Source organism: Geodermatophilus sp. SYSU D00879 (assembly GCF_054050375.1).
This window is the reverse complement of sequence record NZ_JBJGZF010000017.1, coordinates 1-55,075: the sequence shown is the minus strand read 5'-3', so window position 1 is coordinate 55,075 and position 55,075 is coordinate 1. Positions and strand designations below refer to the sequence as shown.

General features: G+C 75.6%; 56 protein-coding genes and 1 pseudogene (1 of these 57 cut by a window edge). 17 read left to right on the top strand and 40 right to left on the bottom strand.

From position 1 onward, the window contains the following. Window positions 1-498, top strand: the 3' portion of a protein-coding gene (locus tag ACI79B_RS19080; protein ID WP_456929737.1) for a GNAT family N-acetyltransferase. The gene continues 126 nt to the left of window position 1, outside the view; only the last 498 of its 624 coding nucleotides appear in the window; the start codon falls outside the window, past its left edge; its stop codon occupies window positions 496-498. Here ACI79B_RS19080 and ACI79B_RS19075 read toward each other — a convergent pair. Then, entirely contained in the window at window positions 429-1,628 is a 1,200-nt protein-coding gene (locus ACI79B_RS19075; protein ID WP_456929736.1) for an EAL domain-containing protein, read from the bottom strand. The genes ACI79B_RS19080 and ACI79B_RS19075 overlap by 70 nt on opposite strands. Before the next feature lie 151 nt (window positions 1,629-1,779). Here ACI79B_RS19075 and ACI79B_RS19070 point away from each other — a divergent pair, with 151 nt between their 5' ends. Then, window positions 1,780-2,415 carry a dihydrofolate reductase family protein gene (locus ACI79B_RS19070; protein WP_456929735.1) on the top strand — a complete coding sequence of 212 codons (636 nt, stop codon included), beginning with the start codon at window positions 1,780-1,782 and terminating at the stop codon, window positions 2,413-2,415. Window positions 2,416-2,486: 71 nt separating this feature from the next. Beyond that, entirely contained in the window at window positions 2,487-3,236 is a 750-nt protein-coding gene (locus ACI79B_RS19065) for a thioesterase family protein (protein WP_456929734.1), read from the top strand. A gap of 10 nt (window positions 3,237-3,246) precedes the next feature. On the opposite strand, the gene ACI79B_RS19060 is transcribed toward ACI79B_RS19065, so the two are convergent. Both ACI79B_RS19060 and ACI79B_RS19055 read right to left on the bottom strand, forming a co-directional pair. After that, window positions 3,247-3,921, bottom strand: a complete 675-nt coding sequence (locus ACI79B_RS19060) for a response regulator transcription factor (protein ID WP_456929733.1) — start codon at window positions 3,919-3,921, stop codon at window positions 3,247-3,249. Then, window positions 3,918-5,063, bottom strand: a complete 1,146-nt coding sequence (locus ACI79B_RS19055; RefSeq protein ID WP_456929732.1) for a sensor histidine kinase — start codon at window positions 5,061-5,063, stop codon at window positions 3,918-3,920. Before ACI79B_RS19055 ends, ACI79B_RS19060 begins: the two co-directional genes overlap by 4 nt. 182 nt (window positions 5,064-5,245) lie before the next feature. On the opposite strand from ACI79B_RS19055, the gene ACI79B_RS19050 reads away from it, so the two are divergent. Beyond that, window positions 5,246-6,121 carry an ABC transporter ATP-binding protein gene (locus ACI79B_RS19050; RefSeq protein ID WP_456929731.1) on the top strand — a complete coding sequence of 292 codons (876 nt, stop codon included), beginning with the start codon at window positions 5,246-5,248 and terminating at the stop codon, window positions 6,119-6,121. 24 nt (window positions 6,122-6,145) lie between these two features. Beyond that, on the top strand, window positions 6,146-6,904 hold the full coding sequence (locus ACI79B_RS19045; protein WP_456929730.1) for a hypothetical protein: 759 nt from the start codon (window positions 6,146-6,148) through the stop codon (window positions 6,902-6,904). Window positions 6,905-7,019: 115 nt separating this feature from the next. Here the strand turns inward: ACI79B_RS19045 and ACI79B_RS19040 are convergent, their stop codons facing one another. From ACI79B_RS19040 to ACI79B_RS19030, 3 genes are all read right to left on the bottom strand, one after another. Further along, window positions 7,020-7,553, bottom strand: a complete 534-nt coding sequence (locus ACI79B_RS19040; RefSeq protein WP_456929729.1) for a DUF4240 domain-containing protein — start codon at window positions 7,551-7,553, stop codon at window positions 7,020-7,022. Between the two features lie 74 nt (window positions 7,554-7,627). Then, window positions 7,628-8,776: an acyl-CoA dehydrogenase family protein gene (locus ACI79B_RS19035; protein ID WP_456929728.1), complete on the bottom strand. Its 1,149-nt coding sequence runs from the start codon at window positions 8,774-8,776 to the stop codon at window positions 7,628-7,630. After that, on the bottom strand, window positions 8,770-9,636 hold the full coding sequence (locus tag ACI79B_RS19030) for a hypothetical protein (RefSeq protein WP_456929727.1): 867 nt from the start codon (window positions 9,634-9,636) through the stop codon (window positions 8,770-8,772). The genes ACI79B_RS19035 and ACI79B_RS19030 overlap by 7 nt, the downstream gene beginning before the upstream one ends. Window positions 9,637-9,708: 72 nt before the next feature. Between ACI79B_RS19030 and ACI79B_RS19025 the strand changes: the two genes are divergently transcribed. Then, window positions 9,709-10,785, top strand: coding sequence for an alkene reductase (locus ACI79B_RS19025; RefSeq protein WP_456929726.1), 1,077 nt, complete (start codon window positions 9,709-9,711; stop codon window positions 10,783-10,785). A 70-nt stretch (window positions 10,786-10,855) separates the two neighbouring features. Here the strand turns inward: ACI79B_RS19025 and ACI79B_RS19020 are convergent, their stop codons facing one another. Genes ACI79B_RS19020 through ACI79B_RS18975 form a run of 10 tightly spaced genes read right to left on the bottom strand, consistent with a single transcriptional unit; the run spans window position 10,856 to window position 22,094 of the window. Beyond that, on the bottom strand, window positions 10,856-13,312 hold the full coding sequence (locus ACI79B_RS19020) for an FAD-dependent monooxygenase (RefSeq protein WP_456929725.1): 2,457 nt from the start codon (window positions 13,310-13,312) through the stop codon (window positions 10,856-10,858). Continuing rightward, window positions 13,309-14,556 carry a beta-ketoacyl synthase N-terminal-like domain-containing protein gene (locus ACI79B_RS19015; protein WP_456929724.1) on the bottom strand — a complete coding sequence of 416 codons (1,248 nt, stop codon included), beginning with the start codon at window positions 14,554-14,556 and terminating at the stop codon, window positions 13,309-13,311. The genes ACI79B_RS19020 and ACI79B_RS19015 overlap by 4 nt, the downstream gene beginning before the upstream one ends. Then, window positions 14,553-15,839 carry a beta-ketoacyl-[acyl-carrier-protein] synthase family protein gene (locus tag ACI79B_RS19010; protein ID WP_456929723.1) on the bottom strand — a complete coding sequence of 429 codons (1,287 nt, stop codon included), beginning with the start codon at window positions 15,837-15,839 and terminating at the stop codon, window positions 14,553-14,555. The genes ACI79B_RS19015 and ACI79B_RS19010 overlap by 4 nt, the downstream gene beginning before the upstream one ends. After that, window positions 15,836-16,261, bottom strand: a complete 426-nt coding sequence (locus tag ACI79B_RS19005; protein ID WP_456929722.1) for a cupin domain-containing protein — start codon at window positions 16,259-16,261, stop codon at window positions 15,836-15,838. Before ACI79B_RS19005 ends, ACI79B_RS19010 begins: the two co-directional genes overlap by 4 nt. A 19-nt stretch (window positions 16,262-16,280) precedes the next feature. After that, window positions 16,281-17,237, bottom strand: coding sequence for an ACP S-malonyltransferase (locus ACI79B_RS19000; protein ID WP_456929721.1), 957 nt, complete (start codon window positions 17,235-17,237; stop codon window positions 16,281-16,283). Beyond that, a complete protein-coding gene (locus ACI79B_RS18995) occupies window positions 17,234-17,725 on the bottom strand; it encodes an SRPBCC family protein (RefSeq protein WP_456929720.1) in 492 nt (163 codons plus the stop codon). The genes ACI79B_RS19000 and ACI79B_RS18995 overlap by 4 nt, the downstream gene beginning before the upstream one ends. 29 nt (window positions 17,726-17,754) lie before the next feature. Next, a complete protein-coding gene (locus tag ACI79B_RS18990) occupies window positions 17,755-19,497 on the bottom strand; it encodes an acetyl-CoA carboxylase biotin carboxylase subunit (protein WP_456929719.1) in 1,743 nt (580 codons plus the stop codon). Further along, a complete protein-coding gene (gene accB / locus ACI79B_RS18985; protein ID WP_456929718.1) occupies window positions 19,494-19,988 on the bottom strand; it encodes an acetyl-CoA carboxylase biotin carboxyl carrier protein in 495 nt (164 codons plus the stop codon). Before accB ends, ACI79B_RS18990 begins: the two co-directional genes overlap by 4 nt. 37 nt (window positions 19,989-20,025) lie before the next feature. After that, the gene (locus tag ACI79B_RS18980; RefSeq protein ID WP_456929717.1) at window positions 20,026-21,783 is read right to left on the bottom strand and encodes an acetyl-CoA carboxylase carboxyltransferase subunit alpha; all 1,758 of its coding nucleotides are present in this window, start codon (window positions 21,781-21,783) and stop codon (window positions 20,026-20,028) included. Further along, window positions 21,780-22,094: a TcmI family type II polyketide cyclase gene (locus ACI79B_RS18975; RefSeq protein ID WP_456929754.1), complete on the bottom strand. Its 315-nt coding sequence runs from the start codon at window positions 22,092-22,094 to the stop codon at window positions 21,780-21,782. Before ACI79B_RS18975 ends, ACI79B_RS18980 begins: the two co-directional genes overlap by 4 nt. A gap of 394 nt (window positions 22,095-22,488) precedes the next feature. Between ACI79B_RS18975 and ACI79B_RS18970 the strand changes: the two genes are divergently transcribed. Continuing rightward, window positions 22,489-23,226 carry a LuxR C-terminal-related transcriptional regulator gene (locus tag ACI79B_RS18970; RefSeq protein WP_456929716.1) on the top strand — a complete coding sequence of 246 codons (738 nt, stop codon included), beginning with the start codon at window positions 22,489-22,491 and terminating at the stop codon, window positions 23,224-23,226. 403 nt (window positions 23,227-23,629) lie between these two features. After that, window positions 23,630-24,268 carry a LuxR C-terminal-related transcriptional regulator gene (locus ACI79B_RS18965; RefSeq protein WP_456929715.1) on the top strand — a complete coding sequence of 213 codons (639 nt, stop codon included), beginning with the start codon at window positions 23,630-23,632 and terminating at the stop codon, window positions 24,266-24,268. Window positions 24,269-24,305: 37 nt separating this feature from the next. Here ACI79B_RS18965 and ACI79B_RS18960 read toward each other — a convergent pair whose 3' ends face one another. Together ACI79B_RS18960 and ACI79B_RS18955 are read right to left on the bottom strand one after the other, a co-directional pair. Then, complete coding sequence (locus tag ACI79B_RS18960; RefSeq protein ID WP_456929714.1) at window positions 24,306-25,187, bottom strand: ABC transporter permease; 882 nt, start codon at window positions 25,185-25,187, stop codon at window positions 24,306-24,308. Further along, entirely contained in the window at window positions 25,184-26,200 is a 1,017-nt protein-coding gene (locus ACI79B_RS18955; RefSeq protein WP_456929713.1) for an ABC transporter ATP-binding protein, read from the bottom strand. The genes ACI79B_RS18960 and ACI79B_RS18955 overlap by 4 nt, the downstream gene beginning before the upstream one ends. 340 nt (window positions 26,201-26,540) lie before the next feature. Between ACI79B_RS18955 and ACI79B_RS18950 the strand changes: the two genes are divergently transcribed. Further along, window positions 26,541-27,893: a NosD domain-containing protein gene (locus tag ACI79B_RS18950; RefSeq protein WP_456929712.1), complete on the top strand. Its 1,353-nt coding sequence runs from the start codon at window positions 26,541-26,543 to the stop codon at window positions 27,891-27,893. A gap of 61 nt (window positions 27,894-27,954) precedes the next feature. On the opposite strand, the gene ACI79B_RS18945 is transcribed toward ACI79B_RS18950, so the two are convergent. From ACI79B_RS18945 to ACI79B_RS18925, 5 genes are read right to left on the bottom strand one after another with little or no spacing between them, the layout of a single operon-like run. Then, window positions 27,955-28,635, bottom strand: coding sequence for an SRPBCC family protein (locus tag ACI79B_RS18945; RefSeq protein WP_456929711.1), 681 nt, complete (start codon window positions 28,633-28,635; stop codon window positions 27,955-27,957). Beyond that, window positions 28,632-31,043, bottom strand: coding sequence for an aerobic carbon-monoxide dehydrogenase large subunit (gene cutA, locus ACI79B_RS18940; RefSeq protein ID WP_456929710.1), 2,412 nt, complete (start codon window positions 31,041-31,043; stop codon window positions 28,632-28,634). The genes ACI79B_RS18945 and cutA overlap by 4 nt, the downstream gene beginning before the upstream one ends. Next, complete coding sequence (locus ACI79B_RS18935; protein WP_456929709.1) at window positions 31,040-31,558, bottom strand: (2Fe-2S)-binding protein; 519 nt, start codon at window positions 31,556-31,558, stop codon at window positions 31,040-31,042. The genes cutA and ACI79B_RS18935 overlap by 4 nt, the downstream gene beginning before the upstream one ends. Then, window positions 31,555-32,442 carry an FAD binding domain-containing protein gene (locus tag ACI79B_RS18930; RefSeq protein WP_456929708.1) on the bottom strand — a complete coding sequence of 296 codons (888 nt, stop codon included), beginning with the start codon at window positions 32,440-32,442 and terminating at the stop codon, window positions 31,555-31,557. The genes ACI79B_RS18935 and ACI79B_RS18930 overlap by 4 nt, the downstream gene beginning before the upstream one ends. Beyond that, complete coding sequence (locus ACI79B_RS18925) at window positions 32,439-33,926, bottom strand: uracil-xanthine permease family protein (RefSeq protein ID WP_456929707.1); 1,488 nt, start codon at window positions 33,924-33,926, stop codon at window positions 32,439-32,441. Before ACI79B_RS18925 ends, ACI79B_RS18930 begins: the two co-directional genes overlap by 4 nt. A gap of 183 nt (window positions 33,927-34,109) precedes the next feature. On the opposite strand from ACI79B_RS18925, the gene ACI79B_RS18920 reads away from it, so the two are divergent. Continuing rightward, window positions 34,110-35,609: an FdrA family protein gene (locus ACI79B_RS18920; RefSeq protein WP_456929706.1), complete on the top strand. Its 1,500-nt coding sequence runs from the start codon at window positions 34,110-34,112 to the stop codon at window positions 35,607-35,609. Then, on the top strand, window positions 35,606-37,021 hold the full coding sequence (locus ACI79B_RS18915) for a DUF1116 domain-containing protein (protein WP_456929705.1): 1,416 nt from the start codon (window positions 35,606-35,608) through the stop codon (window positions 37,019-37,021). The genes ACI79B_RS18920 and ACI79B_RS18915 overlap by 4 nt, the downstream gene beginning before the upstream one ends. 6 nt (window positions 37,022-37,027) lie before the next feature. On the opposite strand, the gene ACI79B_RS18910 is transcribed toward ACI79B_RS18915, so the two are convergent. Then, window positions 37,028-37,615, bottom strand: a complete 588-nt coding sequence (locus ACI79B_RS18910; protein WP_456929704.1) for a hypothetical protein — start codon at window positions 37,613-37,615, stop codon at window positions 37,028-37,030. 43 nt (window positions 37,616-37,658) lie between these two features. Further along, window positions 37,659-38,423 carry a DUF2470 domain-containing protein gene (locus tag ACI79B_RS18905; RefSeq protein WP_456929703.1) on the bottom strand — a complete coding sequence of 255 codons (765 nt, stop codon included), beginning with the start codon at window positions 38,421-38,423 and terminating at the stop codon, window positions 37,659-37,661. A 65-nt stretch (window positions 38,424-38,488) separates the two neighbouring features. Here ACI79B_RS18905 and rpsD point away from each other — a divergent pair, with 65 nt between their 5' ends. Next, window positions 38,489-39,091 carry a 30S ribosomal protein S4 gene (gene rpsD, locus ACI79B_RS18900; protein ID WP_456929702.1) on the top strand — a complete coding sequence of 201 codons (603 nt, stop codon included), beginning with the start codon at window positions 38,489-38,491 and terminating at the stop codon, window positions 39,089-39,091. Here the strand turns inward: rpsD and ACI79B_RS18895 are convergent. The 12 genes from ACI79B_RS18895 to ACI79B_RS18840 form a co-directional block, all read right to left on the bottom strand. After that, window positions 39,079-39,750: a 3-oxoacid CoA-transferase subunit B gene (locus tag ACI79B_RS18895; protein WP_456929701.1), complete on the bottom strand. Its 672-nt coding sequence runs from the start codon at window positions 39,748-39,750 to the stop codon at window positions 39,079-39,081. The two genes, rpsD and ACI79B_RS18895, sit on opposite strands and share 13 nt — an antisense overlap. Beyond that, on the bottom strand, window positions 39,747-40,415 hold the full coding sequence (locus ACI79B_RS18890) for a 3-oxoacid CoA-transferase subunit A (RefSeq protein ID WP_456929700.1): 669 nt from the start codon (window positions 40,413-40,415) through the stop codon (window positions 39,747-39,749). The genes ACI79B_RS18895 and ACI79B_RS18890 overlap by 4 nt, the downstream gene beginning before the upstream one ends. 156 nt (window positions 40,416-40,571) lie before the next feature. After that, window positions 40,572-40,835 (bottom strand): hypothetical protein, encoded by a 264-nt coding sequence (locus tag ACI79B_RS18885; protein WP_456929699.1) that lies wholly within the window; start codon window positions 40,833-40,835, stop codon window positions 40,572-40,574. 12 nt (window positions 40,836-40,847) lie between these two features. Then, window positions 40,848-41,972, bottom strand: coding sequence for an SRPBCC family protein (locus ACI79B_RS18880; protein ID WP_456929698.1), 1,125 nt, complete (start codon window positions 41,970-41,972; stop codon window positions 40,848-40,850). Further along, window positions 41,969-43,693 carry a hypothetical protein gene (locus ACI79B_RS18875; RefSeq protein ID WP_456929697.1) on the bottom strand — a complete coding sequence of 575 codons (1,725 nt, stop codon included), beginning with the start codon at window positions 43,691-43,693 and terminating at the stop codon, window positions 41,969-41,971. Before ACI79B_RS18875 ends, ACI79B_RS18880 begins: the two co-directional genes overlap by 4 nt. A 93-nt stretch (window positions 43,694-43,786) precedes the next feature. Next, complete coding sequence (locus tag ACI79B_RS18870) at window positions 43,787-44,539, bottom strand: GvpL/GvpF family gas vesicle protein (RefSeq protein WP_456929696.1); 753 nt, start codon at window positions 44,537-44,539, stop codon at window positions 43,787-43,789. 2 nt (window positions 44,540-44,541) lie between these two features. Continuing rightward, entirely contained in the window at window positions 44,542-44,985 is a 444-nt protein-coding gene (locus ACI79B_RS18865; RefSeq protein WP_456929695.1) for a gas vesicle structural protein GvpA, read from the bottom strand. Beyond that, window positions 44,982-45,356, bottom strand: a complete 375-nt coding sequence (locus ACI79B_RS18860) for a gas vesicle protein K (protein WP_456929694.1) — start codon at window positions 45,354-45,356, stop codon at window positions 44,982-44,984. Before ACI79B_RS18860 ends, ACI79B_RS18865 begins: the two co-directional genes overlap by 4 nt. Next, complete coding sequence (gene gvpJ / locus ACI79B_RS18855; protein WP_456929693.1) at window positions 45,353-45,565, bottom strand: gas vesicle protein GvpJ; 213 nt, start codon at window positions 45,563-45,565, stop codon at window positions 45,353-45,355. The genes ACI79B_RS18860 and gvpJ overlap by 4 nt, the downstream gene beginning before the upstream one ends. Further along, complete coding sequence (locus ACI79B_RS18850) at window positions 45,558-46,631, bottom strand: GvpL/GvpF family gas vesicle protein (RefSeq protein WP_456929692.1); 1,074 nt, start codon at window positions 46,629-46,631, stop codon at window positions 45,558-45,560. Before ACI79B_RS18850 ends, gvpJ begins: the two co-directional genes overlap by 8 nt. After that, window positions 46,628-47,062, bottom strand: coding sequence for a gas vesicle protein (locus tag ACI79B_RS18845; RefSeq protein ID WP_456929691.1), 435 nt, complete (start codon window positions 47,060-47,062; stop codon window positions 46,628-46,630). The genes ACI79B_RS18850 and ACI79B_RS18845 overlap by 4 nt, the downstream gene beginning before the upstream one ends. Continuing rightward, entirely contained in the window at window positions 47,059-47,340 is a 282-nt protein-coding gene (locus ACI79B_RS18840; RefSeq protein ID WP_456929753.1) for a gas vesicle protein GvpO, read from the bottom strand. Before ACI79B_RS18840 ends, ACI79B_RS18845 begins: the two co-directional genes overlap by 4 nt. Before the next feature lie 125 nt (window positions 47,341-47,465). Between ACI79B_RS18840 and ACI79B_RS18835 the strand changes: the two genes are divergently transcribed. Together ACI79B_RS18835 and ACI79B_RS18830 are read left to right on the top strand one after the other, a co-directional pair. Continuing rightward, entirely contained in the window at window positions 47,466-48,008 is a 543-nt protein-coding gene (locus tag ACI79B_RS18835; protein WP_456929690.1) for an RNA 2'-phosphotransferase, read from the top strand. Beyond that, window positions 48,005-48,493 (top strand): annotated as a pseudogene (locus ACI79B_RS18830) (hypothetical protein); the annotation flags it as partial. The gene ACI79B_RS18835 and the pseudogene ACI79B_RS18830, both read left to right, overlap by 4 nt. A gap of 125 nt (window positions 48,494-48,618) precedes the next feature. Here ACI79B_RS18830 and bar read toward each other — a convergent pair. Together bar and ACI79B_RS18820 are read right to left on the bottom strand one after the other, a co-directional pair. Then, complete coding sequence (bar, locus tag ACI79B_RS18825) at window positions 48,619-49,722, bottom strand: barbiturase (protein ID WP_456929689.1); 1,104 nt, start codon at window positions 49,720-49,722, stop codon at window positions 48,619-48,621. A 23-nt stretch (window positions 49,723-49,745) separates the two neighbouring features. Next, window positions 49,746-50,699, bottom strand: coding sequence for a carbamate kinase (locus ACI79B_RS18820; RefSeq protein ID WP_456929688.1), 954 nt, complete (start codon window positions 50,697-50,699; stop codon window positions 49,746-49,748). Between the two features lie 124 nt (window positions 50,700-50,823). Between ACI79B_RS18820 and ACI79B_RS18815 the strand changes: the two genes are divergently transcribed. After that, on the top strand, window positions 50,824-51,264 hold the full coding sequence (locus ACI79B_RS18815) for a hypothetical protein (protein WP_456929687.1): 441 nt from the start codon (window positions 50,824-50,826) through the stop codon (window positions 51,262-51,264). A 2-nt stretch (window positions 51,265-51,266) separates the two neighbouring features. On the opposite strand, the gene ACI79B_RS18810 is transcribed toward ACI79B_RS18815, so the two are convergent. Next, complete coding sequence (locus tag ACI79B_RS18810) at window positions 51,267-52,085, bottom strand: PHP domain-containing protein (RefSeq protein WP_456929686.1); 819 nt, start codon at window positions 52,083-52,085, stop codon at window positions 51,267-51,269. A 78-nt stretch (window positions 52,086-52,163) separates the two neighbouring features. On the opposite strand from ACI79B_RS18810, the gene ACI79B_RS18805 reads away from it, so the two are divergent. Together ACI79B_RS18805 and ACI79B_RS18800 are read left to right on the top strand one after the other, a co-directional pair. After that, on the top strand, window positions 52,164-54,389 hold the full coding sequence (locus ACI79B_RS18805; protein WP_456929685.1) for a RecQ family ATP-dependent DNA helicase: 2,226 nt from the start codon (window positions 52,164-52,166) through the stop codon (window positions 54,387-54,389). Between the two features lie 42 nt (window positions 54,390-54,431). Continuing rightward, a complete protein-coding gene (locus ACI79B_RS18800; protein WP_456929684.1) occupies window positions 54,432-55,064 on the top strand; it encodes an alpha-ketoglutarate-dependent dioxygenase AlkB in 633 nt (210 codons plus the stop codon). The last annotated feature ends 11 nt before the right edge of the window (window positions 55,065-55,075 follow it).

The following is a 55,075-nucleotide window of genomic DNA, read 5'->3' as shown; positions in this document are numbered from 1 at the left end:
GCCGACTTCGGTCCGAGCATCGACGGCACCGACCCCGGCGAGGTGCTGCTGGCGCTGGCCGGCGGGCGGCCGTTCGGGCTCGTGCAGCGGTACCGGATCGCCGACTTCCCCGAGTACGTCGAGGAGCTCGCGCCGGTGGTGGACCTGCCGCCGCGGGCGCTGTCGATCGACTACCTCGTCGGGGAGCCCGGCGTCCGCGGCGGGGGAGCGGGCACGGCGATGATCGCCGCGTTCGTGGCGGAGAGCTGGGCGGCGTACCCGGAGGCCGACGCCGTCCTGGTGCCGGTGGCCGCCGGCAACGTCGCGTCCTGGCGGGCGCTGGAGCGGGCCGGGTTCACCCGGGTGGCCGAGGGGCCGCTGACGCCGGACAACCCGGTCGACCCTCCCGACCACGTCGTCTACCTGCTGCGCCGGCCGGCGCCCCGGCGTCAGGCGGCGGGCAGGGCCACCGGCGGCGTCACGGGGGACAGCGCCTCCGGCGGGCCGGGGCGGCCGTAGTACCAGCCCTGGCCGAGGTCGACGCCGAGGTCGCGCAGCCGGGAGGCCTCCTCCGCCGTCTCGATGCCCTCGGCGACCACCGTCACGCCGCAGCCGTGGCCGAAGGTCACCAGCGACCCGACCAGCGTGGACAGCACCGGGTCGGTGTCCAGGCCGCTGACGATGCTGCGGTCCACCTTGATGACGTCGGGGCCGGTCACCACGATGTGCCGGAGCGAGGAGAAGCCGGCGCCGACGTCGTCGATGGCCAGCCGCATGCCGGCCGCGCGGAAGGGCACCAGCGCCCTGGTGAGCGCGTCGTAGTCCTCGACCGGGTCGTGCTCGGAGAGCTCGAGCAGGACGCGGTCGAGCGGCAGCTCGCGCAGCAGCGTGGCGCACGCCGGGGTGAGCAGGGTCTGCGGGGACACGTTCATCGCCACGTAGCCGCCGACCCGGTCCAGGTGGGCGGCCGCGCCCCGGAGGGCGAGCAGCTCCACCTCGGGGCCGCGGCCGACGCTGTGCGCCTCCTCGAAGACGACGTCGGGGCCCTTGGCCCACTCGCGCGGGAAGCGGCTGAGCGCCTCGGCGCCGACGCGGACGCCGGTGACCAGGTCGACGATCGGCTGCAGGACCACGCTCGGGCCGCCCGCGGCGACCAGCGGGTCGAGCCGGCCGTCGATGTCGTCGCGGCGCTGCTGCTCGCGGACCTCGGGCTCGATGATCACCGACGCCGCCGACGCGAGGACCTCCATCAGCGCCTCGTCGCGGCGGGTGAGTTCCTTGTCCGAGGTGAGGCCGAAGGCGCAGAAGGTGCCGTAGAGGCTGCCGTCGGAGAGCGTGACCGGCGTCGAGACGTAGCTGCGGATGCGGGGGATCCGCGCCGAGGGCAGGGACATCGCCAGGGGGTGGCGCGTCACGTCGTCGATGACGGCGGGCAGCTTCCCGTCGAGGATCGCCTGGCAGAACGAGGTGTCCTGGGCGACCTTCGCCTTCTCCCGCACGAGCAGCGGCACCCGGGTGTCGACCACCTCCAGGTGCTGGGTGGTGCCGTCCATGCGGCTGAGGAACGCCACGCTCATGTGCAGCGACGTGCGTGCCGTCCGCAGCAGGTCGGCGATCTGCTGCTCGGCGTCGGTGCGCTGTCGGGCCATCGGGTGCTCCTCGTCCGGAACGGGTGACCTCCTCCCATCGACACCGGTGGTGCACAACTGGAGTGGGCCCGACGGGGCTCACCCGGACCGATGAGTCCCGGCGCCGCCCGCCGTCTGCACCTGCGACCGCACCCCCCCGGAGGAGAGACCGATGCGCCCGCTCACCGTCACCACGTTCCTGACCCTCGACGGCGTCGCCCAGGCCCCCGGCGGGCCGCAGGAGGACCCGTCCGGCGGCTTCCCCTACGGCGGCTGGCTGGTGCCGTTCGCCGACGAGGCGATGGGGGAGCAGATGGACGCCTGGTTCCGTCCGGCCGAGGACTTCCTGCTGGGCCGGACGACGTACGAGATCTTCGCCGCGCACTGGCCGCACGTGGACGCCACCGGCGACCCGGTGGCCCAGGCGCTGCAGACCAAGACCAAGCACGTCGCGTCGCGGACCCTGACCTCGCTGGAGTGGTCCACCGCCCGGCTGCTCGGTGCCGACGTGCCGGCCGCCGTCCGGGAGCTCAAGGCCACCGACGGCGGCGAGCTGCAGGTGCACGGCTCGATCGGGCTGGTGCAGACGCTGCTGGCCGAGGACCTGGTCGACGAACTGCGCACCATCGTCTTCCCGGTGGTCCTCGGCACGGGCAAGCGGTTGTTCGAGGGCGGCGCCGCGCCGCGCACCTGGGAGCTGGTCAGCTCGACGACCACCTCGACCGGCGCGGTGATGGCCGCCCATCGGCGCACCGGCGAGGTGGCCACCGGCTCCTTCGCACTGGAGGACGCCGACACGTCGGTTTGACATCCGTACCGACGGGTGTACGGTCCTCCCGTCCCGGTTGGACAGTCCAACCGGGACGGGAGGAGGGACCCGTGACCGCCATCGCTCTCGAGGCGTCGCCGCTCGTCTTCGACCCGTCCTGGCGGTCGTTCACGCACGTGCAGGGCGGCCTGGTGGCCGGGCACCTGATGGCCGCCGCCGCGGCCCGCACCGGCGCCGCGCCCCGTGCGGTCACCGCCCACCTGCTCGCCGGGGTCGAGCCGGGCGTGGAGACGGCGGTCGACGCCGTCCCCGACCGCGCGGGGACGACCGGCAGCGTGCGGGCCACGATGAGCCAGCAGGGCCGGGTGCTCGCCGTCGCCCAGGTGCTCACGCTGGCCCGCCCCGCCTCCCCGGTCTCCGAGAGCACGCCACCGGCGCCCGGGCCGACCGTGCGCGAGGGCGTGCCGTTCCGGCTGCCGCGGGAGTTCGTGCCGATCGCCGACCACACGGAGATCCGCGCGCTGGGGGCGTCCCGGCCGCTGGCCGGCGGGCCCGAGCCGCGGCTGTCGGCCTGGGTCCGCATCGACGGCGACCTCGAGCCGCTGGTCCAGCTCGGCGTGCTGCTCGACGCGCTGCCGCCGGCGCTGTTCGCCGTCCGCACCACGCCGGCGGTGATGCCGACCGTCGAGCTCACCGCGCACCTGGCCGGCCCGCCGCCGGAGACCGGCGCGTGGGTGCGGATCGACCAGGTCACCACCTGGGCCGACGCCGACGTCGCGGTCGACGACGCCGAGCTCCGCGCCGTCGACGGCTCGCTGGTCGCCCGGGCCCGCCAGACCCGGCGCCTGCTCTCCCGCTGAGCGGGGCCGGTCAGCCCTCGAGCAGGCCGGCCTCGTGGGCGAGGATCGCGGCCTGCGTGCGGTTGGCGAGGTCCAGCTTGGTGAGCAGCCGGGAGACGTAGGTCTTCACGGTGGCCTCGCTGACGAACAGCCGGCCGGCCAGCTCGGCGTTGGAGCCGCCGCTGCCGAGCAGGGTGAGCACCTCGCGCTCGCGGTCCGACAGCGTGGCCACCCGCTGCAGCGCCTCGGCCCGGCGCGGGGTCGCCCGGCTGTCCACGTAGGAGGCGATCAGGCCGGCGGTCACGGCGGGGGAGAGCGTCGCCGTCCCGTCGGCCACCGCCCGGACGGCGGCGGCGATCTCGCGCGGCGGCGTGTCCTTGAGCAGGAACCCGGCCGCGCCCGCGGCCAGCGCCGCGTACACGTACTCGTCGACGTGGAAGGTGGTCAGGACGGCGACCTGCGGCGGGTCGGGCAGGGCGAGGATCGCGCGGGTGGCGGCCAGCCCGTCCATCCCGGGCATGCGGACGTCGGTGAGCACGACGTCGGGCCGCAGCTCCCGCGCGGCGGCCACCCCGGCCGCGCCGTCGCCGGCCTCGCCGACGACCTCCACGTCGCCGGCCGCCTCCAGCACGGTGCGCAGGCCGAAGCGGACCAGCTCCTCGTCGTCGACCAGCAGCACCCGGATCCGGCGCCCGTCCCCGCTCACGTGGGCAGCACCGCCTCGACGCCGAAACCGCCGTCCAGCCGCGGTTCCGCGGTCAGCCGCCCACCCAGCGTGCGCACCCGCTCGGCCACGCCGACGAGGCCGAAGCCGCCCCCGGGGACGGCGTCCGGGGTGCGGGCGGGCGGGCCGTTGACGACCCGCACGTGCAGCTCACCGGGCCGCCGCTCCACGGTCACCCGGACCGGCGCGCCGGGGGCGTGCCTGCCCGCGTTGGTCAGGGCCTCCTGCACGATGCGGTACGCCGCCCGGCCGACGACGGGGTCGACCGGTGCGGCCCCCTCCGCCGGGCCGGTCCAGGCGACGGTCATCCCGGCCTCGCGCGCGGACCCCACCAGCCTCGGCAGGTCGGCCAGCTCCGGCTGGGGACCCAGCGGCGCGGCCTCGTCGAGCTCCCCGGCCCGCAGCACCCCGACCATCTGACGCAGCTCCTCCAGTGCCTGCCGCCCGGCGGTCTGCACCTGCCCGGCCAGCTGCTCCACCCGCGGCCGGTCGCCGGCGGCCACCTCGATGGCGCCGGCCTGCAGCACCATGAGGCTCACCCGGTGCCCGACGGCGTCGTGCATCTCCCGCGCGATCCGCGTCCGCTCGGTCACGACGGCGTCGTGTGCCAGCCGCTCCCGCTCGGCCTCGGCCCGCACCGCCCGCTCGCGCAGGGCCGCGAGCAGCTGGGCGCGGGTCCGCTGCCAGATCCCGAGCGCCGCGGGCAGCACCAGGGCGAGGGCCACGCCGCCGAGGGCGCCCACCGCCTCGTTCGCGGTGCCGATGGTCCAGGGTTGGACGAGCGCGACCGCCCCGAGCACGCCGGCGACGATGCGCGCCGGCCACCGGCCGTCGTAGCGGCCCACCGCGTAGGCGGTGAGCAGCAGGCCGACCGACAGCGCCGGGACCAGCGCCGTGAGGGCGGCGCTGACGACGAAGGGCACCACGGGCGCCGACCGCCGGAAGAGGAACAGGGTCAGCACCAGCAGCACGCCGCCGGCGACGAGGACGGCGTCCGGCGCCAGGCGGGCCTCCGGGGTGACGACGCCGACCGTCACGGTGGCCGCGCTCGCCAGCGCGACCAGCGCCTCGAACCCGACGCTGCGCGCGCGGAGGCCGGGCCAGACGCGCTCCCGGATCCCCACGGGGCGGAGCGTATGTCCGGCCGGTGCGCCGGCGGGTCGCCCGTCCGGCGCGGACCGGATCACCTTTCGGATGACACGGCCGCGCCGTCCGTGGACCCCGATCGGCTGCCTCCGGCCGACGCGGGGAGCGGGCCCGGCCCGGCAGGTTCGTCGTCGACAGCAGCGACTCCCCGGAGGCAGCGATGATCGAGGTCAGCGGACTGACCAAGCAGTACGGCTCCCGGACCGTCGTCGAGGACGTGTCCTTCACGCTCGAGCCCGGCACCGTGACCGGGTTCCTCGGGCCCAACGGCGCCGGCAAGACCACGACGATGCGGATGATGACCGGCCTCGTGCCGGCCACCGCGGGCACGAGCCGGGTGGACGGCCGCGTCTACGCCGACCTGGCCAACCCGGCCGCCGTCGTCGGGACGCTGCTCGACGCCTCGGCCGTCCACCCGGGGCGCACCGGCCGGGTGCACCTGAGGCTGCTGGCCGCGGTCGTCGGGGTGCCCGTGGCGCGGGTCGACGAGGTCCTCGAGCTCGTCGGGCTCACGGCTGCCGCCCGGCGCCGGATCGGCGGCTACTCGCTGGGCATGCGGCAGCGGCTGGGGATCGCCGGCGCGCTGCTGGCCGATCCCCCGGTGCTGGTGTTCGACGAGCCGGCCAACGGGCTGGACCCGGAGGGCATCCGCTGGATGCGCGACCTGCTGCGTGGCCACGCGGCCCGTGGCGGCACGGTCCTGCTGTCCTCGCACCTGCTCGGCGAGGTCGGGTCGACCGTCGACCGGCTGCTGGTGATCGGCGCCGGCCGGATCGTCGCCGACGGGCCGGTGAGCGACCTGCTCGGCACCGAGGGGACGGCCGTGCAGGCCGCCGATCCCGCCGCGCTGGCCCGGGGACTGGAAGCCGCGGGGTTCCACGTGCAACACGGCTCCGGCGGCGCGCTCGTCGTGCCCGGCGCCGAGCCCGGCCAGGTGGGCGCGGTCGCCGCGGCCGGCGGCCACGTGCTCACCGACCTGCGCCCGGTGCGCCGCGGCATCGAGGACCTGTTCTTCCAGCTCACCACCACCTCCTGACCTCCCCCCTCCCTGGAGACCGCCATGACCACCGTCCTGCCCGCACCCGCCGCGACCCGCTCGGCGGTCCGCTCCGGAGCGCCGTCCACCGCCACGCTGGTGGGGGTCGAGGTCCGCAAGTCCCTGTCCACCCGCTCGGGCCGCTCGCTCGCCGTGGCCGCGGCGCTCCTGGCGCCGGCCGCCACCGCGGTCGTCGCGGCGGCGAGCGACGAGGCCCTCGCCTCGGTCACCGGGCCGATCGGCGTGATGGGCATGCTCGCCGGCCTGGTGCTGGTGGCGCTGGGCGTGCTGTCGACTGCGGGGGAGTGGAGCCACCGGACGGTGCAGACCACCTACCTGCTGGTCCCCCGCCGCGGCCGGGTGCTGGCCACCAAGGCGGCCGCCGTCGCGCTGCTCGGCGCGGCCCTGGCCGCGCTGTCCGCGGCGCTGACCGCGGGCGTCCTGGCGGTCCTGGTCGACGGCGCCTCGTGGGACGGTGCCGGCCGCGCGCTGGGCGTGGTCGTGGCCGCCGGAGTGGCGTTCGCGGTGACCGGGGCCGGTCTCGGGGCCGCGCTGGCCAACACCCCGGCGTCACTCACCTCGTTCTACCTGGTCGTCCTCGGCGTCCTGCCGCTGGTGCGGGCGTTCGAGCCGCAGGTCGGGTCGTGGCTGGACCCGGCCCAGGCGGTGCTGGCCCTGGCGCAGGGCCACGCGCAGACGCAGCCGGTGCTGGTGCTCACCGGATGGGTCGTGGCCGGCCTGGTCGCCGGCGCCGTCGTGACCCGGCGCCGCGCGGCCGCCTGACCACGCGGGATCCCGCCCGGATTCCCGTCCAGGGCGGCCCCGGCCGGAGCCGGGACCGCCCTGGACGCGCTCTCGTCGCCGATCCTGCCCGGCGTTCTACGGAACGCGGGCCGCGTCAGTCGCCGGACACGCGGGCCGACAGCCGGGGGAGGTTCGCCGGGAACCAGGCGTCGTCGTCCTCGGGGAAGGGCTCGCCGCGGGGGTCGTCGGAGGAGCCGACGGCCAGGTCCTCGTCGAGGTCCTCGGTGTCGATGCCGGCCTCCTCGAGCACCTCGGCCGGCAGGTAGGCCAGCGACTCGGCCGCGCTGAAGACCTCGCCGTCCTCGTCCCACTCCAGCTCGGCCAGGGCGTCGGGGTCGGCGAGGACCCGCTCGAACGCGTCTTTGCCCTGGGCGACCAGCCAGACGCGGAAGTCGAGGAAGGCGTCGTCGCTCATGCCGCCGGCGGCGAGGTACCCGGCGGCCCACACCCGCCACTCGTTCGCCCGCTCGACCTGGTCGTGCAGGTGCCGCGCGAAGGCGACGACGTCCTCGGTGCCGCGCGCGGACAGCTCCTCGGTGAGGGCCTCCTCCTGGTGGGCGACCGGGTCGTCGGACCCGGGCTCGGGCCGGCTCCGCTCGATGACGGTCCAGAAGGTGTCGAGGTCCATGCCGGGACCGTAAGGCCGTCCCGTCCGCCTGCCGGGGAGGACGGGCCGCCGCGTTCCCGCGGGAACGCCCCGGCTCAGTCCAGGCCGCCGCGGGCGACGAGCTGGCGGACGATGACGTCGCGCTGGATCTCGTTGGTGCCCTCGCCGACGATCATCAGCGGGGCGTCGCGGAAGTAGCGCTCGACGTCGAACTCGGTGGAGTAGCCGTGCCCGCCGTGCACCCGGATGGCGTCCAGCGCGACCTCCATCGCCGTCTCGGAGGCGAACAGCTTGGCCATCCCGGCCACCATGTCCGACCGCTGTCCCGACTCGTGCCGCTCCGCCGCGTACAGCACCAGCTGCCGGGCGGCGGTGAGCGAGGTGGCCATGTCGGCGAGCAGGTTGCCCACCGCCTGGTGCCGCCAGATCGGCTTGCCGAAGCTCTCCCGCTCCTGGGCGTAGCGCAGCGCGTCGTCGAAGGCGGCCTGCCCGACGCCGAGCGCCCGCGCCGCGACCTGGATCCGGCCGGTCTCCAGCCCGGTCATCATCTGCGCGAACCCGCGGCCCTCCACCCCGCCGAGGACGGCGTCGGCCGGCGCCCGGTACCCGTCGAAGGACAGCTCGCAGCTCTCCACGCCCTTGTAGCCGAGCTTGGGCAGGTCCCGCGAGACGGTCAGCCCGGGCCCGTGCTCGACCAGCAGCACCGACACCCCGCGGTGCCGCGGCTGCGCCTGCGGGTCGGTCTTGCACAGCAGCGCCACCAGCTGGGACCGGCGCGCGTTGGTGATCCACGTCTTCGCGCCGTCGACGACCCAGCCCTCCCCGTCCCGCCGCGCGACGGTCCGCATCGCCTGCAGGTCCGACCCGCCGCCGGGCTCGGTGAGCGCCATCGTCGCGCGCACCTCGCCGGTCGCCATCCGCGGCAGCCAGCGGTCCTGCTGCTCCCGCGTCCCGAACGCCAGCAGCAGCTTGGCGACGACGGTGTGCCCGCCCATCGCCCCGGCCAGCGACATCCACCCGCGCGCGAGCTCCGCGGTGACGAGGGCGTAGCAGGGCATGGACACCGGCGCCTCGCCCCACGGCTCCGGGATCGCCAGGCCGAAGACGCCGAGCTCCTTCATCCGCTCGATCAGCGCCTCGGGGTAGGTGTCCGCGTGCTCGAGCTCGCGGGCCACCGGCCGGACCTCGCGGTCGACGAAGGCGCGCACGGTGGCGACGACGTCGCGCTCCTCCGGGCTCAGCACGGGGCGGCCCCTGAGAGCACCGCGCTCCCCGTGACCGACGCCGGCTGCCCCGCCGCCGCCGCGGTGAGCGCGAACCGGTCGCCGTCCAGCCGGCCGGTCGCCCGCACCGGCGTGCCCGCGTACGCCGGCCGGGTCAGCCGGTGGCCGAACGACGTGACGGACCGGTCCGGGGTGTGCCGGCGCGGGACCTCGAGCAGCAGCAGGGCGAGCAGCGGCCCGTGCACCACGAGGCCCGGGTGGCCCTCGACCCGCGTCACGTAGGGCTGGTCGTAGTGGATGCGGTGCGCGTTGTAGGTCAGGGCGCTGAACCGGAACAGCAGCGGCGGGTCGGGCAGCACCTCGACCCCGTGGTCGCCGACGTCCGCGGGGGACCCGGCGCCCGCCGGGGCGGGGGACGAGCCGGCCTCCTGGGAGCGGTAGACGACGTCCTGCTCCTCGGTGACCAGCAGCGCGCCGCCCGCCCGGTACTCGCTGCGCACGGTGACCAGGAGGATCTCCCCGCTGCGGCCGGCCTTGACCTCGCACCGGGCCAGCGACGACGTCCGCTCGACCACGGCGCCCACCCGCAGCGGCGCGGTGATCTCCATCCGCCCGCCGGCGATCATCCGGCGCCGGTGCGGCAGCGGCGGGAGGAAGTGCCCGGCGCGGGGGTGGCCGTCGTCGCCGAGGTCGGCGGTGGCCGGCCGGTCGAGGAAGGTGAACCAGTGCCAGCCCGGTGGCAGCGGGTCGCCGTCGGCCAGGGGCGGGGCGGGGCGGTCGAGGACGGCGGCGAACGCGGCCGCGGGTCCGGGCGCGACCAGCGCGGAGTCGGTCAGCGGCCCCGGGGACCAGCCCGCGACGGCGTCGGACAGGAGCGTCACCGGGTCATCGTGCCGCCTGTGACGCCGCCCGCATCCCGGAATGGCCCGGCGCCGGGTGGTGTCGGAATCCCCGTGGACCTGTTCTCTCCCGTGAAGCTCGGCGACCTCGAGCTCGCCAACCGCGTCGCCATGGCGCCCCTGACCCGCATGCGCTCCGGCAAGGCCGGCGTCCCCGGCGACCTCGTCGTCGAGCACTACGAGCAGCGCGCCGGCATCGGCCTCATCGTCACCGAGGGCACCTACCCGACCCACGAGGGTCAGGCGTTCGTCGGCCAGCCCGGCATCGTCACCGACGAGCAGGTGGCCGGCTGGCGCCGCGTCGCCGACGCCGTGCACGCCCGCGGCGGCCGGATCGTCGTGCAGGTGATGCACGGCGGCCGCGTGACCCACCCCGACGTCAACGGCGGCCGCCGCGTCGTCGCCCCCAGCGCCATCGCCATCCAGGGCGAGGGGCACACCGAGAAGGGCAAGCAGCCCTACCCGGTGCCGCACGCGCTGACCACCGACGAGGTCCACGAGGTCGTCCGCGACTTCGTCCGCGCCGCCGAGCGCGCCGTCGAGGCAGGCCTGGACGGCGTGGAGATCCACGGCGCCAACGGCTACCTGCTGCACGAGTTCCTCTCGCCGGCGTCCAACGTCCGCGACGACGAGTACGGCGGCTCCCCGGAGAACCGCGCCCGCCTGGTCGTCGAGGTCGTCACCGCGGTCGCCGAGGCGATCGGCGCGGGCCGCGTGGGGCTGCGCATCTCGCCGGAGCACGACATCCAGGACGCCCTCGAGACCGACCGCGAGGACGTGCGCGCCACCTACGGCACGCTGGTCGACCAGCTGCGCCCGCTGGGCCTGGCCTACCTCTCCGTGCTGCACCGCGAGCCGGCCGGCGACCTGGTCCAGGAGCTGCGCAGCCGGTTCGGCGGCCACCTGATGGCCAACAGCGGCTTCGGCTCGGTCACCACCCGCGAGGAGGCGCTCGCGCTCATCGAGGCCGCGCACGCCGACGTCGTCGCCGTGGGCCGGGCGGTCATCGCCAACCCCGACCTGGTCGAGCGCTGGGCCGGCGAGCACCCGGAGAACGAGATCCGGTCGCACCTGTTCTACGCGTCCGGCGCCGAGGGCTACACCGACTACCCGACGCTGCGCGCCGGCTGAGCGCCTCTCGCGCGCGCAAGGCGGACGAGGGCGGTCCCGGCGAGCTCGCCGGGACCGCCCTCGTCGCGTGTCAGACCGCGTAGACGCCCGCGAGGTGCTCCTGCAGCGCCTCCTCGGACACCGGCCGGGTGCGGTAGCCGACGTGCCCGTCGGGCCGGACCAGGTAGGCGGCCGTGCCCGGTCCCGCGATCCCGTAGGCGGCGCGGAAGCCGTCGCCGGGGTCGGCGAGCACCGGGAGCTCCACCAGCGGCGGGACGGGGGTGCCCGGCGCGAGCAGCAGGTACGGGTGCACCTGCCCGCGGGTCGCCGTCCGGACGCCCACCGCCAGCTCCTCGAGCGCCGCCGGGTCGGCCGTCGCGTCGGCCGACAGCAGCAGCGTCGCGTGGGTGCCGCGGGTGAGGTCGAACAGCCGCACGTCGTGCGCCACGCCGAACCGGCGCAGGCCCGTCACGTCCGGCGCCCGGTGGCCGGGCTCCGGCCCGCCCGCGAACCCGCCGTCGACCTGCCCCACCAGCGGGCTCCCGGCGTAGTTCATGGTCATCTGCATCTCGAGCAGGAACTGCGCCTTCTCGTCCTCCATGTCCATCTCGTCGGTGAACGCGATGGCCACGGCCCGGTCGACGATCGCCTTGCCCGCCGGGCGCCGCTCGGCCTCGTAGCTGTCGAGCAGCCCGGGGGAGCCCTGCCCGCGGACGGCGAGGGCGAGCTTCCAGGACAGGTTCCACGCGTCCTGGATGCCGGTGTTCATGCCCTGGCCGCCGGCCGGCGGGTGCAGGTGGGCGGCGTCCCCGGCGACGAAGACCCGCCCCACCCGGTACCGGTCGACGATGCCGTGCTTGATCCGGAAGATCGACGCCCAGCGCAGGTTGCTCGCCGTCGTCCCGGCCGGGCCGAGGTCGTCGATGGCGGCCTGGATGTCGGCGAGCCCCGGCGGGTCGTACTCCTTCCAGAACCCGGCGGGGACGACGCCGCTGCCGATCGTCTCCTGCAGCCGCTTCGGCGCGAGCGTGGCCACCCGGTAGCGGTTGCGGCCGCGCAGCGGGACGCAGACGAGCATGCCGGTGAAGTCGCCGTCGTCCTCGATCCGCACCCAGCGCAGCAGGTGGCCCGGCGGCATCTCCCAGTCCACGTCGACGTCGCCGAGCATGAACAGCTGCGGGAACATCGACAGCCCGCCGTCGAACCGCAGGCCCAGCTGCGCGCGCACCGCGCTCGAGGCGCCGTCGGCACCGACCAGGTAGGCCGCCCGCGCCGACTCGGCCTCGCCGGAGGCGTGCGCCAGCTGCGCGGTCACGCCCTCGTCGTCCTGGGTGAAGCCGGTGAGCTCGACGCCCCGCTCCACCTCGACGCCGAGGGACCGCAGCCGGTCGCCGAGGATCCGCTCGGTCTCGTACTGCGGCAGGCCGAGGTGGGCGTAGGGCAGCTCCTCCAGCCCCGACCAGTCGACCTGGTGCGTGAGCTTGCCGTTGACGAAGACGGTCTGGCCGTAGAGCCAGGTGCCGGCGTCCATCGCCTCGGTGACGATGCCCTGGTCCTCCCAGATCTCCATCGTCCGGCAGTGGATGCCGATCGCCTTGTCCGCCTGCGTGGAGGCCTGCGGCCGCTTGTCGACGACGCGGACGGCGATCCCGCGGCGGGCCAGCTCGATCCCGGCGGTCAGCCCCGCCGGCCCGGCGCCGATCACGAGCACCTCGGCGTCCGGCCGGGTCCGCCGGGCGGCGGGGGCCGCCGGGACGGGGAGGGGGGAGGGCAGCGAGCCGAGGTCGATCGGCGCGGTGACCGGCTCGGCCAGCGCCGGCCGGGGCGCCGGCACCTCGGCGGGGGCCTCGACCGGGGCCGGGGCAGGGGCCGGGGGCGCCGCCGCCCGCACGCCCCGCACGCCGGCCTCCTGCGGGCGGAACCGGATCTCGTAGAGCTTGCGCTGGAAGAACACCGACAGCCAGCGGATGAGCGGGCCGCTCTGGTCGGCGTGCGAGGGGTCCTCCACCCAGTTGCGGAAGTCCTCGTCGGACTCCCACTCGGCGAAGATGTGGTACAGGTCCGAGTCCGGCTCGCGGAGCAGCTCCTCGCGGATCAGCCCCTTGGTGCCGCGCAGCCGGTCGGTGACGATCGCGTAAGCCCGCTCGAACGCCTCCTCCTCGCCCGGCGCCACCTTCGTGCTGATGTCCACGCGCACGTGCGAGGCCTGCTCGCCGCCGGTGATCCCGTACAGCACCTCGTAGGTGCTGCGGTCGGCGTCCTCGCGCAGGTCCCGCAGGGCCGCGGTCAGCGTCTCCCGGGCGGCGGAGCGGCCGAAGCCGTCGACCGCCGCCCGGTCCACCCAGTCGGCGACGACGAGGAACGTCCGCGGGTCGGCCGCGTCCCGCATGAGCTCCTGCCGCAGGTTGCCGGGCACCGAGGCGATCTGCGCCGCGGCCTCGCGCCAGGCGTCCTCGAACGCCTGCTCGCAGCCCTCCCGCACCCGCATGCGCAGCAGCGTGCGCACCGCGCCGTCGTGCGTCGTCGGCCGCTCCTCCAGGGTGGTCATGAACGAGCTCCTCTAGCGTGTCGGCGCAGCACCAGGCTGCTGTTGAAGCCGCCGGCGCCGCGGGCGAGGACGACCACGGTGGCCAGGTCCTGCACGCGGCCGGCGCGGACGAGGTCGACCCCCGGCGGCGTGTCGACCGGGTCGTCGAGGAAGGCGGTGCCGGGCACGATCCCGTCCCGCATCGCCAGCAGCGCCGTCGCCACGTTCAGCGCCGACCCGCCGGCCATGAGCCGGCCGGTCCACGACGACGGCGCGGTCACCGGCACGGGGGCCGACCGCCCGCCGAACACCGCGCCGATCGCCTCCAGCTCCAGCCGGTCCAGCGCCGGGACGCCGGCGCCGTCGGCGATCACCAGGTCGACCTCGTCCGGGGAGACGCCGGCGTCGGCCAGCGACAGCCGGATCGCCCGGGCGTACTGCGTCGCGTCGGGCGCCGGGTCCTCGTGGTGGTGGGCGTCGTGGGTGGCGCCGTAGCCGGCGACCTCGCCCCACACCTTCGGCGCGCCGCGGGCCGCGGCCGCGCCGGGCTCCTCCAGCAGCAGGATCGCCCCGCCCTCGCCGACCACGTGCCCGTTGGCCCGCCGGTCGAAGGGCTTGTAGGCGTCCTCGGGGCGGTCGGCGCCCGACAGCCGGCCGCCGGTGGCCTGGCACAGCACCGCGTACGGGCACAGCCCGGCCTCGGTGCCGCCGACCAGCACCGCCGGGGTGCCGCGGCGGACCACCCGCCGCGCCCAGCCGATGCTGTCGAGCCCGCCCGCGCCCTCGGTGACGACGACGCCCGAGGGGCCCTTGAAGTCGTCGCGGATGGACACCTGGCCGGTGGAGGCCGCGTAGAACCAGGCGATCGACTGGTAGGCGCCCACCGACCGGGGCCCCTTGGCCCACAGCCCCTGGATCTCGTGCTGGCTGAACTCGTTGCCGCCCGAGCCGGAGGCGAGGAACACCGAGGTGGCGTAGACGTCGTCCTCGGGGGCGGTGTAGTCCGCGTCCTGCGCCGCGAGGGTGGCCGCCGCCAGCGACATCCACGTCCACCGGTCGGTCTGCACCATCAGCTGCGGCGAGACGTGGTCGGCGGGCACGAAGTCGCGCACCTGCCCGGCCAGCGGGACGCCGTAGCGGTCGGCGTCGAAGCCCTCCAGCGGCCGGATGGCCGGCTCCCCGCGGACCAGCGAGGCCCAGTGCTCCTCGACGCCGACGCCGGTGGGGGCGACGACGCCGATCCCGGTGACCAGCAGCCCGCTCACGACTCCCTCCGCGTGGGGCCGGCCAGCACGATCGCCGACTGGAACCCGCCGAAGCCGCTGCCCACCGAGATGGCGACGTCGACCTTCTGCTCCCGCGCCACCTTCGGCACGTAGTCCAGGTCGCACTCGGGGTCGGGCACCTCGTAGTTGGCCGTGGGCGGCAGCACGCCGCGCTGCACGGCCAGCGCCGTCGCGGCGATCTCGATCGACCCGATGGCGCCCAGCGAGTGCCCGACCATCGACTTGATCGAGCTCATCGCCACGCTGCCGGCGGCGGGGCCCAGGCTCTTCTTGACCGCCGCCGTCTCGTGCCGGTCGTTCTGCTTGGTGCCCGAGCCGTGCGCGTTGACGTAGCCGACCTCGTCCGGCGCGATGCGGCCCTGGTCCAGCGCCCGGGTGATCGCCTCGGCCATCTCGGTGCCGTCGGGCTTGAGCCCGGTCATGTGGAAGGCGTTGCAGCGGTTGGCGTAGCCGGTGATCTCGCAGTACACCTCCGCGCCGCGGCGGCGGGCGTGCCCGAGCTCCTCGAGCACGAGCACCGCCGCGCCCTCGCCCATGACGAACCCGTTGCGGCGGGCGTCGAAGGGCTTGGAGGCGTGCTCGGGGTCGTCGTTGCTGTCGGTGGTCGCCCGGATGGTGTCGAAGCAGGCCATCGAGATGGGCGAGATCGGGGCGTCGCTGGCCCCCGCGAGGACGACGTCGGCGTCGCCGTCCTCGACCAGCTGCGCGCCGTAGCCGACCGCGTCGATGCCGGAGGTGCAGCCGGTGGAGACGACGGTGGCCGGGCCGTGCGCGCCGAACCGCACGGCGAGCTCGGTGGCCCCGCAGCTCGGCACCAGCGCGGAGGCGAGGAACCGCGACGCGTACCGCGGGTCGACCTCCCACAGCCGGCCCGAGTCGCTGACCTGCACGTACTCCTGCTCCAGGCGCATCGTCGCGCCGACCGCGCTGCCCAGCGTGACGCCGACGCGGTCGCCGTCCGGGCCGTCGTCGGCGCCGAACCGCAGCCCGCTGTCGGCGACCGCCTCGTCCGCGGCGACCATCGCCATCTGGACGAACCGGTCGTTGCGGAACACCTCCTGGGCGGTCAGGCCGAGCTTGCGGCCGTCGAAGTCCACCTCGGCGGCGACCTGGGAGCGGAACCGGGCCGGGTCGAAGAAGGTGATCCGGCGGGTCGCCGTCCGCCCCTCGGTGAGCATGTCCCAGAAGCCCTCGCGGCCCATCGAGCCAGGGGCGACCACCCCGATGCCGGTGACGACGACCCGGCGCCGGCCGGTGCTCACCGCACGCCCGGGGGCAGCTCGGTGTCCACGTGGCCGAGCTCCGGCCGCGGCGCCAGCGGACCGCACAGGAAGACGAACTGCGCCGTCGTGCCGGTGTCGTTGACGATCCGGTGCCGCACGCCGATCGGGATGTGGACGGCGGACTCGGCGACCAGGCGGCGCTCCTCGCCGTCGAGGGTGACCAGGACGTCGCCCTCCTGGCAGTAGAGGAACTCCTCCGAGTACGGGTGCCAGTGCTCGGTCACGACCTCGCCGGGCTCGAGGGTGAGCGTGCCCATGAAGCCGGCGGTCGAGCCCACGCTGGCCGGGGACAGCAGCACCCGGATGTCCCCGCCGCGGCGGCGGTTGGGCGCGGTGTCGGCGCGGTGGACGGTGGGGCCGCAGCGCGTCGGGGTGGCCGGCGCGTGCTGGATCGTCGTCATGTCTCTCCTCGGGAGCGGGTCAGGTGGGGAGCGAGCCCGCGAGCGCGGGACCCGGGACGTCGGCGGGAGCGGGGGTGGGCGCCCCCGTGGCCAGGGAGACGGGCAGGTCCGGCTGCACCTGGGCGACAAGCGGCCCCAGCACCGGGACGGCGCCGATCTCGACGACCGACGTCGCGCCGGCGCCGGCCAGCGCCCGGGAGGTGGCCTCCCAGAGCACCGGCGCGGTGAGGTGGCGGCGCAGCGCCGAGCGCAGCCGCCCGGGGTCGCGGGTCGGCTCCCCGTCGGCGTTGGGGACGACGGGCACCAGCGGGACCGACCAGTCCAGGTCGGCCAGCGCGGTCGCCAGGTGCGCGGCGACCGGCGCCATCAGCGGCCCGTGGCACGGCGCCCGGCCGGGCAGCCGCACCAGCTCCAGGCCCGCCGCGCGGACGACCTCGGCCGCGCGGGCGAGCTCGGTGCGGCCGCCGGAGAGCACCGCGCGCTGCGGGGCGTCGAGGGCGGCGACGCACAGCGGGCCGTCGTCGCCGACCGCCGCGACGGCGGCGCGGGCGACCTGCTCCGCGCCGGGGCCGAGGACGGCGGCCAGGCCCGCGCAGGAGGGCCGGGGCGCCAGGCACAGCAGCTCGGCGCGCCAGTGCACCAGCTCGACGACCTGGTCGAGCTCGAGGGCGCCGGCGGCGACGAGGGCGGCGAACTCGCCCACGCCGTGCCCGGCGACGAGCGCCGGGAACAGCCCGCGGGTGGTCAGGCTGCGGTAGCCGGCCACCCCGGTCACGACGACCTCGAGGTGCGCCGCGACGGGGTCGGGTGCGGTCGCGGGGTCCCGCCACCAGGCGGCGACGTCGCGGCCGACGACGGCGTCGACCTCGGACACGGTGGCCGCGGCCACCGGGTCGGCCAGCCACGGGTCGACCATGCCCGGGCGGGAGCCCTCCTCCCCGGGCAGGACGACCGCGGGACCCCGCGCCGCGGTCACCCCACCGCTCCCCGGGTCGCGGCCGCCTCGACCTTCTCGCGGATGATCCCCATCTGGACCTTGCTGTTCGCGTCGATCCGCCGGGTCATCGTCTCGGTGTCGACCGGGGCCTCCGGCCGCATCCGGAAGTCCTGCACCCAGCGCATCCGGGTGCCGCCGTCCTCGGCGGTGTAGCTCCAGTGGATGTCCATGAACTCGAACGGCCCGGGCTCCACGCGGCGCGCGCGCACCTCGTGGGTGGCCGGGTCGAGGGTCCGCTCGGACACCCAGCTCCACACCCGACCGGACTCGTCGGGGTGCATGGTCAGCCGGAACCGGAACCAGGTGTCGGTGGACTCGAGCACCTCCACGCTGCGGTACTCGGTGAACAGGTCCGGCCAGGACCGCAGGTCGTTGGTCATCGTCCAGACGTGGTCGAGGTCGGCGTCGATGAGGATCGAGTTGTCGGTGTGGCCGACGGTCAGGGCGCGCGGGTCGGTGCTGGTCATGTCGGGGTGCTCCCTCGGGACGGGGTGGGCTACGCCGGCTGCGCCTGGGCCGCGCACACGGCCTCGACGATCTCGCCGAACGTGTAGTTGTCGGGGCTGTCGTCGGGCATCGCGGTGCCGAAGCGGTCCTGCAGCTCGGTCTGCATGGACAGGAAGGCGAGCGAGTCCAGGCCGACGTCGGCGAAGCGGGCGTCGGGGTCGTCGGTGTGCGACTCGGCCGGCAGGCCCGCCTTCTCGGTGAGCAGCTGCATGAGGTCGGCCTGGGTGAACGGGGCAGCGGACATGGGTGGGTCCTCCTCGGGACGGGAGTGGGGGACGGACGCCGGACCGGCGGGGGCGCCGGACGGGACGAGGTGCAGCGCGCCGCGCGAGGCGGGCAGGGCCGGCTCCCGCGCCGCGGCGATGGCCGCGGCGCGGGCCACCAGGTCGGGCAGCCGGCGGTCGAGGAACTGGACGTCGTGCCGGTCGGCGCGCACGTCGGGGTCGCGCAGCAGCGCGCGGTGCAGGGCGGTGGTGGTGTGCACGCCGGGGCCCTCGACGCGCAGCTCGGCCAGCGCCCGGTCCATCCGGCGCACGGCCTGCTCGCGGTCGGGCGCCCAGACGACGAGCTTGCCCAGCAGCGAGTCGTAGTGCGGGCTGACCTCGTCGCCCTGGCGGTAGCCGGTGTCGAAGCGGGTCCACGGGCCGTCGGGGACGCGCAGCACGTCGAGCCGGCCGGGTGCGGGGGCGAACCCACGGGCCGGGTCCTCGGCGTTGATCCGGCACTCGATCGCCGCGCCCCGCACGACGACGTCCTCCTGGCGCAGCCGCAGCCGCTCGCCGCCGGCCACCAGCAGCTGCTCGCGGACCAGGTCCACGCCGGTCAGCAGCTCGGTGACCGGGTGCTCGACCTGGATGCGGGCGTTCATCTCCATGAAGTAGGCGCGCCCGGCGTCGTCGACGAGGAACTCCACGGTCCCCGCGCCGGTGTAGCCGACCGACAGCGCGCCGCGGACCGCCAGCTCGCCGAGCCCGGCCCGCTGCTCCGGCGTGAGGTGCCCGGCCGGCCCCTCCTCCAGCAGCTTCTGGTGCCGCCGCTGCAGCGAGCAGTCCCGCTCGCCGAGGTACACGCCCGCGCCGTGGGCGTCGCAGAGCACCTGGACCTCGACGTGCCGGGCGCCGGACAGGTAGCGCTCGACGTAGACGGTGGGGTCGCGGAACACCGCCCGGGCGACGGTGCGGGTGGTGGCGAACGCCTCGGCGAAGTCGGCGGGGTCGTGCACCACCGTCATGCCCCGGCCGCCGCCGCCGGCCGCGGCCTTGATGATCACCGGGTAGCCGATCTCCGCGGCGATCGCCAGGCCCTCCTCGGCGGTGCGCACCGGGTCCACCACGCCGGGCAGCAGGGGCAGGCCGGCCGCGGCCATCAGCCGCCGCGCGGTGGCCTTGTTGCCCATCTGCTGCATGACCTCCGGCGGCGGGCCGACGAAGGTCAGCCCCTCGGCCTCGCAGATCTCGGCGAAGTCGGGGTCCTCGGAGAGGAAGCCGTAGCCGGGGTGCACCGCGTCGGCGCCGCTGCGCAGGGCCGCCTCGACGACGTTGGGCACGTGCAGGTAGCTCGCCCGGGGCGCCGGGGGGCCGATGTGCACCGCCTCGTCGGCCATCTCGACGACGGCGGAGCGCCGGTCGGCCGTGGAGTAGACGGCGACCACCTCGATGCCGAGCTCCCGGCAGGCGCGGGCGACCCGGACGGCGATCTCGCCGCGGTTGGCGACGAGCAGCCGGCCGATCACCGCGGCCCCCCGGACGGGCGCAGCAGCACCAGGACCTGGTCGTACTCCACCGACTCGGCGTCGCCGACCCGGATCTCGGCCACCGCGCCCGCGGAGTCGGCCACGATCGGGTTCATCAGCTTCATCGCCTCGACGATCCCGAGCGTCTGGCCGGCCTCGACCTCGTCGCCGACCCGCACGAACGGCTCGGCGCCCGGGGAGGGCGCGGCGTAGAACGTGCCCACCAGCGGCGCCCGGACGGCGATCGTGCCCTCGGGGACCTCGGGCTCCTCGACCGCCGGCTCCGGGACCGCGGCCGGGCCGGGCGGCGCGGCCACGGCCTGCAGGCCGCCGGGCACCGGCGGGGCGGCCGCGGGGACGGCGTCGGCCGCCCACTCCACCTCGACGGCGCGGTCGCCGCTGCGGACGGTCAGCCGGCGCAGCGGCCCGGGCAGGGCGCGGGCGAGCTCGACGACCTCGTCGCGCAGGCTGCGGCCCTCGTCCCCGACCACGGGTTCCTCTCCCGCCTGTCCCGGCCGCGCCGGCAGCTCAGCGGGCCGCATCCCCGCCACCCCCCTCGGGTGCGGGGGCGACGACGCGCAGCGGCCGGTCGCCGCCGCCGCCGATGCGGGCCAGCCGGGCGGCCCGGGTGCCGAGCAGGGTGCCGACGTCGAGCCGGGCGAGCTCGTCGAGCTCGCGCACCAGCGCGGCGCGGACCAGGCCGGCGGCCGCCAGCGGATCGGCGTCCGCGCCGCCGGGCGGCTCGGGCACCACCGAGGTGGCGATGCCACTGGCCCGCAGGTGCGGCGCGCCCAGGCGCATGGCCCGCGCGGCGGTCGGCGCGGCGGTCGCCGTCCGCCAGAGGATCGCGGCGCAGCCCTCCGGGCTGATCACCGACAGGTAGGCGTTCTCCAGGACCAGCAGCCGGTCGGAGGTGCACAGCGCCAGCGCCCCGCCGCTGCCGCCCTCGCCGGTCAGCACCGCGACGACGGGAACCCGCAGCCGGCTGCTGCGCATGATGGTCTCGGCGATCGCGTGCGCCTGGCCGCGCTCCTCGGCCGCCGGGCCGGGGTGCGCCCCGGGGGTGTCGACCAGCGTGACCACCGGCAGGCCGAAGGTCTCGGCGTGGCTCATCAGCCGCATCGCCTTGCGGTAGCCCTCGGGGTGCGGCATGCCGAAGTTGCGCGCCACCCGCTCGCGGACCGAGTGGCCCTTCTCGTGGCCGATCACCACGACCGGGCGCCCGTCGAGGACGGCGACCCCGCCGACGACGGCCGGGTCGTCGGCGAACGCGCGGTCGCCGTGCAGCTCGACGAAGTCGTCGAAGACGGTGTGCAGGTAGTCCAGCGTCGTGGGCCGGCCCGCGACCCGGGCCCGCTGGACGACGTCCCAGGCGTCCGCGTCCGGCGCGTCGTCCGCCGGGATCCCGTCCCGGGGCGCCTCCGGCGCCGGGGCCGGGGCGGTGACCGGGGGAGGAGACGGCCGGCGGCCGTGCAGCTCGAGCAGCCGCACCAGCAGCGGGCGCAGCTCCGCGCGGCTCTCGACCCGGTCGACCAGGCCGTGGGCCAGCAGGAACTCCGCCGTCTGGAAGTCGCTGGGCAGCTCGGCCCGGATGGTCTCCTGCACCACCCGCGGGCCGGCGAAGCCGACGTGCGCGCCGCGCTCGCCGACCAGGACGGCGGCCAGGGTGGCGAACGACGCCGACACCCCGCCGTAGGTGGGGTCGGTGAGCACGCAGACCGACAGCAGCCCGGACTCGTGCAGTTGGGCGAACGCGTGGCTGACCCGCGCCATCTGGAACAGCGAGAACACGCCCTCCTGCATGCGGGCGCCGCCGCTGGCGCAGACGGTCACCAGGGGGAGGCCGCGCTGCAGAGCGAGGTCCGCGGCCGCGCTGACGCGGCGGCCCACCTCGATGCCCATGCTGCCGCCGAGGAAGCCGAAGTCCATCGCGGCGAGGACCACCGGGGTGCCGCCGATGCGGGCGGTGCCGAGGACGACGGCCTCGCTCTCGCCGGAGCGGGCGGCGGCCTCGTGCAGCCGGTCGCGGTAGTCGCGCAGGTCGGTGAAGGCCAGCGGGTCGGCGGGCCCGGGCGGGCAGGCGTGCTCGTCGAAGCTGCCGTCGTCGGCCAGGAGCGCGATCCGGGCGCGGGCGCCCAGCCGCAGGTGGTGGTCGCACTCGGGGCAGACCGACAGGTTGCGGTCCAGGCGCTTGCGGTAGAGCAGCCAGCCGCAGCTGGGGCAGCTCACCCAGTCGACCGTCCCGGGCGCCGCGGCGTGCGGCCGGGCCGGCGTCGTCGCGGTCACGACCGCTCCGCCGACCACTCGTAGAACCGGCGCGCCATGGCGTCCCGCGGCGACCGCCAGTTCGGGTCGTAGGCGACGATGTAGGGCCGCAGCTCCTCGCTGACCGCCCGGAACGCCGGCAGCGACTGGGCGACCGCCATGGCCTCCTGCTCGGGGCGGTCGAACTCGATCAGGTGCACGTAGAGGTCGTGGAAGGTGAACAGCGACCGGTGCCGCACCCCGATCTCGTACGGCATCGACGTCGCGTCGGAGCGGGCGAAGACGTCGGCGACCTTGTCCGCGTCGGCGGGGGTCATCCTCGCGATGATCATCGTCTGGTGCACGGGCACTCCAGCGTCGCTGTGGGCCGGCAGGGGCCGGCGGACCGGTGCGGCCGGCGGGCCGGGGACGGATGCCCGGCGACGCTAGGGCGGCGGTGCGGCCGTCCGACAGCGCCACGGGTCGGATCCGTCGCGCCCGCCCGGGGGAGGGTCCGGCCGGTCGCCGGGGCGGGCACCGGCCGGAGGGGGTGGCGCGTCCCGCGGCCCAGCGCCCGCGGACGGGCGCGAGGCCGTCCTTCTGGCCGGGGGACCACGACCCGGGTATGAAATCGGGCGGCGTATCGCGCTCACCGCGTCGCAGACCGGTGGCGGCGGGTCACCGTCCGTCGCTAGCTTCCGGGGCCTGGGAGAGCGGCACGGGGCCGGACCTGAGCGGAGCGGACGCATGGGCGGCGAGCCAGGGGAGAGCGTTCCCCCACCGCGGGACGAGCTGCGGCCCCCCGGAGCCCCGGCGCGCGTCCTGATCTGCGACGACCACGAGGTGCTGCGGCACGGCCTGCGCGCCGTGCTGCGCTGGGCGCCGGACCTCGTCGTCGTCGCGGAGGCGGCCGACGCGACGCGGGCGCTGGAGCTGGCCGCCGAGCTGCACCCCGACGTCACCCTGCTCGGCCTGGGCACCCGGGGCCCGACGATGACCGACCTGGTGCGGGACCTGACCGCGACCGGCACCCGGGTCGTCCTGCTCGGCGAGGCCGGCAGCGGCGGCGACCTGGTCGAGGCGCTGCGCGCCGGCGCGCGCGGCTACGTCTACACCACCGTCAGCTCCGACCGGCTGGTCGAGGGCGTTCGGGCAGTGGTGCGCGGTGAGACGCTGCTCGACGCCGCCGTGACCGGGGAGCTGCTGCACCACCTCGACGGCGCCCGGGGCTCGGCCGGGACCGACGAGCCGGGCGGGCGCAACCCACTCACCGCCCGGCAGCAGGCGGTGTCCGAGCTGGTGGCCGAGGGCCTGACCAACGCGGAGATCGCCACCCGGCTGCAGGTGAGCCGGGCGACCGTGAAGGGCCACATCACCGTCGCGCTGCGCCGGCTGGGACTGCGCGACCGGACGCAGCTGGCCATCCACGTCAACCGCACCGCCCGGCCCGGGAGCGGGTGGGAGGCCGGGCCCGTCGGCGGCTGACCTCCGTGCTCGGCCCGCCACTCTGCGTACAGGCCAGGCGCACACGCCGCGAGGACTCCCGCGTCCCACGCACACGAAGCTGGACGCCACCTGTGAACGCCGTGCAGATTGCCTGGCAGCACCGGACGGTTGCGCGCTACCGTTCGGCACGTCCGATTGAGACGGACGGGTTCCACCCGGCCGGAGACCCCGGTCCAGGGCCCGTCAGCCACCCGGACAGGGGGAACGCATGAGCTCCGACGACGTCCTGCGGGGTCCAGGCCCCGCCGCGCCGAGACCACGGCGCCCCGTCGGCCCAGCACCCGGCGTGCCGGTCACGGGGCGGGGCGCACCGCCCCGCCCGCGCCCGGTCCCGCGCCCGGTGCGCCCGCTCGCCATCCGGCCGCCGTCCAGCCTGGTCCGCGTGCTGCTGTGCGAGGACCGGGAGGTCTTCCGGCTGGGGCTGCGGGAGGTCCTCGAGGCCGAGCCGGACATGGCCGTCGTCGCCGAGACCCACCACCTCCCCGGGGCGCTCGCAGCCGTCGACGACGTGCCCACCCAGGTCGTCGTCGCCCGCCAGGGCCTGGTCCAGGGCGCCACGCTGCCGCTGCTGCGCGAGCTCTGCCGCCGGGGCACCGCGGTCCTCGTGCTGGCCGAGCCGCGCGAGGCCGGGCCCGAGCTGGTGCACGTGCTGCGGGCCGGGGTGCGGGGCTACCTGCCGCGCTGCTCGGCGGCCGCCCGGCTGGTCGAGGCCGTGCGCGCGCTGGCCCGGCACGAGCCGGCCATCGACTCCTCGGCCACCAGCCAGCTGGTGCGCTACCTGACCGACCCCACGCCGCCGGCCGAGGCGCCCGACCGCGCGCTGGACCGGCTCACCGACCGCCAGCGGGAGGTCGCCGAGCTGGTGGCGCAGGGGCTGAGCAACGAGGAGATCGCGCGCCGGCTGTTCCTGAGCCTCGCGACGGTGAAGAGCCACCTCACCGCCTCGATGCGGCGGCTGGGCCTGCGCAGCCGGACCCAGCTGGCCATCCTCGTCAACCGGGACCACTCGCCTGCGGCCTAGTCGGCCTCCCGGCGGGGAGGGCCTCCGTCACGCACGCTCAGCTGAGGTCGCGGCGGGCCAGCAGCAGGGCGGTGAGGGCGACGGCGCCGGCGAGGAAGGCGCCCAGGACCCAGGCGGCCTGGCCGCCGTCGACCACCGCGACGACGCCCGGCGTGCGCACCGGGTCCCCGGCCAGCGCGGCCACCAGCGATCCGGCGTTGACCCCCGGCAGCGCACGCTGCACGGTGTCGAAGACCTCGAGCAGCGGCGCAGCCACGTTCACCACCAGGCTCTCGACGGCGAGCACCCACACCAGGCCCAGCCCGATGGCCAGCGCGGTGCCGCGCAGCGCCGTCCCGAGCAGCATGCCCAGCGCGCCCCACGTGGCGGCCACGAGCAGGCCCCCGCCGAAGCCGCGGGCGACCTCGCCGATCCCGGGCCAGTCGGCGGGCGCGGACTCGACGCCGGCGATCAGCGCGCTGACCCCCGCGGTGAGCGCGAGGCTGAACGCGACGGTGCCGGCGAGGACGGTGAGCAGGGCCAGCACCTGGCCCGCGAGGACGGTGGTCCGCCGCGGGCCCTGGGCGAGCAGCGTCTTGAGCGTCCCCCAGCCGTACTCGCTGCCGGCCAGCAGGGCGCCGAGGGTCAGTAGCAGCGCGCCGCCGAACAGTGGCAGGCCCGACAGCGCGTTGCCGACCAGCCGGTCGGGCAGCGTGTCGGCCAGCAGCGCCTCCGGCGGGCTGCCCTCGTAGGAGGAGCCGCGCCGGTAGCTGGTGTAGGGGATGACCAGGCTGAACACCAGCTGCAGCGCGGGCCACAGGCCGAGCAGCACCCAGGTGGCGGGGCGGCGGCGCAGTTTGAGCAGCTCGGCGCCGACGATCGCCGGCAGCGACCCGGCGGTGCGGGGGGCCGGCCCCGCGACGGCGACCGCCGCGCTCACCGGGCACCCCGCCGCGTCCGCCGCGTGGGTGCCGGCTCCGGTGGCGGGTCCCCGTCGGCCGCCCGGTCGTCGGTGAGCTGGAGGAAGACCTCCTCCAGCGTGCGCGCCTCCTGCCGCAGCCCGGTGACGTCGACGTCCGCGTGGACCAGCGCGCGGTTGACCGCCGCCGTCTCGTCGGGCGCGGCCTCCAGGTGCAGCGCGCCGTCGACGACCGACACCCGGTCGGGCCCGAGCAGCCGCGACGCGACCGCCACGGCGGCGTCCAGCGGCTGCGCGTCGACGACGAGCCGGCCCAGGCCCCGCAGCTCCTCGACGGTGCTCTCCACGACCAGCCGGCCCGACGCCACCACCGCGACCCGGTCGCACAGGTGCTCGACCTCGCCGAGCAGGTGGCTGGACAGGACGACGGTGCGGCCCTCTCCGGCCAGCCGGCGGAGCAGGCCGCGCACCTCGCTGATGCCCGCCGGGTCCAGCCCGTTGGTGGGCTCGTCGAGGACGACCAGCTCCGGGTCCTTGAGCAGCGCCGCGGCGATGCCCAGCCGCTGCTTCATGCCGAGGGAGTAGGTGCCGAAGCGGTCGCCGGCGCGGTCGGTGAGGTCGACGGTGCCGAGCACCGCGTCGATGCGCGCCGTCCCGACGCCGGCGTACCGGGCGAGCGCCCGCAGGTTGTCCCGGCCGGAGAGGAAGGGGTAGAGCCCGGGGCCCTCCACCAGCGCCCCGACCCCGGCCACCGACGTGCCCGCCGGGCGGCCGAGCACGGTGGCCGACCCGCTGGTGGGGCGCACCAGGCCGAGCAGCATGCGCAGCGTCGTCGTCTTGCCGGCGCCGTTGGGCCCGAGGAAGCCGAAGACCTCGCCGCGGCGCACCTGCAGGGACAGCGCGTCGACGACCGTCCGGGAGCCGTAGCGCTTGGTGAGCCGGTCGGTGGTGACCACCGTGTCGGCGAGGGACGGACCGGGCGCCGCCACCGGCGGTGCGGGGCGCCGGCCGACGGTCTCCGGGACGGTCGTCATGCGGGGACTCTGCCCGCGCGCGTCTCGCGCTGTCGACGCTGCGAGGGGCCTTCGTACCGAATCCGACCGAGGGTGTGCGACCTGCGGTGGAGGTGCACGCCCGGGGTCGGCCACCTGCCCCGCCCGGCGGGATGGAGGCCGCTCCCGGGGCCGGTCGTACGACCTCGGGCGGGCCCAGGTTCACACCCTTGACCCGTGGACGCTCCCGTGCCGCCCGTGGATGGTGTGCCGCATTGTCAGGTTCCTCACAGGTTCCCGAGCGCCCGTCACAGGTCGCCGGGGCCTGTCCCCGCTCCCGGGCTGCGGCCTCGGAGCGGCCGCAGACCAGAGAGGCCACGCCATGGACCCATCCACGACGAGGACCCGCGCCAGGGCCGCACGCGTCACGGCGGCCGCGGGCGCGGGGGTCCTGCTCTTCGCCGCGCTCCCCGCCGGCGTCGCCTCGGCGCACGGCGGCGGAGGCGGAGGCGGACAGACCCTGAAGGTCGGACCCGGGGAGCAGTACGCGACCATCCAAGCCGCTGTGGACGAGGCACGATCCGGCGACACGATCAAGATCGCACCTGGGGACTACCACGAGGCCGTGTGCGTCCAAGGCAAGGGACTCACGATCCGCGGTTCCGGCGCCGGCGTGACCAACATCGTGTGGGACGAGTGGGAGACCATCGAGGACCTGCCCACGGTCGAATCGAACCCGTGCTGGGTGGCGCAGGAGCAGGCCGACGGCGAGGACGACCCGACCACCCTCGCCGACGACGTCTCCGCGCTGTTCTTCCTCGATCCGGACAGCGAGGTGCGGGTCAGCGGCCTGTCGACCCGCCACCACCCCGCCAGCGGGATCATCACGTGGGGGGCCGACGGCTTCCGGGTGGCCGGCACGTCGGGCTTCGCGCACGACCGCTACGGCATCGTCGCCTTCGACTCGACGGACATCCGGATCAGCGACAACCACGAGGTCGGTCTCGACCGCGGCACCGAAACGGCGCCGAACTCGGGCACCGCGGGTGTCGGCGTGGGGGACTCCGACGTCGCCGACGCGAGGATTACCGGCAATCACGTCGAGGGCTACAACCTCGGGATCTTCCTCCGGGAGGCGCGCGGTGGTCGCGTCGCCGGGAACGCCTTGAGCGGCAACTGCATCGGCGTGCTCGTGTTCGACGACATCGCGACGGAGGTCCCCGACGACTCACGGGACGTCGCGACCGGCGCATTCCGCATCAGCGGGAACTCGTCGACGGACAACGACCGGTACTGCCTCCAGGGCAGGAACGGCGACCAGCACGTCTCGGGCGTCGGCATGCAGGTGGTCAACGCCGATGACGTGACGATCGCAGGCAACGTCATCGCCGACAACACGGCCCACCTGCCGGCCAGCGTGCCGTTCCTGACCAACCCGGCCGGCGGACTGACGTTGTTCAGCCTGCCTGCGTTCAACCCCCAGCCCGGCCAGAGCACGAGCGCCGGACCGGTCGAGAACGTCAGGGTGAACGGGAACTACTTCGGGGACAACGTCGCGCTCGTGCCCGTCGGCGGGCCTCCCCCGACCGGCTCCATCGCGCTGCAGATGGACATCTTCGTGGGAGACCCCTCGATCCCGCCCCTGCTGCCCGCAGGCGAGGGATTGGAGTTCCGCGACAACCGCTGCGACGCCAGTCTGCCGACCGACATCTGCGGCGAGCCGTACCCGGTCTGATCCGCAGGTCCCCCGCCCGAGGGCGGTCCCGGCACCCGCCGGGGCCGCCCTCGGCGCGCGTCTAGTGGCGGCGGCCGAGCAGCCAGCCGACGAGGACGCCGAGCAGGGTGAGCCCGGCCCCGCCGAGCGCGCCGACGGCGAGGGTCTGCAGCTCCGACGACGGCGCCGCTGCCGTGGCCTTCGCGCCGCGGAAGACCTGGGGCTCGGGCCCGGCCGGCGCCCCCGCGGGAACGGCCGCGGGCGCCTCGGTGGAGCTCACCGCGGCCGAGGTCGCGCGGGCGGCGGCCGGCGCGGCCACAGGGGCGCCCTCGGTGAGCTCGCGGTCGATCGCGGCGAAGAACTGCCCGGCCATCCGCTTGGCGACGCCGGAGATCATCCGCTGCCCGACCCCGGCCACCGGCCCGCCGACGACGGCGTCGGCCGAGTAGCTGAGCGTCGTCCCCTCCTCGTGCGGCTCCAGGGCGATGTCCACCTTCGCCCGCACGTTGCCCGGGGCGCCGGCGCCGGAGGCGTGCATGACGTAGGACGAGTGCGGCTGCTGGTCGGTGAGCCGGACCTCGCCGGCGTAGGTGCCGCGGATGGCGCCCACGCCGACCGAGACGTCCATCCGGTACTCGTCCTCGCCGGTGCGCTGCAGCGACTCGCAGCCGGGGATGGTCCGCGCGAGCACGGCCGGGTCGGTGACGACCCTCCAGACCTCCTCGGGCGTGCCGTGCAGCACCGCCGAGCCGTCGAGGTTCACGCGGGCACTCCCGTCTGGAGGGACGCCTGCGTCCGCTCCGCCGTCTCGTCTCTCATCAGGTCGTACAGCTCGGTCGGCGAGATCGGCATCGACGCGATCCGCCGCCCGGTGGCGTCCTCGATCGCCGAGGCGATCGCCGCCGTCCCGGGGATGACCCCCGCCTCGCCGGCGCCCTTGATCCCCAGCGGGTTCAGCGGCGACGGCGTCTCCTGGTGGTCGATGACCACGTCGGGCACCTCGGAGGCGTAGGGCATGAGGAAGTCCATGAACGACGCGTTCTGCAGCTGCCCGTCGGCGTCGTAGGCCATCCGCTCGTACAGCGCCCCGCCCACGCCCTGCGCGACGCCGCCGTGCACCTGGCCCTCGACGATCATGGGGTTCACCACGTTGCCGCAGTCGTGCACGACCGCGTACCGGACGACGTCGATCTCCCACGTCCGCGGGTCGATCTCCACCACGGCGGCGTGCGCGCCGGAGGCGAACGTCGAGCGGATCGGCGAGTAGTAGTCGCGGTGCTCCAGGCCCGGCGCGTCCCCGGGCGCGACCGGCGGCTTGCTGTCGTCGTGCGTGGCGAACTGGGTGGCCTGCTTGGCCGCCTCGTCGAAGGCGTAGCGCAGCGGGTTGGACAGGACGGCGACCGTGCGCAGCGGGATCGACGCCCCCGGGGTCCCCCTGACCTGCACCTGGCCCTCGTCGATCTCCAGGTCCTCGGGGTTGGCCTCGAGCACCTCGGCGGCGATCCGCAGCGCCTTCTCCCGCACCCCGCGGGCGGCCAGCGCGACGGCGTTGCCGCTCATCACCGCGGCGCGCGAGGCGAACGTGCCGACGGCGTACCCGAAGCGCCGGGTGTCGCCGGTGTGCACCTCGACGTCCTCGATCGGCACCCCCAGCTCGGAGGCGACGATCTGCGCGAACACCGTCTCGTGCCCCTGGCCCTGCGAGGTGAGTCCGGTGGAGACCAGCACCTTGCCGCTGCCGAGCACCTGCACGTGCCCGCCCTCGTAGGGACCGGGGCCGGTGCCCTCCACGTAGAGCGCCATGCCGACGCCGAGCAGCTTCCCGCGCGCCTGCGCGTCCGCGCGCAGCGCGGCGGCCCCGTCCCAGCCGACCAGCGCGACGAGCTTGTCCAGCAGCCCCGGGTAGTCGCCGGAGTCGTAGATCACCGGCCGGCCGTCCTGGAACGTCAGGCGGTGGTCGTAGGGGAACTGGTCGGGCGTGATCAGGTTCCGCCGGCGCACCTCGGCGCGGTCGAGGCCGAGCGCGTCGGCGATGCGGTCCATCGTCCGCTCCATCGCGTAGCAGCCCTGCGGCCGCCCGGCCCCGCGGTAGGGCGTGACGATGACGGTGTTGGTGTAGACGCTCTCGACGACCACCCGGTACACGGGGATCACGTACGGGCCGACCAGCTGGGTCGCCGTCACAATCGGGACGATGATCCCGTAGGGCGTGTACGCGCCGTTGTCGTGCCAGACGTGCACGTCGAGCGCGGTGATCCGGCCGTCGTCGTCGTACCCGACGGTGATCTCCTGCCGCTGCTGGCGCTCGTGGGCGCTGGAGACGAAGTGCTCGCGCCGGTCCTCGGCCCACTTGACCTCGCGGCCCAGCCGGATCGCCGCCATCGGCACCAGCAGCTCCTCGGGCCACGGGTGCACGATCTTGACGCCGAAGCCGCCGCCGACGTCGGGCGCGATCACCTCGACCCGGTCCAGCGACAGCTCGAGCTTGGCGGCGATCGCCGCGCGCACCGACGTCGAGGCCTGGGTGCTGGAGTGCACGCGCAGGCTGCCGTCGTCGGCGTCCCAGCGGGCGTGCACGCCCTTGCCCTCCAGGGGCGTGCAGGCGCTGCGCTCGATGTACTGGGTGAACGACAGCGTGTGCGGGGCGGCGGCCAGCGCCGGCTCGACGTCGCCAGTCTCCTGGTGGTGCCGGGCGGCGACGTTGTCGGGGATCTCCTCGTGGACGGCGTGCTCGGCGGCCCGGGCGGCGTCCACCCCGACGACGACCGGCAGCTCCTCGTAGCTGACGACGATCCGCTCCGCGGCGTCCTCGGCCACGTACCGGTCGGTGGCCACGACCATGACGACCGGCTCGCCGACGTGGTTGACCTCGCCGTTGGCCAGCGGGTACCCGGTGCGCGGGGCGTGCAGCTGCGGGTGGGGGATGAGCACCGGCAGCGGCTCGGCCATCGGGCCGGTGAGGTCCTCGTAGGTGTAGATCGCGACCAGACCCTCGACGTCCAGCGCCGCCTCGACATCGACGTCGACGATCCGCGCGTGCGCGTGCGGGCTGCGCACGAAGGCCGCGGCCAGCGCGCCGGCGCCGATGTCGTCGAGGTAGCGGCCGCGGCCGGTGATGAGGCGGGCGTCCTCGCGCCGGCGGACCGGCTCCCCGAACAGCTTGGTGGTCACCGTGCCTCCTCCCGCATCGCGGCGGCGGCGTGCCGGACGGCCTTCTTGATGTTGGCGTAGCCGGTGCACCGGCAGAGGTTGCCGCCGACGAGCTCGTCGACCTCCTCCTCGGTGATCTCCGTGCCCGCGTCCCGCGCCTCGAGGCCCGCGGCGATCGTCACCAGGAAGCCCGGCGTGCAGAACCCGCACTGCAGGGCGTGGCACTCGCGAAAGGCCTCCTGCACCGGGTGGAGCACCTGCCCGCCCTGGTGGTCCTCGCGGGCCAGGCCCTCGACGGTGGTCACCTCCGCGCCGTCGACCTGCACGGCGAGCACCAGGCAGGACCGCACCGGGTCGCCGTCGACGAGCACCGTGCACGAGCCGCAGACGCCGTGCGCGCAGCCGACGTGCGTGCCGGTCAGCCCGAGGTCGTCGCGCAGCGCGTCGGCGAGCACCCGGCGCACCGGGACGCTCACCTCCCGCGGGACGCCGTTCACCGTCACGCGGACGGTCCGCTCCGTGTCGACGGAGGTCATGCAGCGGTCCTCTCGATCGCCTCGGCGGCCGCCTCGGCGAGTGTCCGTTCGGTCAGCACGCCGACCAGCAGCCGGCGGTAGTCGGCGCTGGCGTGGATGTCGGTGTCGGGGTCGACCAGCGTGCGGGCCAGCGCGCCGGCCGCGGCCCAGTCGGCGCTGTCCACGGGCTTGCCGGCGACGGCCTCGGTGAGGTCGTGCACCTCGGGCACCAGCCCGACCGACAGGTAGGAGGCGCGCACGGCGGCCACCCGGCGCTCCGCGTCGAGGGTCACGACGACGCCGGCCCCGCAGACGGCGTAGTCGCCCTTGCGCCGGGCGATCTCGGCGAAGGCGGTGCCCGAGCGCTCGGGCAGGGCGGGGAAGAAGGCGTCGACGACGACCGCGCCGCCGGGCAGCGAGGTCTCCAGCGGCCCGACGAACAGGTCCTGCCAGCCGACGGTCTCCCGGCCGGCCGGCGTCGCCACGGTCACCGAGCCGCCGGTGAGGGCGAGCACCGAGGTCATCTCCCCGGAGGGGTCGGCGTGCGCGATCGACCCGACCGTCGTCCCGCGGTTGCGGATGGCCGGGTGGGCGACGTTCGCCGTCGCCCGGGCCAGCAGCGGCTGGACCCGGGCGGCGGCCTTCGCGTCAGGGCTGTCGCGGAGCAGCTGCGCGTGCCGGACGAGGGCGCCCACCCGCACGCCGTCCCCGGTCGCCTCGACGGCGTCGAGGCCCGGCACCCGGTTGACGTCGACCAGCGTGGCCGGCGCCGCCAGGCGCATCGCCAGCAGCGGCAGCAGCGACTGCCCGCCGGCGAGCACCTTGGCGCCGGGCTCGGCGGCCAGGACGTCGAGCGCCTCGTCGAGGGACCGGGGGTCGGCGTAGCGGAAGGGTGCGGGCTTCACCTGTCGAGCGTCCCCTTGCGGGTGTCGACACCGGGCCGGCCCACCTGGTCCACCGACGACGGGTCGGCGCTGTACTCGCGCGCCCCGGGGCCGTACTCGTGCGCCCCGGCGTGGCCGAGCGCGGGACCCGTGCCACCGGCGTACTCGCGCTCGGCCAGGAGCGCGGCCTTCATCTCCGCCGGCGCGAGGGCGCGGGCGACGTGCCAGCCGAGCACCGCCACGATGGTGCCCAGGGCGATGCCGCCGAGCGAGAAGGTGTCGGTGATCTGCAGGTTCACGTTGCCGATGGCGATGATGATGCCCGCGGCGAGCGGCACCAGGTTGATCGGGTTGGCGAAGTCGACCCGGTTCTCCTTCCAGATCTTCGCGCCGAGCAGACCGATCATCCCGTAGAGGACGACGGTGATCCCGCCCAGCACGCCGCCCGGGATGATGTTGATCAGGGCGCCGAACTTCGGGCAGAGGCCGAGCAGGATCGCCACGAGGGCCGCCACGTAGTAGGCCGCCGTCGAGTAGACGCGGGTGGCGGCCATGACGCCGATGTTCTCGGCGTAGGTGGTGGTCGGCGAGCCGCCGACCGAGGAGGCCACGACGGTGGCGACACCGTCGGCGGCGATCGCCCGGCCCATGTACGGGTCCAGGTCGCGCTTGGTCATCTCGGCGACGGCCTTCACGTGGCCGGCGTTCTCCGCGACCAGCGCGATGACGGCGGGCAGCACCAGGAGGCTGAAGTTGAGGGAGAAGCTGGGCGCGGTGAAGTCGGGGAGGCCGAACCAGTCGGCCTGGGTGACGGAGTCGAAGTTGATCCGGTCGCGGGTGACGACCTCGCCGGTGCCGTCGGGCGAGGTGATCTGGCCGGCGGTCGCGTCGAGCAGGATCGACAGCAGGTAGCCGAAGACGAGGCCGAGCAGGATCGAGATGCGGGCCCAGAAGCCGCGCAGCAGCAGCGAGGCGACGATGACGAAGGACATCGTGGCCAGCGCCACCCACTGGTCCTGGGGCCAGTAGATCCCGGCGACCACCGGGGCCAGGTTGAAGCCGATCAGGAGCACGACCGCGCCGGTCACCGCCGGCGGCAGGATCGCGTGCAGGAACCGGACCCCGGCGAAGTGGATGAGCACACCGACCAGCGCCAGCACGACGCCGGAGACCAGGATCGCGCCGACGACGTCGCTGGAGTCGCCGCCCTGCGCCCGGACGGCGACGACGCCGCCGACGAACGAGGCGCTGGTGCCCAGGTAGCTCGGCACCTTCCCGTTCACGATGAGCAGGAAGATGATCGTCGCGATCCCGCTCATCATGATCGCCAGGTTCGGGTCCAGGCCCATGACGATCGGGAAGACGAAGGTCGCGCCGAACATCGCGACGACGTGCTGGGCGCCGATGCCGATGGTGCGCGGCCACGACAGTCGCTCGTCGGGCGCGACGGCCTCGCCCAGCGGCGGCGTCTTGCCGTCGCCGTAGAGCTTCCAACCGAACGCCATGGGGTCCTCCTCGCGAGGCACAGCCGATGCGGGCCGGGAGGTGCCGCCACCCCCGGGAGGCCGTCACAGTGTCACGCGACACGCCGGTGCGAAAGTGCCTCAGCGCTAAATGTTCGACCGGAAACAAGATCGTTGCGCCGCCGATATCTCACCGCTGAGGGATCTCCCGGTACGGTCGGTGGGGTGAGCGCTCCAGGCCCCGGAGAGGGCGTCCGGCACGTCTCCCTGCGCAGCGGCGTCTACGCCGACTCGGTGCGGTTGATGCAGGTCAGCCGCGATGTCGGCGCCCGCGAGGGCGTCACCGCCGTCCTCGTGGCCATGGCCACGCCGCTCAACGTCGAGCTCGCGGCGGGCATGGGTCTGGCGCCCGAGGAGACCCCCGCGCCCGACCAGCTGCTCATCGCCCTCCGGGCCGTCGACGACGACGCGCTGGCCGCCGCGGTGGCCGCCGTCGACGCCGCCCTGGCCGAGCGCGAGCGCTCCCGCGCCACCGCCGACGCCCAGCCGGCCCGCACCATCGGCGCCGGCCTCGACGACCTCGAGCCGGGCGCCCCGGCGCTGGCGATCGTCAGCGTCCCCGGGCAGTACGCCGCGCTCGAGGCCGCCGACGCGATCGCCGCCGGCCGCAGCGTGCTGGTGTTCTCCGACGGCGTCCCGGTAGAGCAGGAGGTCGCGCTCAAGCGCGCCGCGCACGCGGCCGGGGTGCTGGTCATGGGCCCCGACTGCGGCACCGCGATCGTCTCCGGCGTCGCGCTCGGCTTCGCCAACGCGGTGCGCCCCGGGCCGGTCGGCGTCGTCGCGGCGTCGGGGACCGGCGCGCAGCAGGTGTCCTGCCTGCTCGACGCGGCCGGCGTCGGCGTCTCGCACGTGATCGGCGTCGGCGGGCGCGACCTGTCCGAGGCCGTCGGCGGGCTGGCCACCCTCGACGCGCTGGCGGCGCTGGACGCCGACCCGGCCACCGAGCGGGTGCTCGTCGTCTCCAAGCCGCCGGCGCCGTCGGTGGCCGAGGCCGTGCAGCGGGCCGCCGCGGGGCTGGCGACGCCGGTCCGGTCGGCCGCCCTGTCCCCGGAGACGCCCGACCTCACCGCCGCCGTCGAGGCGCTCCTGGCCGACATGGGGCTCGACGTCCCGGTCTGGCCGTCGCGGCCCGGGCCGGCGGAGGCCGCGCTGCCCGGCGCGGTCCTCAAGGGCCTCTACTCCGGCGGCACGCTGGCCGACGAGGCGATGCTCCTCGCCGCCCCGGTGCTCGGCGACGTCCGCTCCAACACCCCGCTGCGGCCGGAGCTCGACCTCGGGACGGACCTGTCCGCCCGCGGGCACGTGGTCGTCGACTTCGGCGACGACGCCCTCACCGTCGGCCGCGCCCACCCGATGATCGACCCGACGCTGCGGCTGGAGGCGATCGCCCGGCTGGCCGACTCCGGCGAGCCCGCCGTGCTGCTGCTCGACGTCGTCCTCGGCCACGGCGCCGACGCCGACCCGGCGGCGGCCCTCGCCCCGGCGCTGGCCGCCGCGCGCGAGCGCGCGCGGCTGCCGGTGGTGGTCGCGCTGGTCGGCACCGAGGCCGACCCCCAGGGCTGGAGCCGCCAGGCCGACGCCCTCGCCGCGGCCGGCGCCGCGGTCTTCGCCTCCAACGCCGCGGCCACGCGGTACGCCCTCGACCTGCTGGGAGCGCAGCGATGAGCCTGGGTGGTCTGCTGGACGGCCCGCCGGCGGTGGTGGCCGCGGGCGTCGACGTCTTCTCCGGCGCGCTGCGCGCCCAGGGGGCGTCGGTGGCCGACGTCGACTGGCGGCCGCCCGGCTTCGGCGACGCCGCCGACCTCGCCGCGCTGGCGCTGGACCCGCGCCGCGCCGCGGCCAACCGGACGGCGGTCGAGCGGGTGCTGGCCGCGGGCTCGGTGCTGGTCGACGTCCGCCCGGCCCGCGAGGTGCTCGGCCTCGAGGGGCGCACGCTGCTGCACTCGGGCCCGCCGCTGACCTGGGAGGCGGCGTCGGGCCCGATGCGCGGGGCGCTCGTCGGCGCCTGCCTGTTCGAGGGCTGGGCGTCGACGGTGGAGGAGGCGGAGGCACTGCTCGCCTCGGGCGGCGTGGAGCTCGAGCCGTGCCACCACCGCTCCGCCGTCGGCCCGATGGCCGGGGTGACCTCGCCGTCGATGTGGGCGTGGTGCCTGGAGGACCCGGTCAACGGCGGCCGGGCCTACTGCAACCTCAACGAGGGCCTCGGCAAGGTGCTGCGGATGGGCGCCTTCAACGAGGAGGTGCTCACCCGGCTGGCCTGGATGCGCGACGTCCTCGGCCCGCTGCTGGCCCGCGCGGTGCGCTCGATGCCCGAGCCGCTGGACGTCAAGGCCGTGCTCGCGCAGATGCTGCAGATGGGCGACGAGGGGCACAACCGCAACCGCGCCGGGTCGCTGATGACCCTGCGCGAGCTGTCCCCGGCGCTGGCCGCGCTCGACGCGCCGTCCGACGACGTCGCCGCCGCGCTGCGCTTCATCGGCGGCAACGAGCACTTCTTCCTCAACCTCGGCATGCCGACGGCGAAGCTGGCGATGGACGCCGCCCGCGACGTCCCCGGCTCGACGCTGGTCACCGTGATGGCGCGCAACGGCACCGAGTTCGGCGTGCAGACCGCCGGCACCGGCGACCGCTGGTTCACCGGCCCCGCCCAGACGCCCGTGGGCCTGTTCCTCGGCGACTACGGTCCCGAGGACGCCAACCCCGACATCGGCGACTCCGCGATCATGGAGACCTACGGCGTCGGCGGGTTCTCGATGGCCGCGGCACCGGCGATCGTGCGCTTCGTCGGCGGCACCGTGCCCGACGCGCTGGCCACCACCGAGCGGATGTACCAGCTCACCCTGGCCGAGAACCCGGCGATGGCGATCCCGATCCTCGGCTTCCGCGGCGCCCCGACCGGCATCGACGTCCTCGCCGTCGCCCGCACCGGCTGGCTGCCGCAGATCAACACCGGCATGGCCGGGCGGGTGGCCGGCACCGGCCAGGTGGGCGCGGGCCTCGTCCAGCCGCCGCGGGAGTGCTTCGAGCAGGCGCTGGCCGCCCTCGCCGAGGAGGCCCGCGCCGCGACCGCGGCCTGACCGGGCCTAGGCCCCGTGGATCGCCCCGACGGGGGCGACCTCCAGGGACCAGGTGACGTCGACGGTGAAGCCGTGCCCGTCCCCGCCGACCGCGCGCAGCACGTGGCTGCCCGGGGCGGGTGCGGGCACGCGGGCCCACCAGCCCCAGACCACCACGGGCACCGGCTTGCGCCGCAGGGTCACCGGGTTGAGCAGCGCCCCGGTGACGGAGAAGGGCACCGGGGTGCCGATCTCGACCGGCTCGACGTCGGCGCCGTCGACCTGCAGCGCCCCCCAGGCGTCGGGGAGGCGCAGCGGCGGCCCCTCGGCCTTGCGCGTCCAGATGTTGAACAGCGGCAGGAACAGGTCGCGGCCGCCGGGGACGACGCAGCGGCGGTGCACGACCTTCCCGTAGGAGCCGGCCAGGAAGAAGACGTCGCCGGGCTGGTTCACGCCGGCGTGCTCGCCGGTGGCGTCCTCGATCGGGTCGCGGTCGCTGTCGATCGAGGCCACCCACTGCACCCAGCGGGCGGCCAGCCCCTCGGCCGAGGCGGGGTCGTAGGGCAGGGCCGGGACCTCGCGGTCGCCACCGGTGAGCCGGGAGAGGAACGACATGTGCGTACCGTAGGCGCTCGGACGCGTTCCGTGTAGAACGCCGTCAGGCCGGGCCGCGGGCGAGCAGGCTGTCCAGCGCGCCGGCCAGGCCCTCCCCGCCGGTGAGCGGCGCGCGGAACGGCACGCGCAGGTCGCAGCAGGAGCGCCGTGCCTCGACGCGGAACCGCACGCCGTGCCGGTCCAGCCCGAGCAGGCGGACGTCGTCGCGCGGGCCCGCCCAGGCCCGCACCCGGGCGAGCAGGGTGTCCAGCGCCCCGGCGTGCGCGGCGGCGAGGCCGGACTCCGCGGCGCTCACCGGGTCCGGCCGCGCGTCCGCGAAGTCCTCGGGCTCCACCTCCGCCGACGTCCCGGCGTCGGTGAGCAGCACCTCGGCGAGGTCCAGGCGCAGCAGCACCGCGCCCAGACCGACGTCGAGCAGCGCGTCCGAGGGCCGGACGTCGGCCAGGTCCAGCAGCGCGGCCTGCACGCCGGCCGGGTGCACCGGGGTCAGCCAGCCGGACAGCTCCACCTGCCCGCGCACCGGGTGCTGCACCGGGAAGGGCGTGCGGTCGGTGACGGTCAGCCGCGCCGGCAGGTCGCCCAGCGGCGAGGTCCGTAGCGCCGCCGCCAGGCGCCCGTCCGCGGGGACGACGACGAGCACCTGCCCGGCCGCCGTCGTCCCGGTGACCGTGACCTCGACCGCGCCGACGCCGACCGCGTGCAGCGCCGCCGAGGCCCGGGCGGCCACCGTGCGGGCGCGCTCGGCGGGGGAGGGCCGGGAGGTGCCGGGAGTGCCCGAACCGGCGCGGGGGGAGGGGTCGGCGGTCATCGATCACCTCGGGCGTCGGGATGCGGGTAAGGTGAACCTAACCTAACTCGACCACGGAGGTCCGGTTGAACACCCCGCGTCCCAAGGTCCGGCTCAGCCGCCGGCTCGGCCTGCCGCTCACCCCCAAGGCCGTGAGCTACTTCGAGCGCCGCCCCTACCCGCCGGGCGAGCACGGCCGCAAGCGCAAGCAGCAGAGCGACTACTCCACCCGGCTGCTGGAGAAGCAGCGGCTGCGGGCGCAGTACGACGTCAGCGAGACCCAGCTGCGCCGGGCGTTCGACCGGGCCCGGCGGACCGGCGGCAAGACCGGCGAGGCGCTGATCCAGGACCTCGAGTCGCGGCTGGACGCCACGGTGCTGCGGGCCGGGTTCGCGCGGACCATCTACCAGGCCCGCCAGTTCGTCACCCACCGGCACGTGCTGGTCAACGGCCGCCGGGTGGACCGCCCGTCCTACCGGCTGCGCCCGGGCGACTGGGTCTCGATCGCCGAGCGGTCGCGGACCCGGGAGCCGTTCCAGGTCGCCGCGTCCGGCGCGCACGCCACCGCCCCGGCCTACCTGGAGGTGCGGCTGGCCGACCTCACCGCCCGGGTGGAGCGCGTGCCCGCCCGCGAGGAGGTCCCGGTGGTGTGCGAGGAGCAGCTGGTCGTGGAGTACTACTCCCGCTGACCCGGCACCAGCACCCCGACGTCGTCGGCGAAGGACAGCCGGGCGGCCGTGACGCCCTGCAGGTCGTCGCGGCTGAGCCCGGCCACCATCTCGCGCACCAGGAACCCCTCGGCGGTGACGTCGAGGACGGCGAGATCGGTGTAGACGCGGTCGACCACGCCGGCGGCGGTGAGCGGGTAGGTGCAGCGCGGCACGAGCTTGGGCTCGCCGGCCTTGGTCGTGTGCGTCGTCATGACCAGCACCCGCCTCGCGCCGACGGCGAGGTCCATCGCGCCGCCGACCGCCGGCGGGTGCGTGGCGTCGTCGGTCGCCCAGTTGGCGAGGTCACCGTGCTCGGAGACCTGGAAGGCGCCGAGCACGGTCACGTCGACGTGGCCGCCGCGCATCATGAGGAACGCGTCGGTGTGGTGGAAGAACGCCCCGCCGGGCAGGAGGGTCACCGGCTGCTTGCCGGCGTTGATCAGCTCGGGGTCCTCCTCGCCCGGCGCCGGGGCGGGACCCATCCCGAGGATGCCGTTCTCCGAGTGGTAGACGACCTCCTTGTCATCCCCGACGCAGTCGGCGACCAGCGTGGGCAGGCCGATGCCGAGGTTGACGTAGGCGCCGTCGGGGATGTCCCGGGCGATCCGCCGTGCGACGTCCCGCGTGTCCAGCCTCACGCCCTGCCCACCTCCACGACGCGGTCCACGAAGATCCCCGGCGTCACGACGGCCTCCGGGTCCAGCGCGCCCAGTTCCACGAACTCGTCCACCTGGACGACGGTCAGCGCGGCGGCCGCGGCCATCGTCGGGCCGAAGTTCCGCGCCGCGGTGCGGTAGACGAGGTTGCCCCAGCGGTCGGCGCGCGCGGCCCGGACCAGGGCGACGTCGCCGGGCAGGGGCTCCTCGAAGACGTGCCGGCGGCCGTCGATCACCCGCACCTCCTTGCCCTCGGCGAGGCGGGTGTCGGCGCCGGTCGGGGTGAAGAACCCGCCGAGGCCCGCGGCCGCGGCGCGCATCCGCTCGCTGAGCGTGCCCTGCGGGACGAGCTCGAGCTCCACCTCGCCGGCGCGCCAGCGCTCCTCGAACCACTTCGAGCCGGTCGACCGCGGGTACGAGCAGACGATCTTGCGCACCCGCCGCTCGCGCAGCAGCGCCGCGACGTCGGTCTCGCCCGAGCCGGCGTTGTTGGTGACGACGGTGAGGTCGGTGGTCCCCTGGTCGAGCAGCGCGTGCACCAGCTCCACCGGGACGCCGGAGGCGCCGAACCCGCCGATGAGCACGGTCGCGCCGTCATCGATGCCGGCGACGGCGTCGGCCAGTGACCCCACCCGCTTGTCGATCATCCGCACCCTCTCCGGCTCCGTCGGCGTGCCCTGACGCTAACGGGCCGTCGCCCCGGCCGTTCGACCTGGCGGCCGTCGGGGGGACCCGGCCGCGGAGACGCCACCGGCCGGCGCCGGGTGCCGTGAGGGCCCCGACGCCGGCCGGTGACGGTCGGTTCAGCAGGACAGGCGGACCAGCCGCTGGATCAGCGACCGGCTGGGGAACCGGTCCTGGCGGATCTTGTCCAGCAGGATCTCCGCGTACTCCTGCTTGCGCCACGGCGTGAGGAGCGCCTCGACGTCGTCCATCATCGTCGCCGACGGGTAGTGGTCGTTCTCGATCTTCTCCAGGAGGACGTCGAGGACCTCCTCCCGGACGCTGAGCGAGACCGCCGCCTCACGCAGCGACGCGGGGACCTCGCCGTTCTCGGTCTGGGACATCGTCTCCTCCTCTCAGCGGGTCCCGGCCGGCGCGGGGCGCCGGGACCGTCGTCGCTGCGGCGGTCCGTCCCCGGATCCGTCGCCGGAGGGCGCGCCCGCAGGGGCCGGCTCCTCCTCGGGAGCCTCCTCCGGGGTCTCCTCCTCGGTCTCCTCGGGCTCCTCCTCGGCGCCCTCCTCGCCGGCTTCCTCCTCCTCGGACTCCTCGTCGTAACCGGCTTCCTCGTCGTAGCCGGTCTCTCCCTGGTCCTCGGCCTCTTCCGGCGACTCGGCACCGGTCTCGTCCGGCTCCGGCTCGTCGGGTCCGCGGACCACCTCGCCGTCCCGGATCTCCCCACGCCAGCTGCCGGTCGCCTCGCCGCGCATCATGATGAAGCGCCGGAAGTGCTTGAGGTCCAGCCGGGCGCGGCGGCCCTGGGCCCGCCAGATGTTGCCGGTCTTCTCGAACAGGCCCTGCGGGTAGTACTCCATGACCAGCAGCACCTGGGTGAGGTCGTCGGCCAGCGGGTGGAAGGTGATGACGCCCTTGGTCGTGCCCTTGGCGCCCTCGGTGGTCCACACGATCCGCCGGTCCGGGATCTGCTCGGTGACGGTGGCCTTCCAGTTCCGCCGGGACTTGAACACCTTGACCCGCCAGTTGCTGGACACCTCGTCGGCCTGGTCGACCGAGTCGACGCCCTTCATGAAGCTGGCGAACTCCTGGTACTGCGTCCACTGGTCGTAGGCGACGTTCACCGGGACGCCGACGTACACGTCCTCGACGATGTTGACGAACTTCTTGTTGCCGCCGGCGCCGCCGCCCTTGCGGAACAGGCCCTTGACCTTCTCCTTGATGCCCGTGCCCACGCCGCCGAGCACGGCCTTGGCCGGGCTGTCGCCCTGGGCCACGCGCGAGATGGCGCCCATCGCGGCGGGGGCGACGAAGCCGCCGCCCTCGGCCTTCTCCTTGAGGTTGTCGGTGACGCCGCCGACCTTGCTGCCGAGCGACTTCACCGCGTCGGTGGCGCGGGCCTTGGCGTAGTCCTTCGCCGCGTCACCGAGGCGGCTGACCACCGGGTTGTGGGCGAGCCCGCCGAGCAGGCCCCCGCCACCTCCGCCGCCGCCGGTCTCCTGGCTCTCCTGGTTCTCGGTGCTGGTCATGCGCGGGTTCCTTCCGTGCGCGGACGACGGGGAGTGCGGCCCTGGGGCCGGGCGCGGCGTGCCGGTTCGGCCTCGGTCTGACGGGCCTCGTCACGGCCGGCCGCCTCCTGGCCGCCGCCGGACGCGGCCTCGCCGCTCGGGCGCGGCCGCCTGCGAGGAGCCTCCGAGGACTGCGCCCGGTCGCCCTGTGCCCGGTCCCCCCGGCCCTGACGGCTCTGCGGACGACGGGCGGCACGCCGCGGCGGCAGCGGGGTCTCCTGCTGCTCCCCGTCGTCGCCCTCGTCGCCCTCGTCGCCCCCGAGGTCCTGCGAGGCGTTGCCCCCGCCGGCGGTCCCCCCGGCGGCGCTGTCGGTGTCGCCGCCGTCCGTGTCGCCACCGGGCGAGCCGCCGGCCTGGCCGGGGTCGACGTCGATGTCGGCGTGACCCGGGTCGGGCGTGCGGTCGCTGCCCTCGTCGGACGTCTCGTCCTCGGACTCGTCCTCACCGGACGTGTCCTCGACCGAGGTGTCGTCCTCGGCGGTCGCGCCCTCCTCGCCCTCGTCGGTGATCTCGTCGGTGTCCTCGTCGGACTCCTCGTCCTCGTCGGCGGTGTCGTCCTCGGCGGTGAGGTCCTCGTCGCCCTCGTCCTCCGCCTCGTCCTCCGCCTCGTCGTCCTCCTCGTCGTCGTAGGAGTCCTCGTCCTCGTAGTCGTCCTCGTCGGTGTCCTCGTCGGACTCGTCCTCGTCCGAGGTCTCGTCCTCGGCGCTGAGGTCGTCGCCCTCGTCCTCGTCGGACTCGGTGTCCTCACCGGTGTCCTCGCCGGTGTCCTCGCCGGACTCCGCCTCGTCCTCGGCCGCGCCGGTGTCCTCCTCGGCCCGGTCGTCGGGGACGTCCTCGTCCTCGGACCCCTCGTTCTCGGACTCCTCGTCCTCGGCGCCCTGGCCCTCGGCGGTGCCGGTGTCCTGGTCCTCGGCGGTGTCCTCGGCGCCCTCGTCCTCGGCGGTGTCCTCGGCGGTGTCCTGGCCCTCGGTGTCCTGGCCCTCGGTGTCCTGGCCCTCGGCACCCTGGTCCTCGGCGCCCTCGTCCTCGGCGGTGTCCTCGGCGGTGTCCTGGCCCTCGGTGTCCTGGTCCTCGGCGCCCTGGTCCTCGGCACCCTGGTCCTCGGCGGTGTCCTCCTCCGCCTCCGCGGCCTTGTCGGTGTCCTCCTGCTCCTCGTCCTCCTTGCCCTTGCCCTTGCCGGTGATCGCCCGGAGGCCACGGCGGAGGACGCCGGCGCCGGACTCGGCAGCGCCACCCGCGGCGCCACCGGCCGCGCCGGCCGCCTTGCCGGCGGTGTCGGTGGCCGTGGAGGCGGCCTCGCCCGCGGTGTCGGTGGCCTTGAGCGCCGCCTCACCCACGGTGTCGACGGCCTTCCCGGCCTTCTCGTTCAGCGCGGCCGTGCGCTGCTCGAGCGCCTTGGTCAGCGCCGCGAGCTGGGTGTCGAAGGTGGCCGTCGCCGCGCTCCTGCCGGCCTGCAGCAGGGGACCGCGCAGCTGGGTCAGCAGCTCCTTGGCCTCGTTGCTGCTGGCGACGGACAGGAGGGCCTCGCGCAGCAGGCGCTTGGGGTCCAGGGCGGACTGCGAGCCGGCGACCCACATGGCGAAACTGAGTGCGGCTCGGCCCTTCTTCATGCGGCCCAGCAGGTAGCCACCGAGCGTGGCGGCTCCCAGCTTGAGCACGGATGGGGCGGGACTCTCGGTCACAGTGATCCTCTTCTCCGCCCGGGGACCCGGTCCCCGGTGCAACTGCTCGATCGACTGCCGCCGGCCCCCGTACCGACGGTGTGCTGCTTTCCCTCACCACCCCCATCGCGAACGGGGTGTGGGCTGCGAACCCACGACCACGTCGTCGAGGAAGCTGTAGACGGGCATCGGGCCCACGTACTCGACGCTCGCGCTGCCGGCGGCGGCCTCGCGCAGCCGGGCGACCGCCGCGTCGGCGTCGTCGAGCCGGCCGCGCCGGACCAGGTACGCCGTCCGCGACACCTGCTCGTCGACGTGCAGCTCGCGCGACTGCTCGGCCACCCCCGAGAGCTCCCGCGTCCAGGTGGCGGCGAGCTCGGCCTGCCGGTCGGCGACGCGCGCGGCCACCGCCTCGCCCACCGCCATCCGGTCGGCCAGCGAGGCCCCCGGCACCCGGGCGCGCGCGGCGAGCCGCGCGATGTCCGGGTCGTCGCGGCTCACCGCGGCGACCGAGGCGTCGGTGTCGAAGTCGAGGTCCAGGCGCAGCTCGACGAGGTCGGTCACGGCGTCCAGACGCTGGGTCAGCTCGTCGGCCGACGGCTCGAGCACCTCGGCCCGGACCGCGTCCTCGTCGGGCGCGACGGTCCCGAACGGCAACGGCAGCACCGGGACGGTCACGACCAGGGTCACCAGCAGGTCGAGGTGCGCGACGGCGTCGTCGCCCACCAGGTCGCCGTCCGGCGCGTCGGACACCACCGCCGCCAGCGGACCCGCGACGACCGCGCGCGGCTGCTGCAGCCGGCCGGGCGGCACCCGGCCGACGGCGGCGGCGTCCGACTCGCGGACGACGCCGTGGACCAGCAGCACCGTCAGCTCCGGTTCTGCGGCCGCCGCGACGCCGGGGCACCGCGCTCGCCGCCGCCGCGCGAGCCGCCGTCGCCCTCCTCCTCGCGGTTCCGGTCGCGGCCGGTGAGGGAGCCGATGACGTCCTGGGCGGTCTCCCGGGCGCCGCTCAGGGCTCCTTTCGTCGCCGACTTCGGCCCGCCCTGGGTGACCTCGCGGATGAGGCCGGGCAGGCCCGCGACCTGGTCCTGCGGCTGCAGGTCCAGCCGGTTGACCGCCTCGGCGAAGCGCAGGTACGTGTCGACGCTGGCGATGACGATCCGCGCGTCGATGGTGAGCAACTCGATGCCCACCAGCGCCACGCGCACGTACGCGTCGATGACGATCCCCTTGTCGAGGACGACGTCGAGGACGTCCGCGAGGCCGCTGGGCCGGGGGGCGCGGTTGACGGAGGACGTGGACATGGTCATGGCTGTCTCCTGCTCGGGTCGGGGTCAGGGGGCCGTGCTCGGGTGCCCGTGGTGCCACCGCGCGCCAGCGCGGTGAGGTCGAGGGGCAGGTACAGGTCCTCGGGGACGACGCCGAACGCGTCGATCAGCTCGTCGAAGGTGGCCTCCAGGTCGATCAGTGCCCGGCCGAGCTGCTCGACCTGGGCGTCGGTGAGGTCGCCGGCGTCCACCCGCCGCAGCGCCTGGCGCTCGACGACCTGGCGGACGACCTCCAGCAGGGACACGACCAGCCGCCCCAGCGAGCGGCCGACCTCCTCGCCGCTGCCCTCGAGGCGGCGCGCGGCGCCGGACGGTGCCCTCCGCTGCGGTGGCGGGAGGTCGGGGTCGGTCACCGGACGACCTCCGCCGCTACCGGCTGGGGTTCGCGCGGCTGGACGGCGGTGAGCAGCAGGCGCAGGTCCAGCCGGACCAGGTCGATGCCGGCCAGGGTGATGACGACGTCCCCGCCGACGTAGGCGCCGCGCTGCAGCACCCGGTCGAGCAGCTCGACCAGGCTCGTGCCCCGGGTGTCCCCGCCGAGGATCCCGGTCCGCTCAGCCACCGTGGCCCTCCGCGGTCAGCGCGGCGAAGGAGTACGGCGGCCAGGGGCCACTCACCTCCAGCGCGAGTCCGTCGTCCTCGAGCTCGGTCCGGAGCTCCCCGACCGCGGCGAGGAACGCCTCCTCGGCGTCGGGCACCACCAGGCAGGCGAGGTCGAGCAGCAGCCCGGACGCCGGCGCGGCGCCGCGGTGCAGGCACTCCCGGACGTGCGGGTCCAGCACCTGCTCGAGCCGGTCGGCCGCCCGGGCGGCGTCGCGGGCGGCCTCGTCCCGCGCGCGCAGCGCCTGCCGGCGCTGGGCCAGGTACGCGGTGCCGGTCAGCTCCTCGCGGTCGGGCCGGGCCCCGCCGTCGCCGGCCTCCTCGCCGTCGGCCGGGCGGACCAGCCGGACGCCCCACTCGCGGGCGTCGCCGATGCGGGTCAGCTGCTCGCGGGCGACGGCGGCGTGCTCGGCCAGGAGGCGGCGGGCGGCCGCCGCGTCGGGGACGGCGGTGCCCAGCCGCAGCGGCAGCAGCGGGCCGGCGGCGACGGCGGCCCGGACGACGGCGTCGTGGCCGCGGGCCAGCAGCGCCAGGCGCCCGCCCTCGGACAGGTCGTCGGGGTCGACCTCCAGGTCGGCCCGGGGCACGCGGCGCACGAGCAGCCCGAGGTCGCCGTCGGTGACCAGCTCGAGGGGGCGCCCGCCGTCGGGGGCGCCGGGCAGGTCCGCGGGCACGGGGAGGTCGGCGCGGGTCAGCGCGAAGGCGTACAGCACCTCGTCCGGCAGCGGGACCGCGTCGGTCCGCGGCGGGGGCACGGGAGGCGGTGCCGACCCGGCCGGCGGCGCGGGCTCGGGCGGCGGCGTGGGCTCGGGCGGCGCAGCGGGCTCCGGGCGTGCGGCCGCGGCCGGCGTGGGGGCCGCACCCGCGGCCCGGCCGGCGAGGACCTCCGCCACCAGGGCGTCGGCGAGCAGGCCGGCCAGCCGCTCGACCGCCAGCTCGCGGCCCCGGACGACCGCGTCCGCCAGCACCTCGGGGCCCAGCTCGCGGGCGACCAGGGTGAGGCGGTCGGGGACGTCGGGACCGGTCACGGCTGCTCGGCCTCCCGCCGCTCCGTCGCCTGGTCCGTCGCCTGGTCTGTCGTCTGGTCCGTCGCCGCCGGGCCCGCCTCGAGGCCCTGCCGGCGGACCAGGTCCTCCAGCTCGGCGACGCGTGCCCGCAGCGCGGCGACCTCGCCGTCGTCGCGCTCGCCGTCCTCGACGGCCGGCGCGGGCCGGCCGGAGAAGAACGGGTCGTGGCTCCACCAGTCCAGGCCCATCTCGCGGGCGGTCTCCGCGGAGGAGACGAACAGGCGCAGCTTGAGGGTCAGGAGCTCGATGTCGAGGATGTTCACGACGATGTCTCCGGCGATGACGATGCCCTTGTCGAGCACGCGCTCGAGCACGTCCGCCAGCGAGTCGGGCTGCCGGCCGAGCGCTCCGCTGCCGACGCCGACCTGACGGCGGGCGACGGGTCCGCTCATGCCTGGTCCACCTGGCCGCGGCTGAAGCGGCGCAGCCGCTCGAACCCGGTCAGCGTGCCGGAGCCGTCCATGTCGACCCGGTAGGTCGCCATGACGCTCGTCGTGGAGGGGATGCGCTCGAGTTCGACGACGTCGACCAGCACGGACCACCCGTCGCCGTCCCGGCGCACGCCGGTGGTGGCGACGGGTTCGAGGCCCGTCAGAGCCATGAACTGCTCCAACGCGCCCCGGACGGCGCCCACGAGTCCCCCGCGACCCTCGCGATGATCCGTGTCCATTGGCTTGGCCCACTTCACTCGTCGAATGATCAGGATGCGCCTCTACCCGACCCCCATCCAGGGGAAACGGCGAGATCACGAACGGGTGTCCGTGTCCCGGGGTCGGTCGTGGGCACCGTCGGACCGTGGACGCCGTCGGGGTGAGCAAGCGGTTGGCCTACGTCCTGCGGCACCGGCCCGACAGCGTCGGCATCACCCTCGACGAGGCCGGCTGGGTCGACGTCGACGTGCTGCTGGCCGCTCTCGCCGCGCACGGGATGCCGCTGACGCGCGGGGGCCTCGACCGCGTCGTCGCCGGGAACGACAAGCGGCGCTTCGCCTACGACCCGGGCCGCACGCGCATCCGCGCGAGCCAGGGGCACAGCGTGCCGGTCGCGCTCGGGTACGCGGCCGAGCCGCCGCCGGCCGTGCTGTTCCACGGCACGCCGGTGCGCCACCTGCCGTCGATCCTCGCCGAGGGGCTGCGGCCGGGCCGCCGGCACGCGGTGCACCTGAGCCCCGACGAGGCGACCGCCCGGAGGGTCGGGGAGCGCCGGGGCCGCGCCGCCGTCCTCCGCGTCGACGCGGCCGGGGTGGCCGCAACCGGGGCGGTGTTCACCCGGTCGGCCAACGGCGTCTGGCTGGTCGACGCCGTCCCGCCGGCCTTCCTGGCCGTCCTCGACCGGTGACCCCGGCAGCCGTTGCCGGTCGCCGACCGGGCCGGCGCGGCCGAGGACGGGGCGGTGGTCCGCGACGTCGTCGGGGAGCCGTCCCCCGGCGCCGAGCCACTACGAGACGAACGTGCTCACCGCCGTGCGGCTCACCCGCGCCCACCTGCCCGGGATGCGCGAGCGCGGCTGGGGCCGGGTGCAGTACGTCGCCGGCGACTCCGCGTTCGCCCTCCCGGCCGAGATGGTCCACCACGGCGTCACCAGGACGGCGCTGCTCGCGGTCTCCCGCGGCAACGCCTGCGGAGGCGGCCGGGTCCGGGGTGCCGGTGAACTCGGTGATCGCCCGGCCCACGCACACCGGCGGCGTCGAGGAGTTCGTCCACTCGCTCGTGGGCCGCGACCTGCCGTGGGACGAGGCGCAGCGGCGGTTCGTGCGCGAGCACCGCCCGGCCTCGCTGCTGCAGCGGCTCATCGAGCCCGGGGAGATCGCGCACACGTGCGTCCACCTCGCCTCGCCGCTGGCGTCGGCCACGACGGGCGGCGCGCTGCGCGTCGACGGCGGTACGTGGACGCGATCCTGCCGTGAGCGGGACCCGCGGGGGAGCGCCCTGCGGGTCCCGCCCGGGCCTCAGGCCTTGACGATCGCGGCGACCGGGCCGCCGCCGGAGGGGCCCTGGTGCACCGCGGCCACCGAGACGAACACCGCCGGGTCGCCGGTCACCGACGCCGCGACACCGCCGACCGTGGCCTTGATCTGCCGGTGCCAGAAGACGTCGGAGTCATCGAGCATCGCGTTGCGCCGGCCGCGGACGTAGCCGGTCGGGTCGGCCTCGCACTTGAGGAAGACGTTGACCAGCCGGTCGCCGAGGTCGCTGACGTGCGGCCGCTCGGGCAGGTCGAGCCCGGCCTGGCGGATGGCGTCCCAGATGCCGTCCTGGTCGAGGGCGTCCTTCATCACCGAGTGGCCGATGCGGTAGCTCCCACCGTGCCCGCGGGCGTTGCCGACGACGACGATCTGCGCCCGGTCCAGCTCCACGCCCGACGAGCAGGACGCGACGGCGCTGTACAGGGACAGGTCGCGCATGACCTGCTCCTGCTCCGGCATCTCGATCTCACCGAGCGCCACCGCGATGCCGAGCGCCGTCGTGCCGTTGGACAGGTCCATCGAGCCGTGCGGCTCGTCGTAGTACGTGTCCTTGCCGCGGTTCTTCGCGTCGCGGATGGTCTCGATGGTCAGCAGGGGCGTCTTGGTCTGTACGTAGTGGACGTCGGCCGGGTCGGTGATGCCGGCCGCCTCCATCGCGCGGCGCACGCCCTCGGCGACCTTCTCCACCATCGAGATGCGGCCGATGTCCTCGGGCAGCAGGACGTCGCTCATCGCGTAGCCCACGGTCAGCCGCGGCTCGTCGGTCTTCTCGACGGCGTCCTCGGGCAGCGTCGCGAAGATCGTGGCGTGCGGGCTGATGACGCCGTCGGTGCCGCCGGACCACACGATCGGGATCTGCGCGACCTCCTCCTTCGACCGGCTGCCCTTCTCCAGCAGCACCTCGCGGAAGGCGCGGTCGGCGATGATCCGGGTGTAGTCGTTGACGCCGCCGTTGCCCTCGGTCTTGCCGATGACGGCGACGACCCGGTCGGCCTCCATGACGCCGTCGTCGATGAGCCTGGCCAGCTCGCTGGCGTCGCTCACGTTGTGCAGCGGGACCTTGCGGACCTCGATCGGTGCGGGCACCTGTTCCTCTTCTCTGTGGGGCGCTATGCGGCGGTGAGCACGGTGCCGACGGCGTCCCCGGTGACGGCGTCGGCGATGTTCTCCAGCGAGGTGACGACGGCGCGCTCGCCGCCGCCCTCCACGAAGCGCAGGACGGCCTCGACCTTGGGGCCCATGGAGCCCCGGGCGAACTGGCCGTCGGCGGCGTGCGCGCGGAGCTCGGCCACCGTGACCCGGCCGAGCGGGCGTTGCGACGGCGTCCCGAAGTCGACCATCACGTTCGGGACGTCGGTGGCGATCACCAGGGTGTCGGCGTCCAGGTCGCGCGCCAGGACGGCGGCGGTGAGGTCCTTGTCGATGACGGCCTCGACGCCCCGCAGAGGGGCACCGGCACAGCCGTCGTCGGTCACCGGGATGCCTCCGCCGCCGGCGCAGACGACGACGAAGCCGGCCGCGGCGAGGGCGTGGATCGCGGGGGAGTCGACGACCGACCGCGGCTCGGGCGAGGCCACCACCCGCCGCCAGCCCCGCGGGCCGCGGTCCTCCCAGACCTGGCCGAGGCAGATGAACCGCTCGGCCTCCTCGCGCGGGAGGAAGCGGCCGACCGGCTTCGACGGCTCGCGGAAGTGCGGGTCGTCGGCGTCGACCAGGGTGCGCGTGACCAGCCCGGCGGTGCGCTGGGGCAGCCCCCGGGCGGCGAGGGCCGCGTCCAGCTCGTCGGCGACGGTGAAGGCGATGGTCGCCTGCGTCTGCGCGACGTTCCAGTCCAGCGGCACCGGCGGCACGACGTGCGCCGCGAGCTCGTTCTTGACCAGCAGGTTGCCCACCTGCGGGCCGTTGCCGTGGGTGAGCACCACCTCGACCCCGGCGGCCACCACCTCGGCGACGTGGCCGGCCGCCTCGCGGATCGCGGTCCGCTGGGCTTGGGGGGTGGCCGAGCCGTCGGGCCCGGTCATGGCGTTGCCCCCGAGGGCGATCACCACGCGGCGGGACGTCACCCCGGCGACCCTAGCGGCGTTTCTCTTAGCGGTGAAGTAGTTGTCGGGACCTCGTGCCCCCCGCGGGACCTCCGGCCGGCGGGACACTCCGGGGAGGAGCGGGGGCGCCCGGGAGGAGACGGTGATGCGCGTCCGCTTCGGCTTCGACACCCGCGCCACCCCTGCCCAGGTCCGCGAGGCGTTCACCGACGTCGGCGACCGGCGGCTGGAGGTGTGGTCGAAGACCCTCGACCCGGCGAGGTACGAGGTCCGCGAGCGGGGCGAGGGCTGGGCCGTGCTGCGCGAGGGCAGCGCCGGGGTCCCCTTCTGGGTGCTGCTGCGCTACGAGTGGCCGGACCCCGACCGGGTCACCTGGACGCTGCTGGACAGCGACCACTGCGACCGCGGCACCGGCGAGGTCCGGATCACCCCGCGGCACGGCGGCGGCAGCCACGTCGACGTGACGTGGCGCCACAGTGGCGGCCGGGGGTTGCGCGGGCGGGCGGTGCTGCTGGCCCAGGGCCTGATCGCCCCTGTCGCGCTCCCTCGGGTCTACCGCGCCGCCCTCGACCGGGCGGCCGGCTGAGCTCAGCGGCGCCAGAAGTCGAAGCGGTCCCGCCCGGGCCGGAACCCGGCGGCCTCGACGACGTCGACGGCGAGGTCGAAGCGCTGCCCCACCGCGCCGGGCTGGTGGGCGTCGCTGCCGAAGCTGACCGCCTCGCCGCCCTCCTCGCGGAACCAGCGCACCTGGTCCACCGAGGCCAGCGGGCTGCTGGTGTTGACCTCCAGCGCCCGGCCGGTGCCGGCCAGCGCGCGGAACACCGCCCGGTACTCCTCCTCGTAGTCCTTCTCCACGTACCGGTGTGAGCCGCCGGGCCAGTACCGCCGCGGGAAGTCCACGTGCGCGAGCACCTGGAAGACGTCGCTGCTCTCCACCATGTCGACGACCTCGGCCAGGTATCGGCGCATGGTGCCGTCGGCGTCGGAGTAGAGCAGCTGCCCGACGCCGTAGAGCCGGCCCTCGTGGTGCAGCGAGTGCAGCGACCCCAGGATCCGGTCGACGGGCGCGCCGGCCAGGTGGGCGGCGACGCTGGACTCGAACAGGTGCGGCTCGCCGGCCTCGACGCCGGACCAGATGCGCAGCTCGGGGAACCGCTCGCGGACCTCGGTGAGCTCGGCCCAGTAGCCCTCGGCGTCGATCGGCTCGTGCCGCGAGGCGTGCCGGTCGACCAGGCCCAGCGTGGTGGCCCGGTCGTCGGGGCCCCACACGGTGAAGTCGAGGTGCTCGGTGAAGGCGATCGCCGGCAACCCCTGCGCCACGGCCTGCTCGCAGGCGCGGGCCATCGTCACACTGCTGGGGGTGTCCCACGACCACCCGGTGTGCACGTGGTTGTCCGGCGGTCGCATCGTCCCCATCCTGCCCGTCGTCCCCAGGTCCCGCTCACACGGTCCCGCTGTCGGGGGACGCACCTACTGTCGGGTGCCATGACCACCGCCGCGCCGTCCGCCGACCTCGCCACCGAGGCCCTCGACGTCCTCCGGGAACTGACCGGCCGGCCCGACGCGGTGTTCCGCGAGGGGCAGGACGCCGCCGTCGCCGCGCTGGTCGAGCGGTCCGAGCGCGCGCTGGTCGTGCAGCGCACCGGCTGGGGCAAGTCGGCGGTGTACTTCGTCTCCACCGCGCTCCTGCGCCGCCGCGGCGCCGGCCCCACCCTGCTGGTCAGCCCGTTGCTCGCGTTGATGCGCGACCAGGTGGCCGCCGCGGCCCGCGCCGGCATCCGCGCGGTCGAGATCTCCAGCGCCAACGCCACCGAGTGGGACGACGTCGCCGCGGCCCTGGCGGCCGACGACGTCGACGTCCTGCTCGTCTCCCCGGAGCGGCTGACCAACCCGCGCTTCCGGGAGGAGCAGCTGCCCGGCCTGGTCGCCCGCTGCGGCCTGCTGGTCGTCGACGAGGCGCACTGCGTCTCCGACTGGGGCCACGACTTCCGCCCCGACTACCGCCGCATCCGCGACCTGCTCGGCACCCTGCCGGCCGGCACGCCCGTCCTCGCGACCACCGCCACGGCCAACGAGCGCGTCGTCGCCGACGTCGCCGAGCAGCTGGGTGCCGGCGGCGTCGGGGTGACGACGGTCCGGGGCCCGCTGGCCCGCGACTCGCTGCGCCTGGGCGTCCTGCGGCTGCCCACCGACCGCGCGCGGCTGGCGTGGCTCGCCGCCCACCTCGGCGACCTGCCGGGCAGCGGCATCGTCTACACGCTCACCGTCGCCGCCGCCGAGGAGACGGCGGGGCTGCTGCGCGACGCCGGGCACGACGTGCGCGCCTACACCGGCCGCCTCGACGACGCCGACCGCAAGGAGGCCGAGGAGGCGCTGCGGGAGAACCGGGTGAAGGCGCTGGTCGCCACCTCGGCGCTGGGCATGGGCTTCGACAAGCCTGACCTCGGCTTCGTCGTCCACCTCGGGGCGCCGTCGTCGCCGGTCAGCTACTACCAGCAGGTGGGCCGCGCCGGCCGCGCCGTCGAGCACGCCGACGTGCTGCTCCTGCCCGGCCCGGAGGACCTCGCCATCTGGCAGTGGTTCGCCACGTCCTCCATGCCGCGCGAGGACCACGCCGCCGCCGTCCTGTCCGCGATGGCCGACGGGAAGGCGTGGTCGGTGGCCCGGCTGGAGACCGTGGCCGACGTCCGCCGCTCCCGGCTCGAGCTGCTGCTGAAGGTGCTCGCCGTCGACGGCGCGGTGGAGCGGGTGCAGGGTGGCTGGCGGTCCACCGGCCGCCCGTGGGTCTACGACGCCGACCGCTACGCCCGCGTCGCCCGCACCCGGGAGGCCGAGCAGCGGGCGATGATCGCCTACGCGAAGCCCGTCGACGAGGCGCGCTGCCGCATGGCCTTCCTCCAGGAGGCGCTCGACGACCCGACCGCCGCCCCGTGCGGCCGCTGCGACGTCTGCGCCGGCCCCTGGTACCCGACCGACGTCCCGGAGGGCGCGGCCGCAGCCGCCTCGGCGGCCCTCGACCGCCCCGGCGTGGAGCTCGCCCCGCGCGCGCAGTGGCCCACCGGCGCCGACCGGCTCGGCGTCGAGGTGAAGGGGAAGATCGCGGCGGGCGAGCAGGTGGACCCGGGCCGGGCCGTCGCCCGGCTGACCGACCTGGGGTGGGGGCAGCGGCTGCGCACCCTGCTCGGCGACGACGGCGTCGGCGGCACGGTGACCCTCGACCTCGAGGCGCCCGGCATCGAGGAGGACCCGGACGCCGCCTTCGACGTCCCGGCGCAGCGCTCGGTGTCCGACGTCCCGCCGGACGAGGACCTGCTCCGCGCCTGCGCCCGCGTGCTCGGCGCCTGGGACTGGGCCGAGCGGCCGGCGGCGGTGGTCGCGGTCCCGTCGCGCCGCCGTCCGCGGCTGGTGACCGGGGTGGCGCAGGGCCTTGCCCGCGTGGGGCGGCTGCCGTACCTGGGAGAGCTCTCGCTGGCGCACGGCGGGCCGACCGGGGGCCCGGGCGGGAACAGCGCCTTCCGGCTCGCGGGGGTGTGGCAGCGGATCGTCGTCGGGCCGGAGCTGCGGTCGCGACTCGGCGAGCTGGGGCCGGTGCCGGTGCTGCTCGTCGACGACCTCGCCGACTCGCGCTGGACCATGACCGTCGCCGGGCGGGAGCTGCGGCTGGCGGGCGCCTCCCGCGTCCTGCCCTTCGCGCTCGCGCTCACCGCCTAGCGGGGACTCGTACACACGTTCGATCTCCGCTAGCCTGCCCGCATGACGCTCGCGCACCAGCCGTCGATGTTCGACGTCGCCGAGGAGGCCGCGCTCACCCCGCTCCGGGGCCGGGTGCGGCGGCACGTACTCAGCAGGGGCGCGTGGGTCGACCACCTGCCGGGATGGGTGAGCGGGTCCGACGAGGTGCTCGAGGTGCTGCTCGGCGACATCGGCTGGCGGGCCGACCGGCGGCAGATGTACGACCGCGAGGTCGCCGTCCCGCGGCTGCTCCGCTGGTACGGGCGCGGCGAGACGCTGCCGCACCCGCTCCTGACCCAGGCCCGGGCCGCGCTCGACGCGCACTACGCGCCCGAGCTCGGTGAGCCGTTCGTCACCGCCGGCATGTGTCTGTACCGGGACGGCCGGGACAGCGTGGCCTGGCACGGCGACCGCCTGGGCCGGAGCCGCACGGAGGACACGCTGGTGGCGATCGTCTCCTTCGGGTCGCCGCGGCCGCTCCTCCTGCGCCCGGCCGGCGGTGGCGGCGAGACCCTCCGCTTCCCGCTGGGGCACGGGGACCTGGTGGTGATGGGTGGCTCCTGCCAGCGCACCTGGGAGCACTGCATCCCCAAGACCAGCAGGCCCGTCGGGCCACGCGTGAGCGTCCAGTTCCGCCCGGCCGGCGTGGCCTGAGCCGGCGACGG

Bases quoted from the DNA above. Each gene is read 5' to 3' on its own strand.
- ACI79B_RS19075 (WP_456929736.1), bottom strand. From the start codon at position 1,628: ATGGCCCGACAGCGCACCGACGCCGAGCAGCAGATCGCCGACCTGCTG.
- ACI79B_RS19070 (WP_456929735.1), top strand. From the start codon at position 1,780: ATGCGCCCGCTCACCGTCACCACGTTCCTGACCCTCGACGGCGTCGCC.
- ACI79B_RS19050 (WP_456929731.1), top strand. From the start codon at position 5,246: ATGATCGAGGTCAGCGGACTGACCAAGCAGTACGGCTCCCGGACCGTC.
- ACI79B_RS19045 (WP_456929730.1), top strand. From the start codon at position 6,146: ATGACCACCGTCCTGCCCGCACCCGCCGCGACCCGCTCGGCGGTCCGC.
- ACI79B_RS19040 (WP_456929729.1), bottom strand. From the start codon at position 7,553: ATGGACCTCGACACCTTCTGGACCGTCATCGAGCGGAGCCGGCCCGAG.
- ACI79B_RS19020 (WP_456929725.1), bottom strand. From the start codon at position 13,312: ATGACCACCCTGGAGGAGCGGCCGACGACGCACGACGGCGCGGTGCGC.
- ACI79B_RS19005 (WP_456929722.1), bottom strand. From the start codon at position 16,261: ATGACGACGATCCAGCACGCGCCGGCCACCCCGACGCGCTGCGGCCCC.
- ACI79B_RS18995 (WP_456929720.1), bottom strand. From the start codon at position 17,725: ATGACCAGCACCGACCCGCGCGCCCTGACCGTCGGCCACACCGACAAC.
- ACI79B_RS18975 (WP_456929754.1), bottom strand. From the start codon at position 22,094: ATGATCATCGCGAGGATGACCCCCGCCGACGCGGACAAGGTCGCCGAC.
- ACI79B_RS18970 (WP_456929716.1), top strand. From the start codon at position 22,489: ATGGGCGGCGAGCCAGGGGAGAGCGTTCCCCCACCGCGGGACGAGCTG.
- ACI79B_RS18955 (WP_456929713.1), bottom strand. From the start codon at position 26,200: ATGACGACCGTCCCGGAGACCGTCGGCCGGCGCCCCGCACCGCCGGTG.
- ACI79B_RS18950 (WP_456929712.1), top strand. From the start codon at position 26,541: ATGGACCCATCCACGACGAGGACCCGCGCCAGGGCCGCACGCGTCACG.
- ACI79B_RS18935 (WP_456929709.1), bottom strand. From the start codon at position 31,558: ATGACCTCCGTCGACACGGAGCGGACCGTCCGCGTGACGGTGAACGGC.
- ACI79B_RS18925 (WP_456929707.1), bottom strand. From the start codon at position 33,926: ATGGCGTTCGGTTGGAAGCTCTACGGCGACGGCAAGACGCCGCCGCTG.
- ACI79B_RS18915 (WP_456929705.1), top strand. From the start codon at position 35,606: ATGAGCCTGGGTGGTCTGCTGGACGGCCCGCCGGCGGTGGTGGCCGCG.
- ACI79B_RS18910 (WP_456929704.1), bottom strand. From the start codon at position 37,615: ATGTCGTTCCTCTCCCGGCTCACCGGTGGCGACCGCGAGGTCCCGGCC.
- ACI79B_RS18905 (WP_456929703.1), bottom strand. From the start codon at position 38,423: ATGACCGCCGACCCCTCCCCCCGCGCCGGTTCGGGCACTCCCGGCACC.
- ACI79B_RS18890 (WP_456929700.1), bottom strand. From the start codon at position 40,415: ATGATCGACAAGCGGGTGGGGTCACTGGCCGACGCCGTCGCCGGCATC.
- ACI79B_RS18885 (WP_456929699.1), bottom strand. From the start codon at position 40,835: ATGTCCCAGACCGAGAACGGCGAGGTCCCCGCGTCGCTGCGTGAGGCG.
- ACI79B_RS18880 (WP_456929698.1), bottom strand. From the start codon at position 41,972: ATGACCAGCACCGAGAACCAGGAGAGCCAGGAGACCGGCGGCGGCGGA.
- ACI79B_RS18865 (WP_456929695.1), bottom strand. From the start codon at position 44,985: ATGACCATGTCCACGTCCTCCGTCAACCGCGCCCCCCGGCCCAGCGGC.
- ACI79B_RS18845 (WP_456929691.1), bottom strand. From the start codon at position 47,062: ATGAGCGGACCCGTCGCCCGCCGTCAGGTCGGCGTCGGCAGCGGAGCG.
- ACI79B_RS18840 (WP_456929753.1), bottom strand. From the start codon at position 47,340: ATGGACACGGATCATCGCGAGGGTCGCGGGGGACTCGTGGGCGCCGTC.
- ACI79B_RS18815 (WP_456929687.1), top strand. From the start codon at position 50,824: ATGCGCGTCCGCTTCGGCTTCGACACCCGCGCCACCCCTGCCCAGGTC.
- ACI79B_RS18810 (WP_456929686.1), bottom strand. From the start codon at position 52,085: ATGCGACCGCCGGACAACCACGTGCACACCGGGTGGTCGTGGGACACC.
- ACI79B_RS18805 (WP_456929685.1), top strand. From the start codon at position 52,164: ATGACCACCGCCGCGCCGTCCGCCGACCTCGCCACCGAGGCCCTCGAC.
- ACI79B_RS18800 (WP_456929684.1), top strand. From the start codon at position 54,432: ATGACGCTCGCGCACCAGCCGTCGATGTTCGACGTCGCCGAGGAGGCC.